This is a genomic window from Rhodobium orientis (assembly GCF_003258835.1).
Classification (GTDB): domain Bacteria; phylum Pseudomonadota; class Alphaproteobacteria; order Rhizobiales; family Rhodobiaceae; genus Rhodobium; species Rhodobium orientis.
Genome location: NZ_NPEV01000010.1, coordinates 1 through 55,630 on the forward strand (window position 1 = coordinate 1; position 55,630 = coordinate 55,630).

Consider the following 55,630-nt stretch of genomic DNA (forward strand, 5'->3'; position numbering starts at 1 on the left):
GGCGATGGCCATCGCCGCAGCCATGTCCTTGTCGACAGAGGCATTTGCCCAGCACGCCCGATGCGACGCCCGCGCCCGCGCGGCGGCAAACGACCGCGTTCCGACCGGCGGTAACGTGGTTGGCGGCGCTGCGGCCGGTGCGGTCGGCGGCGCCATTATCGGCGGCATCATCGGCGGCGGACGCGGCGCGGCCCGGGGTGCTGCCATCGGCGGCGGCGCAGGCGCGGTCGGCGGTGCCGGACGCTCGTCGATCCAGTGGGACCGCGTCTATCGCCGGGTCTACAATCGCTGCATGAACCGCGCCGCAGATGTCGGCTATGGCGGCGCCGGCCCGAAGCCGTGGTCGCCGGCCTGGTACGACTACTGCTCGTCCAAGTACCGGACCTTCAACCCGGACACCGGCTACTATTTCTACGCCCCGGGCAGGCAGCGCTTCTGCCGCTGACCCGGGCGGTGGGTCTTGAAAGACCCGTTGATGATTTGGAGAAACGCGGGCCCCGGTGCCCGCGTTTTTTCGTGGGCGAGAAGGCCTACGTCGCCGCCAGGTGCTTGAACGCTGCGACGACCTCGACGTAGACGTCGCGCTTGAACGGCACGATCAGGTCAGGGAGGCGCTCCAGGCGCTCCCAGCGCCAGGTGCTGAATTCCGGCTTGTGGTCGTCGCCCGGATTGTCGACGTCGATTTCCGAGTCCGGACCGGTGAAGCGCATGGCGAACCATTTCTGCTTCTGGCCCCGGTAGCGGCCCTTCCAGGCAACCCCGATCATCTCGTCCGGCAGGTCGTAGGTGAGCCAGCCCTCGGTCTCGCCGATGATCTCGGCGGAGCGGATGCTGGTCTCTTCGAAGAGCTCGCGCTTTGCCGCCTCGGCCGGGTCCTCGTTCTTGTCGATGCCGCCTTGCGGGAATTGCCACCAGTAGCCGGCGCCCTCCGCATCGTCGGGCTCGAACCGGCGCTCGCCGGCCCACACGAGGCCCTCGCCGTTGAACAGCACGACGCCGACACAGGGGCGGTAGGGAAGATCGTCCTTGGCGACCATGGCTTCTGATCCTCTAAAGCGCTTTCCCAAAAAGTTGACAGACTTTTTGGATAAGAAATCGCGTCAAAACAAAGACCTAAAGCATGTTGTGTGTTTCAGGAAAAACGCAACATGCTTTAGGCGGGTTCCGGGAACGGGCAGGCAGCGGCGCGGGGCGCCGCAGGGACGGGGAGAGGCGGTCAGCGCTCGCGCCGGCGCACCACTGCGGAGATCGGTACCAGAACCACCCCCCGGCTTTCCAGCGATTTCGCCCATTCCGAAATCCGCTCCACCGTCACCGGCAGCGCCGAGGCGACGCCGACGCCGGTGCCGTTGGTTCGCGCAATGGTCTCAAGCTCCAGCAGCCGGGTATCGATGTCGGCCGCCGCCGGCGAGGCGTCGATCACGACCTCGCTCTTGGCGAACGGCGTGCGGGTGGCGTGGGCGATGCTCTGGGCGAGGCTGCGCGGCGAGGTGCCGTCGTCGAGATACATCAGGCCGCGCCGGCCGACGTCTTCCATGAAGAACGCCAGCGCCTTCGGGTCGGCGGTGAACCGGGCGCCCATATAGTTGACGACGCCCACATAGTTGGTCAGGCGCGACAGCACCCAGCGCAGCCGGGCGAGGTTTTCCGATGGCGCCAGCGAGGTCAGAAGCGTGTGCGGACCGGGGTCGTTGTCCGGGAAGTCGAACGGCTCCAGCGGCACCTGCAAGAGAAGCTCGTGGCCGCCGGTGCGGGCCTTCTGCATCCACCGGTCGAGGCTGCCGCCATAGGGCGCGAAGGCGAGCGTAGTTTCCTTCGGCAGCTTTTTCAGCGCCGCCTGGGTGCCGGTCTGGGACAGCCCGAGGTCGCCGACGATGATGGCGATCTGCGGCGCGTTCTTCAGGTTCGGCGAAATCGGCGCGGAATAAAGATCGAAGGGCCGGCTGCCGTCGACCGAGCGCCGCGGCAGGGGTCCGTTGCGGCCCTGCTCCATGAGTTTCGGGATCGGCTGGGTGGAGAGCGCGCCGTCCGGTCCGACCTCGGGTTCCGCGGCGGCGACGTTCTCTCCCGGCGCCTCGATCGCCGTGATCACCGAGCCGTCGCCCAAAGTCGCGGCATCGCCCGTGTCGTCCGCGGTCCCGTCGCCCGGCGCCGGCGGCTCCTTGGGGATGTCGACCACATCGACGGTGGCGGATGGCGATTTGTTGAGGGTCGGTGCGATGTCGACGGTCGCCACCGGCTCGCCGCCATGGGGATCGTCGACCAGCGACAGCCATGCGGTGACCGTCGAGCCGACGATCAGGAACAGGGCGAAGGCGAGGAGACCGAAGGGGAAGCGGCGCTTCTTGCGGTCCGCTTTGGGTTTTGCGCCCAAGGGTGCGGTCAGGTTATCCGCTGCCATGATCGTCCGCCGCCTAAAGCATGTTTCGGTTTATTTGAGATGCTCTAGTCCATTGTTTCGAGACGATTTCTTATCCAAAAACTTGGTTAATTTTTTGCCAAAACGCCCCGAGATATGTCTCCCGGAAGCGGGTTGCGGACCAGGACACGCGCGAAACCGAGCGGCAAAAGCACCGGAAAAATCAGATCAAACGTCGCGTGCTTGAGGCCCGCTGGATACGGATCGGGGGAGGCGGCCCGCTCTCGGCCGCCTCCCGGGACCTCTTCGTTAGTTCGGGATACCCGCGTTCGGGTCCGGCGGGAAGGCGCTGTTCTGCTGCAGCCCGCGCAGGAGCTCCAGGGCGTAGGAAAGCTGCGCATCGTCCTTCGGGTCCGGCGGCACATAGGCCTGGGACGCGGCGACCGCTTCCTTGTCCTCGCCCTCCTCGGAGGTGAGGTGGCCGCGCAGGCCCGCTTCGCCCTTGGTTTCCGTACGGCCCTTCAGCTCGTCCGGAACCTCCTGCAGGATCTCGATGTCGGGATCGATGCCCTTGGCCTGGATCGAGCGGCCGGCCGGCGTGTAGTAGCGCGCCGTGGTCAGCCGGATGGCGCCGTTGGAGCCGAGCGGAATGATGGTCTGCACCGAGCCCTTGCCGAACGACCGTGTGCCGAGCACGGTGGCCCGCCGGTGGTCCTGCAGCGCGCCGGCAACGATTTCCGAGGCCGAGGCCGAGCCGCCATTGATCAGGACGATCACCGGCTTGCCCTTGGCCAGGTCGCCGGAGCGGGCGTTGTAGCGCCGGGTTTCCTCGGCATTGCGGCCGCGCGTGGAAACGATCTCTCCGCGGTCGAGGAAGCTGTCGGAAACCGCGATCGCCTGGTCCAGGAGCCCGCCCGGATTGTTGCGCAGGTCGATGACGAAACCCTTCAGCTTGTCTTCGCCCACCTTCTCGGTGATCTCGTCGACCGCCTCGCGCAGGCCGTCGAAGGTCTGCTCGTTGAACTGGGTGATGCGGATGTAGCCGGTATCGTCGTCCTCGATCCGGTTGCGCACCGAGCGGATGCGGATGATGTCGCGGGTGATGGTGATCTTCAAAGGCTCGCTCGCGCCCTTGCGGATCACCGTCAGCGTCAGGTCGGTGTTGACCGGACCGCGCATCTTCTCCACCGCCTGGGCCAGCGTCAGGCCGCGCACCTGTTCACCGTCGAGATGGGTGATCAGGTCGTTGGCGAGGATGCCGGCCTTGTGGGCCGGGGTGCCGTCGATCGGCGCCACCACCTTGACGACGCCGTCCTCCATGGTGACCTCGATGCCGAGGCCGCCGAACTCGCCGCGGGTCTGCACCTGCATGTCGCGGAAGGATTTCGGCGACATGTAGCTGGAATGGGGATCGAGCGCCGTCAGCATGCCGTTGATCGCCGATTCCACCAGCTTGGTGTCCTCGGGAACCTCGACATAGTCGGAGCGCACGCGCTCGAAGACGTCGCCGAAGAGCTGAAGCTGCCGATAGGTGTCGGAGGCTGCGGCATTAGCGGAACTGCCGAAGACGATCCTCGTCGGCGACAGGGTCACCGCGACTGCAGCGCCGAGCAGCGCACCGACCATCAGGAGAGAGACTTTACGAATCATCCGTCGACCTTTTGATTTTCCATATCGACCCACCACGGGGCCGAATCGATTGCCTTGCCGTCCTTGCGAAACTCTATGTAGAGGACTGGCTGGGTTGAACCAATGTCAAGCGTCGCCGCGCTGGCCAGACGCTGTGTCCCCATTACCGCGATCGGCTCGCCGGCCAGAACGAACTGGCCCAGTTCCACGTCGATCGTTTCCATGCCAGCCAGGAGAATATGATAGCCGTCGCCCGCATTTAGGATCAAGAGTTGACCGTAGCTGCGGAACGGGCCGCCATAGACGACCCAGCCGTCCACAGGGGCGACGATCCGCGCCCGCGGACGCGTCGAGACCGACACGCCCATGGACTCCCCGCCGATGCCGTCGTCGTCGCCGTAGCGCCTCAGCACCGCGCCGCGTGCCGGCAGCGACAGGTGTCCCTTGGTTTTAATGAAGGCAACGGCCGGGGCGAGCCGGTTGGCGCTGGCATCGGCGACCGCCTCCTCGCCCTTTTCTTCCCGCTCCCTCGCGGCCCTGGCCGCGGCTTCCGCCGCTTCGCGGGCCGACGCGATTTCCTTTTCCAGGCCGGCGACTAGGTCCTTCAGGGACGTCGCCTTGGCGGCCAGTTCCTCGGCCTTCTTCTTTTCCGCGGCGAGTGCCTCGTTGCGGGCCCGGAAGCGCGCCTTCTTGTCGGCCAGCAGCACGCCGAGCCGCGCCCGCTCCTCGGCCAGCCGCCGCGCATCGCCGGCGAGCCGATCGCGCTCCGCCGCCATCTGCCGCTTGAGCGCGGTCAGTTCGGCCAGGTCGCCGGCCAGCGCCTCGGCTTCCAGGCGAAGTTCGGGCAGCACGCCGCCGAGGAGAATCGCGCTCCTGACGGCCGCAAGTGCGTCTTCCGGCCGCACCGCCAGCGCCGGCGGCGGCTTCTGGCCGATCCGCTCCAGCGCCGCAAGCACCTCGGCAAGCACCGCCCGGCGCTTGGACAGCGACAGCCGCACCTCGTCCTCGTTGCCGCCGAGCCGCTCATAGCGCTCCTCGCTTTCGGCGAGCGCCGTCTCGAGGCGGTGGACGCGTTCCGCAGTGCGGATGAGGGCGGCATTGAGGCTTGCCCGGTCCTGGTCCAGTTCGGCGATCTCGCGCGCGATCGTCTCCTGCCGGTCGCCGGAAATCTCCATGTCGCGGGTCAGCGCGGCCAGTTCCTCCTCGCGCGCGGTCTTGCGCGCGGCGATCTCGGCAACCGCTTCCGGCGTCGCCTCGTCGGCGGTGACCGCTACCTCTTCCTCGGCCTTTGCCATGGCATCCGGCGCCGCGACGAACCCGGCACCGGCGACAAGCGCCAGGCTGAGGAGCCCGATCAGGGAGGTGCGGCCGGCCGGAGCGGACACGGGTGCTGCCAAGTGAGATTCCAATGCCGTTATGAGACCGTTAAGGTTAGGCGGCAAGCCGTTAACGATCCGTCAACCATGCCGCCGAAGATGGGAAAGCCCGTCAGCGGCGGCAAGTGTTCCTTCCAATCATGGTTATTTCCGGGCCGCGGCCGCCCGATCCCGCCCTCAACGGGGCGGATATCGGCGGCAGGCGACGGAGCCGTCGCCTCTTCCATATCCTCCGGGCGTCCCGGCGCGAAGGCCGTCGCCGTCCTTTGCGGGATCACTTATTCGCGATGATAGGGGTGGCCGGCCAGAATCGTCGTCGCCCGGTAGAGCTGTTCGAGGAGGAGCACGCGGGCGATCTGGTGCGGCCAGGTCATCGCCCCGAGCGCGAGCTTGAGCTCGGCGCGGGCAAGCAGCTCCGGCCCGTGGCCGTCCGGTCCGCCGAGGACGAAGGCGATTTCCGGCGCGCCGCCGTCGCGGGTCGTCGCCAGCCAGTCGGCAAAGGCGCGGCTGGTCATGGTCTTGCCGGTCTCGTCGAGCGCCACGACCACGGCACCCGGCGAAATGGACCCGGCGAGCGCTGCCGCCTCCTCGGCGGCGCGCTCAGCGGCCGAGCGGGCGCGCGATTCGGCGATTTCCTGGAGGTCGAAGCGGGTGATGCCGAGGTTGCGGCCGCTCTTTGCCGTGCGCCCGGCATAGCGTTCGACAAGCTGGCTCTCGGCGCCGGCCTTCAGCCGGCCGACGGCCGCAACGAGAATGCGCATAATCCCTCTTTCGGCGGAGGAGCCGGAAACCGGCCCTGTCCGCCGCGTATTCGCTCAACGACGTATCGGTCCGCCCGTCACCTGGTCAGGCGGATCCGTCCGTCGGGCGGTCGATCGCTCTTTTGAGAGCGGTTGCTGCCCTTAGACGAAATACCGGTCGTTCGTCGGCACGTCGGCCGCCCACATCTTTTCCAGATTGTAGAACGCCCGGACTTCGGGGCGGAAGATGTGGATAATGACGTCGCCGGTATCGATCAGGACCCAGTCGCAATGCGGCAGGCCCTCGACCTTGGCGGTGCCGAAGCCGGCCGTCTTCAGGTCGCGCAGAAGGTGGTCGGCGATCGCCCCCACGTGGCGATGCGACCGCCCGGAGGCGACGACCATGTGGTCGGCCAGTGCGGACTTTCCGGTGATGTCGATGGGGTTGATGTCCTCGGCCTTGGAGTCTTCCAGGCTCTTGAGAACGGTCTCCAGCGCTTCCCGCACGGTGTCATGCGTACGGCCAAGCGGCGCTTCGGGCGCGCGAGTCATCGCGGCCTCGCCGTCAAGCATCATGCTCAGGGATTTTTCCTCTCGCCATGCGATACCGGTTACGGCACCGGCGGTCTTGCCGGTGCTTCGAGACTGCCTGCAACCATGCCTCAGTCTCGCGTATAAAATAAGCGTTTCGGGGTGACGATTTCAAGACGCCATCGATTCCGTAAGAATCCGGGTCTCGCGCGCTCCCGCGGCAAGGGGAAAAGCGTGCCGGCGATTCGCCTCACGCGTCCTGCCGCATCGGCCCGTGCTGGCGCAAGAGGGTGGAGGACAGCGGGTTGAGCGGAGCGTGCAGGAAGGTCCAGGCCGGCGCCGGGCGACACGCGAAATCCCCGGCCTCTTCCTCGGCGACGCGGGCGTGGCGGTAGACCTCGGCCATCGGCGCGGAAAGCGGCGACAGCGATGCGCCCGGCCGGTCGACGATGGCGATCGGCAGGGTCTCGACGATCTGGCGCCAGAACTGCCAGCGGTGGAAGCCGGCAAGGTTGTCGGCGCCCATCACCCAGACGAAGCGCACGCCCGGCCGGCGCCGCTTGAGGAAGGCGATGGTGTCGGCCGAATAGGAAAGGCCCTCGGTCGCCTCGAACGCCGTGACGGTGAAGCGCGGATGGTCGGCGAGCCTGCGCACGGCGGCGACCCGCGCCTCCAGCGCCTCCAGCTCGCTGTGGTCCTTCAGCGGATTGCCGGGGGTCACCAGCCACCAGATGCGGTGAAGGCCGAGCCGCCTCAGCGCCGTCAGCGCGACGTGGAAATGGCCGTCATGGGGCGGGTTGAAGGAGCCGCCGAACAGCCCGACCGTCAGTCCGGCATCGCCCGGCGGCACCTGGAAAAGGGAATGGGCCTCGGCGAGATCGATCACGGGCGGAGCATCACAGGCTGGCCAGCACCGGGCGCGCCGTCACGGGCGGACCTGCCCGCTGCCGCGCACGCGGTACTTGAAGCTGGTGAGCTGTTCGACACCGACCGGCCCGCGGGCATGCATGCGGCCCGTGGCAATGCCGATCTCCGCGCCCATGCCGAATTCGCCGCCATCGGCGAACTGGGTCGAGGCGTTGTGCATGACGATCGCCGAATCCACCTCCGCCAGGAACTTTTCCGCCGCCGCTGCATCGTCGGTGACGATGCTCTCTGTATGGCTGGAGCCGTAGCGGGCGATATGGGCCATCGCTGCGTCGATGCCGCCGACGACCCTTACGGAAATGATCGCGTCGAGATACTCCGCCGACCAGTCGGCCTCGCTGGCTGCCTCGATGCCATCGACGGCAGAGCACGCTTCCGCGTCGCCGCGCACCGCGCAGCCGGCGGCTTTGAGGTCGGCGACGATGGCGGGGAGGTGGCTGGCGACGACGGACCGGTCGATGAGCAGGGTTTCGGCCGCCCCGCAGATGCCGGTGCGGCGCATCTTGGCGTTGACGACGATGGCGCGCGCCATGGCAAGGTCGGCGGCCTCGTGGATATAGACGTGGCAGATGCCTTCCAGATGCGCGAACACCGGCACGCGCGCCTCTTCCTGCACCCGGGCAACGAGGCTCTTGCCGCCGCGCGGCACGATGACGTCGAGATTGCCGGAGAGCCCCGCAAGCATTTCGCCGACGGCGGCGCGGTCGCGGGTCGGCACGATCTGGATCGCATCCTCCGGCAGTCCGGCTTCCAGGAGGCCCCGCGTCAGGCAGCCATGGATCGCCCGCGAGGAGGCAAAGGAATCCGATCCGCCGCGCAGGATCACCGCATTGCCGGCCTTCAGGCACAGCGCCCCGGCATCGGCGGTGACGTTCGGCCGGCTCTCATAGATGACGCCGATGACGCCGAGCGGCGTGCGCACGCGCGCGATGGCAAGGCCATTCGGCCGCTCCCAGGAGGCGAGCGTGGTGCCGACCGGATCGGCAAGCTCCGCGATCGCCTCGATCCCAGCAGCGATCCCGTCGATGCGCTCCGGCGTCAGCTTCAGGCGGTCGATGAAGGCGGCGGCCATGCCGTCGGCCTTCGCCCGCGAGACGTCCTCGGCATTGGCGGCGAGCACCTGCGCGGCCGAGCAGCGGACCATCCGCGCCATGGCGCGCAGCGCCCGGTTCTTCTGCTCGCTCGGGGCGTTGGCCATGATGCGGGAGGCGGCCCGCGCCTTGGCGCCGATCCCGGCCATGACGGCGGCAACGTCGTCCGCGGTTTTCGTTACGGTCTCAAGCATCACTTCACACCCGTTGCGGCGATTTCCTCGCCGTGTAGGACCATATCATCCCGATGGATCATCTCCGAGCGTCCCCGATAGCCGAGGATCGCTTCGATGTCGCCGCTCTTGCGCCCGGCCAGCCGTTCCGCATCGTCCCGGTCATAGGCGATGAGGCCGCGCCCGACCTCGTGGCCGGCGGGATCGCGCAGGATCACCGCATCGCCGCGGCGAAAGGCGCCGGCGACGGAAACGACGCCGGCCGGCAACAGGCTCTTGCCGGAGCGAAGGGCCGTGACGGCGCCGGCATCGATGGTCACCGATCCGACGATCTTGAGCTGACCGGCGATCCATTTCTTGCGCGAGGTCACCGGCGAGGTCGGCGCCGGGAACCAGGTGGCCCGCGCGCCGGACGAGATCGCGGTCAGCGGATGCAGCGTCTTGCCGGAGGCAATGACCATCGAGGTGCCGGCGCTGGTGGCGATCCGGCCGGCCTCGATCTTGGTCTTCATGCCGCCGCGCGACAGCTCCGAGCCGGCGGCCCCCGCCATCGCCTCGATCTCGGCCGTGATCGCCGGCACCTCGGCAAGGAACTCCGCGTCGGGGTGCTGGGCGGGCGGCGCGGTATAGAGCCCGTCGATGTCGGACAGAAGCACCAGGCAGTCGGCGCTCGTCATCAGGGCAACGCGGGCAGCGAGCCGGTCGTTGTCGCCATAGCGGATTTCGGCCGTCGAGACCGTGTCGTTTTCGTTGACGACGGGAATGGCACCAAGGCCGAGCAGCCGGTCGACGGTCTGGCGGGCGTTGAGATAGCGCCGCCGCTGTTCCGTATCGCCGGGGGTCAAGAGGATCTGGCCGGCAAGGAGGCCGCGCGCGCGCAGCGCCTCGGTATAGGCCCGGGCGAGCGAAATCTGGCCGACGGCCGCGGCCGCCTGGGCTTCTTCCAGCAGGAGTTCGCCGGGGTGAAGGCGAAGCTGGTGCCGCCCGAGGGCGATGGCGCCGGAGGAGACGATGACCAGCTCCACGCCCGCGTCGTGCAGATCGCAAATGTCGTCCGCAAGGCTTTCCAGCCAGGTCCGACGCAGATTGCCCTTGGCCGTGTCGACCAGAAGCGAGGAGCCGATCTTGACGACGATGCGCCTAAAGCCGGTCAGCTTTCTCACCATTTGAGCCAGTCTCCGGCATCGGGCGCAGGCGCGGGAACGGACTCTTCGGCTTCCTCCGCCCGGGCCGCATCGATCACCTTGAAGACGGCGCGCAAGGTCGCCTCGACATTCTCGCCAGTCGCGGAGGAAACGCCCAGCACCGGCCGCCCGAGCGCCTTGGAAAGCGCCGTCATGCGTTCGGATCGGGTCTCTTCGTCGAGCGCGTCGATCTTGGAAAGGGCGACGACCTCCGGCTTGTCGGCGAGCCCGTGGGCATAGGCCTCGATCTCGCCGCGCACGACCCGGTAGGCCTCGACGACGTCCTCGCCGGTGCCGTCGACGAGGTGCAGGAGCACCCGGCAGCGCTCCACATGGCCGAGGAACCGGTCGCCGATGCCGACGCCCTCATGGGCGCCCTCGATGAGGCCGGGGATGTCGGCGAGCACGAATTCGCGCCCGTCCACGGCAGCGACCCCGAGATTGGGGTGCAGCGTCGTGAACGGATAGTCGGCGATCTTCGGCTTGGCGGCGGAAACCGCGGCCAGGAAGGTCGACTTGCCGGCATTGGGAAGGCCGATGAGGCCGGCATCGGCAATCAGCTTCAGCCGCAGCCAGACCCACATCTCCGTGCCGTCCAGGCCGGGATTGGCGCGCCGCGGCGCCTGGTTGGTCGACGACTTGAAATGGGCGTTGCCGAAGCCGCCATTGCCGCCGCGGGCGAGAACGAATTTCTGGCCCTCCGCCGTCATGTCGGCGATCAGCGTCTCGTTGTCCTCGGCCAGGATCTGTGTGCCGACGGGGACCTTCAGGATAACGTCCGCGCCCTTGCCGCCGGTGCGGTTGCGGCCCATGCCGTGGCCGCCGGTCTTGCCCTTGAAGTGTTGGCGGAAGCGGTAGTCGATGAGCGTGTTGAGGCCGCCGACGCATTCCACGATGACGTCGCCGCCGCGCCCGCCGTCGCCGCCGTCCGGGCCGCCGAACTCGACATATTTCTCGCGCCGGAAGCTGACCGAACCGGCACCGCCGTCGCCGGAGCGCACGAACACCTTGGCCTGATCGAGGAACTTCATTGGTCAAAATCCGGGTTTGCTGTGAGGGAAAGGTTTACTCCGGTCGGACGCGACGGGAAACCGGTTATCGGCGCGGCGAGAAAGCGGACGGTAGCGGGCGGCGACATGCACGCATTCGCCGCCCCGTCTGTGAGCATTGCCGCCGGCGCCATCGTTCACCATGCCTTCAGCGCGGCCCAGACCGGCCGTTCCAGCACGAAGCGCTCGACGCTGACGATGCCTGCGGCACCCAGCGAATAGATGATGCCGTTGGCGCGGAACTGGAAGCCGCATTTCTCGATCACCCGGCGCGAGGCCGGATTGGTGACCCGGCAGGCGGCCGAGATCTCGGTCATCTCCGTCACCGTGAAGGCGTGGTCGATGATGCGGTGCGCGGCCTCGGTCGCAAAGCCCTTGCCCCAGAACGGCACCCCGATCCAGTAGCCGATATGGGTTTCCTTCTCCTCCGGGATCTCCACGATCCCACAGGCGCCCACGAGTTGGCGTTTGCCCTTCGTCCACATCAGGTACTTGCCGAGCGCGGGATGCTGCGGCGCGCCCTTTTCCTCGATCCAGCGATGGGCGTCCTCGACCCCGTAGGGGTAGGGGATCGACATCGCCATCTCGGCGATGCGGCGGTCGTTGACGACTGCGGCGATGGTTTCGGCGTCTTCAAAGCGCGGCGGCGCCAGTTCGAGCCGGTCGGTGGTCAAAAGAAGGTCGTCTTCGCTTTCAAGGTCTTCCAGTCCGTCGTCGGTGCACATGGCACTCTCCCCATTGCACCCCGGTCGCTTGCGGCCGGGAGGGCATGCGCTCTGGCTCTCCTTGGATAAAGCGCCTTGGGAAACGGCCCGAGACGACAAAAGGGGAGCCGGTTTTTCCGACTCCCCCTGATCTCTTTCCGGAGCTTGCTCCGCCGGGTCGTCGGACGCCGGCGAAGTGTTTCTCCGGCTATTCTGCTGCGGCGTTGGCCGGCTCGACCGACACGAAGGTGCGGCCATTGGCCTTACACGTGAAGGTCACGACACCCTCGACGGTGGCGAAGATGGTGTGATCCTTGCCCATGCCGACATTGTCGCCCGGATGCCACTTGGTACCGCGCTGGCGCGCGATGATGTTTCCGGGAATGACGTGTTCGCCGCCGAACTTCTTGATGCCGAGGCGTCGGCCCGCGGTATCGCGGCCGTTGCGCGACGAGCCGCCTGCTTTCTTATGTGCCATGGCGTAGTCTCCTCGTTCTGGCCTTGGTTACTCGCTCGCCGCCGGGGCGGCCTCTGCCGTGTCGGCTGTCGCCGGCTTGGCGGTTTCGGTCTCTTCCTTGGCCGGCTTGGCTGCCTTCTTGGCCTTGGCGCCTGCGGTCAGGATGTCGGTGATCCGCACCACGGTCTGGTGCTGGCGATGACCGTTGCGCCGCCGCGAATTCTTGCGCCGACGCTTCTTGAAGATGATGATCTTGCGGGTCCGCGCCTGCTCGACGATCTCGCCGGTGACGCTGGCACCCTCGACCATCGGCGCGCCGACCTGCGGCTCGCCATCGCCGCCGACGAGGAGCACTTCCCCGAAGGTGACGGTCTCGCCGGCATCGCCGGCAACCTTTTCGATTCGAATGACGTCTTCCGGGGCAACATGATACTGCTTGCCGCCGGTCTTGATGACTGCGAACATTGTCTCAATTCCTGCTGTGCCGCGCCCTGTGGCGCCGCGGAAAATCCGCGGACTTTTCAAGGACCTCGATGGTCGGGAGCCTCGGGCTGCGCATTGGGCGGTTTCCCGCCATTTCGCTCACAAGCCGCGCAATATACGGACCGCGCGCGTGAAGTCAACGCGGGGGGTCGACAATTCTCGCTTGATTCATATCAAGGCAATCTGCCGCAGGTTCTATTTAAGAAGAATTCAAACCAAAAAAACGACAATTCGGGCTTGAAACGACAAGGGCGTGGAAAGACGGAACGATGCTCAACTACCATCTGATCCGCAGCGTTCAGGCGGCAACGGAGCCATTCCGTTATTTTGCCGTGCCACAGGCGCTGCCCGAAACGGCGTTGTGCCGGGTCCAGGCCGATTTTCCGGTGATCCGCAATGCCGGCATTTTCCCGCTGTCGGAGCTTTCCTACGGGCCGGCCTTCGCCGAGCTGATCGAGGAGATCCGTTCGCCGGAGCTGGAAGAGATCCTGTCGGAAAAGTTCGACATCGACCTTTCCGGCAAGCCGATCATGATCACCGTGCGCGGCCGCTGCCGGGCGAGCGACGGCAAGATCCACACCGACACCGAGTCCAAGGTCGTCACCTGCCTGCTCTATCTGAACGAGCCCTGGGAGGAATCCGGCGGCCGGCTGCGCCTGCTGCGCAATCCCGACGACATCGACGACGCCATCGTCGAGATTCCGCCCAATGGCGGCACGCTCGTCGCCTTCCGGCGCTCGGACAATTCCTATCACGGCCACAGGCCCTATGAGGGCCGGCGCCGCTACATCATGTTCAACTGGATCGCCAGCGAAGCGGCGATGAACCGTGAACTCGCCCGCCACCGCATGTCGGCGGCGCTGAAGCGTCTCAATCCGTTCTCCTGAGTCGCTCCGGCGGCCAGGTTGCTCGCACAAGCCGCCCGCGCGGCAGGATGTTTGCCATGCTCGACACCGCCCGCAGCCAGAGGATCAAGAGCACCTTCCTGACGGCGCTCGCCGCCGCCGACGGTGCGGCCGCACCCTATCCCCACTGGCACCTGGAGGCGACCATCCCCGACGACGTCGTCGAGGCCATCGTCGGCCTGCCCTTCGCCCCGCCCGAGGACGCCGTCTTCGACGGCCGCCGCGAGGCCAACAATCAGGCCCGGATCTTCTTCGGCAAGGAGGTGCAGAAGGAGCATGCGGTCGCCGCCGACCTTGCCGCCGCCCTCGGCGACGAAGAGGTGGTCGCGGCGCTGCAGGCGACCTGCGACGTCGACCTGTCGCAGGGCCAGCTCCGCATCGAATACTGCATGGACAGGGACGGCTTCTGGCTGGAGCCGCACACCGACATCGCCGTCAAGCAGTTCACCATGCTGATCTATCTCTCCGGCGAGCCGGAACTGGCCGATGCCGGCACCGACGTCTACGACACCGACCTCAACCTCGTCGCCACGTCGCCGTATGGAAAAGGCATCGGCTTCATCTTCATTCCCTCCGAGACGAGCTGGCACGGCTTCCGCAAGCGGCCGATCAACGGCATCCGCCGCTCGCTGATCGTCAATTTCGTCGCCCCGGAATGGCGCTCCGTGGAGGAGCTGGCCTAGCGCCGATGGAGCGCCGACGAGGCGCTCGGATCGGTGCTTGTCCGGGAAAGAACTTGCGTGTATGGTCCGCCGCGTTTTGCCAAAAGCCCCGCTGCTTTTAACCGTCGGAGAGGTGCCGGAGTGGTCGAACGGGGCGGTCTCGAAAACCGTTGAGCGCGCAAGCGTTCCGAGGGTTCGAATCCCTCCCTCTCCGCCATTTCACATTTTCCCGCGTTCGGCTCTCCTAACAGCTTGAATGGTAAGGTGGTTTTCGGGGGTCGAAATCCCCGGTTCGGGCCCTTCGGCAAGATGCGCGCGTACGGCACGCGATCTTGCCGAAGGGGCTCAAAGGCCGCCCCTTGTTGGTTACGCCGGCCGGGCTGGTGCTCAACTTTTCCATCAAGGAACAGATCAGGGCAGGTGTCGCGTGACCGCCCGAACAGAAGTCGCGAACACGTGGCGTTCAAAGCGACGACTGATCTGTGCGTTGGACGCGCTTTCCGAGATCGTATCCGGCAAAGGCCCCGCCAGAATATTGCGAGCGACCAACGCCTGACGCTGATGGACCTCGGCCGCGCGGGTCGGCATAAGGCTGCAACGATGCGTTTTGGCTATTCGGTGTCGCGGTGCGGGTTGAGGGCATCGTTCAATCCGTCGCCCAACAGATTGAATCCGAGCACGATCGCGACGATGGCCAGGCCCGGCCAGACCGCCATCCACGGAGCTTCGGTCAGGAACTGGCGGGCGACATCGAGCATGCTGCCCCAGGACGGCGCGGGCGGGCGCTGGCCGAGGCCGAGAAAGGCGAGGCTGGCCTCGGCAAGGATGGCCACGGCCATGGTGATCGTGCCCTGCACGACGACCGGAGCGAGCACGTTCGGAAACACATGCGAGACGATGATGTTGCGGTCGCGCACGCCGACCGCGCGGGCGGCGGTGATGTAGTCCTCGCCCTTGACCACCAGCACCTGTCCGCGGGTCAGCCGGATGAAGATGGGAACGGCCGAAACGCCGATCGCGATCATGGCGTTCTGCAGGCTGGCGCCGAGAAAGGCCGCAAGGGCAATCGCCAGAACGAGGAACGGAACGGCCAGCAGCGCGTCCGTGCAGCGCGATATCACCGCGTCGAGCAGGCCGCCGAAATAGCCGGCGATCAATCCCAGCGGCACGCCGATCGCGATCGCGATCGCCACCGCGATGACGCCGGCCAGCAGCGAGGCACGCGCGCCGAACAGGATCCTGGAAAGGATGTCGCGCCCCAGATCGTCCGTCCCGAACCAATGCACGGCGCTCGGCGCCTGGCGGATCGCCAGCCAGTCCGACGCATTGGGATCGAACGGCGACAGCAGAGGCGCGAAAATGGCGACCAGCACGAAGAAGACGACAATCGATCCGCCGATCACGGCACTGGGCTGCGAAAGAACCTGCTGGAGGGCCGATTTGCGATGCCCGCCGCCTACGACCGGGTCCGCCGGGAGGGACACATCGGTCATGCGCGCAGCCTCGGGCTCAGGATGACATAGGCGATGTCGGCGATCAGGCTCATCAGCAGGAACATGACCGCGGCACACAGGACCACGGCCTGGACGACGGCGTAATCGCGGCTGAAGACGCCGTCGACGATCATCTTGCCGAAGCCGGGAATGCCGAAGACCTGTTCGGTGAGGACGGCGCCGGACAGCAGTTGGCCGAGATGCAGCGTCGCGGTCGTGACCACCGGGATCAGCCCGTTGCGAAGGGCGTGGCGCGTGACGACGACGTATTCCCTGAGGCCCTTGGCGCGTGCTGTGCGGATGTAGTCCTGTTGCAGCGTGGCGATCATCGACGACCGGGTGTGCCGCATGATGATCGCGGCGGCCGCCGTGCCGAGCACCAGGCTGGGCATGAGCGAATAGCGCAGGTTGGCAAGCGGCGACTCGAAGAAGCCGACATAGCCGCCGCTCGGAAGCCAGCCGAGCGAGACGGCGAACAGGAGGATCAGCATGATGCCGAGCCAGAAACTTGGAATGGAAAGCCCGCCGAGGCCCAGCATCGACACCAGATAGTCGACGGGCGTGCCCCGCTTGAACGCCGCCAGGACGCCGGCGGGGATGCCGATGAGGATGGCGATGATCATCGCCTGCAGCGAGAGCTGCAACGTCACCGGCAGCTTCTCCACGATCATCTCGCCGATCGGCAGACGGGTGCGGATCGAGACGCCGAAATCGCCCTGCAGCACGCCCCCCAGCCAGCGGAGATACTGGACCGGCAGGGGCTGATCGAGCCCGTATTTGACGCGAATGGTCTCGATGACCAGCGGATCGCGCTCCTCGCCGGCGAGCGCCAGCGCGGGATCGCCCGGCAGGAGTTTGAGCAGGAGAAAAACGAACACCGACACGATCAGGAGGGTCGGGATCGCGACAAGCAGCCGCCGGAGTACGAAGCTCAACATGTTCGTCTGGTTTCCGATGGGCGGCCGCACCCGCAGCAAGGCGGATGCGGCCTGATCTGGTGGCCTATTCGCCGGCGGGCTTCAAGCCGGTGACGCGCAGGATGCCGTCCGGGTAGATCTTGATGCCGTCGATATTCGCCTGCGCCGCATAAAACCACGTCGGGTGGTAGAGCGGAACGGTCGGAAGATCGGCCAGATAGATGTCCGCGGCCTCGTCATAGAGCTTCTTGCGGGCGTCCATGTCCAGTTCCTTGCGGGCGGCGATCAGCACCTCGTCCAGCTTCGGGTTGCTGTAGCCGTTGAGGTTCTGGCTGCCGTCGCTGCCGAAGAAGGTGTAGAGCGTCGGATCCGGGTCGGCGCGGCCGCTCCAGTTGCCGATATAGAGCTCGAAATTGCCCGCCAGGTAGCGATCGATCGCCGACGAGGTCTCCAGCGGCAAGAGGTTGACGGTGAAGCCCGCCTCGCCCGCCATCGACTGGATGATCTGGGCAACGCGGCCATCGGTCAGCGAGTTCTCGTAGGTGATCTCGATGGTCGGGTTTTCTACGCCCGACTTGGCGATCAGCTCGCGCGCCGCGTCCAGATCGCGCGCCGGCATCGGATGCGACGTGCTGTAGAAGGCGCTCGACGGCGGGATCATCTGGTTGTCGGCCGTGAACTCGCCGTTGAACGCAACCTGGTTGATGATGTTGCGGTCGATGGAAAGCTCCAGCGCATGGCGCAGGTCCGCATTGTCGGCGAGAACGCCGGCGCCCGCCTTCTGGCTGATGAAGAGGTGGGAGACGGCCAGACCCGGGGAGGTGTGCAGCGCCAGGCCGTCATCCGAACGGACGGTTGCCAGGTCGGTCGGCGCGATGCGCTCGGCGGCTTCCAGATCGCCGGCCTGGAGGCGCGACAGGCGCACGGTGGAATCCGGGATGATCTCGTAGACGATTGTGTCGTAGCCGATCTCGCCGGCGTTCCAGTAGCCGTCGTACTTTTCGAGCGTGATGGAATCGCGCGCCTTGCGATCGACCAGCTTGTAGGGGCCCGAGCAGACCGGATTGGCGGCGAACGCGTCTGCGGAACCGGCGACGGCCGGGGACACCATCATGCCGGCGCGGTCGGTAAGGATCGACAGGAGCGGCGCGAACGGCGCGTCGAGCTTCAGGACGATGGTGTGATCGTCGACGATTTCGACATCGGTGATCGGCGCGAGCTGCGACTTGCGGCGCGACTCGTCGATCGTCTTCATGCGCTCGATGTTCGCCTTGACGGCCTCGGCGTTGAACGGCGTGCCGTCCTGGAAGGTGACGCCGTCACGCAAGGACATGGTCAGTTCGGTGTTGTCGTCGTTCCATTTCCAGCTTGTGGCGAGCTGCGGCACGATTTCGAGGGTCTCGTTGATATCGACGAGCTTGTCGCACATCGCATCGAACACGATGCGGCCGGCATAGGTTCCGCCGATCGCCGGATCCAGTGCGTCCGGATCGTCCTGCATACCGACACGCAGGGTCTCAGCGCTGGCGGCGGAGGTCCCCAACGCCAGCATGCAGGCCAGAACCATGGATTTTGCTGAAGGTTTCATTTTTTCATTTCCTCTCGGCACGGAGGCCACGTCGCCTCCCGTTTCACCTCAGAGGTAAGCGAACCACAGGATTTTCTATTTGTAAAGTTTCCGAACCAACAAGACTGATAAAGCTTGAAAACTCACACGAGTTATCGCTATTTTGCCCGTATGCCGCTTGACCACGCCGATCAAGCCGCCTATTTGTTCGGCACACTGACTAATTAGGTGCCGCTGCACATGATTGATTTTTCATCCGTCCCGATGTCTCGCCAGATCACGCTTCGCACCGTGATGCGGACGGTCATGGACAGGGGGCCGATTTCGCGCGCCGAACTGGCCCGCATCACGGGGCTGTCGAAGCAGACAATGTCCGAGGTCTTCCGCTTTCTGGAAGACGACGGCTGGCTGGAAGTGACGGGCCGCACGCAAGGGGCCGTCGGCCGCAGCGCGGCGACCTACGAGATCACTCCGAACCGCGCTCTCGTCTTCGGCGCCGATGTGGGCGGCACCAAGATCCAGGCCGCGCTGGCCGATATGAACGGCAAGATCGTTGCCGAAAGCGTCGAGGCGACCGATCCGCGCGGCGGCGAGCACGTGATGTCGCAGCTCGTTTCGCTGAACGCCTCGCTGGCCGAAAAGGCGGGCCTGGCGCCGGAACGCGTCATGGTCGGGACCGTCGGCATCCCCGGCGCCTACAACCGGAAAACGGGCAAGCTGATCATGGTGCCCAACATTCCGGATCTGGAAGGCGTGCCGCTGCAGGCGATCCTCACCGAGAGGATGGGCTGCATGGTGCATATCGGAAACGATGTGAACATGGCGGCCAAGGGCGAGCAGTGGCTCGGCGAAGGCAAGGGCTTCAGCAACTTCGTCTTCATCGCGCTCGGCACCGGCATCGGCATGGGCATCATCAACGAACGCCAGATCCTCAACGGCGCGCGCGGTGCGGCCGGCGAGATCGCGACGCTGCCGATCGGCGCCGACCCGTTCGACAGCCGCACCTTCCACTCCGGCGCGCTGGAAACGATGGTCGGAAGCGCGGCCATCCGCGACCGCTACGAGAGCTATGGCGGAACCCCCGGCCTCAGCGTCCGCGACATCATGGACAGGATCGACGCCGGCGACGAGCGCGCCAGGGCGACGGTCGGCGAAGTCGCGCGCAACATCGCCGCGGCCATCCTGGCGGTCTCGGCCATCGTCGATCCGGAACGCGTCATCCTCGGCGGCAGCATCGGTGCGCGGCCCGAACTGCTCGAACGCGTGCGCGCCGCCCTGCCGCTGTGCATGCCCTCGCCGCCGGAATGCACGATCAGCCAGCTCGGAAGCCGCGCCGGCCTTTACGGAACGCTCGCCAACAGCATCGACCACATGCGCGAGAACCTGTTCGAACTCCCGCGCTACGCGCCCCTGGAAATGCAGGCTGTTCCCGAGGCCCCAAAATGATGTCCGCGCAACAATACGACATTACCGTTTGCGACGTCCGGCCCGACAGGCAGTCGGCGGAAACGGAACTCGCGGCACGGATCGCCGCGCAACTGCGCCTCAGGCCCGACCTGGTTCTGGGCCTTGCGACCGGCAATTCGATGATCGGCGTCTACCGGGCGCTCGTCGGCATGCATCGCAAGGATGGCCTGTCTTTTGCCAAGGCAACGAGCTTCAATCTCGATGAATATTGCGGCCTGCCGGTCGGCCATCCGGCGAGCTTTGCCGCCTACATGCGCGAGCATTTCTTCGCCCATGTGGACATGCCGCCAGGTTCGGCGCATCTGCCCGACGAAAACGGCTGCGCGGACTTTGAGGCCGCCATCGCGAAGACGGGCATAGACCTGCAGATCCTCGGCATCGGCCGCAACGGGCATATCGGTTTCAACGAGCCCGGCGCGCCCGTCACCAGCCGCACGCGCGTGGTGGAGCTGGCCGCGGCAACCCGCGCCGCCAACGAGCGCGACTTCCCCGCTGGCGAGGCCGTGCCCACCCATGCGGTCACGATGGGGATCGCGACGATCCTGTCGGCCCGGACCATCCTGCTGCTGGCAACCGGTGCGGCCAAGGCGGAAGCGCTCGCCGGGGCCCTGGAAGGGCCGGTCACACCGCAAAATCCCGCCTCCTTCCTGCGTCTGCATGCCGATGTCACGGTCATTTGCGACCGCGACGCCGCGCGGCTCTTGTCCTTCTCGCGAAAGACCGCCGATGGTTGAGCGCGATTTCATGAAACCGGGGAAATCCGTGGCATTGGCCGCCGACGCCATGGTTGCGACATCGCACCCGCAGGCGACGCTCGCCGCCCTCGATATCCTGCGCGCCGGCGGCAACGCCGTCGACGCGGCGATTGCCGCCGTTGCGCTGCAGGGCGTCATCGACCCGCACATGACCGGGATCGGCGGCGATTGCTTTGCCCTCTACACGCCGGCCGGCGGCGAACCGGTCGCGGTCAACGGGTCGGGCCGCGCGCCGGCCGCGGCAACCGCCGATCACTATCGCGACAAGGGGATGACCGGCATCCCGGACGGGACCGCCGATGCCGTGACCGTTCCGGGTGCGGTCGACGCCTGGTGCCGTCTGAGCGATAGCTACGGCCGCGCAGGGCTCGACCGGATCCTGCAGCCGGCCATCGCCGCAGCCGAGGCCGGCTTCACCATCACGCCGAGGGTGGCGCTCGACTGGGCGCGCTATGCCGATCGGCTTTCCCCGTACCCTGCCTCCGTGGCGCAGTTCCTCCCCGGCGGCCGCGCCCCGGTGACCGGCGACCGGCTCGCCAATCCGTCCCTCGCCCGGACACTGCGCGCTATCGCCCGCGCCGGACGGCAGGCGTTCTACGACGGCGAAGCCGTCGACGACATGCTCGCGGTCCTCAATGGCCTCGGCGGTCTGCACACGGCGGAGGATTTCGCGGCGACGGCGACGACGATCTCGCCGACCATCTCCGCGCCCTATCGCGGCTGCACGCTGCACGAATGCCCGCCCAACGGCCAGGGCCTCGCGGCGCTGATCATGGCCCGCCTCCTCGACGGGTTCGATCTCGCCGATCCGTCTCTGTCGGCGACGGACCGCATCCACATTCTCGCCGAGGCGACCAAGACCGCCTACCGGCAGCGCGATGCCTTTGTCGCCGATCCGGACGCCATGACCGTCACGGTGGGCGACCTCCTGGCAGAAGCGCGCATCGCGGCGCTTCGCGACCGCATCTCCATGGACACAGCGTCCGATCCCGCCGACCTCGACATGCCGGTCCATCGCGACACCGTCTATGTCAGCGTGGCGGACGGCGACGGCAACGTCATCTCGCTGATCAACTCCGTCTTCTTTGCCTTCGGCAGCGGCATCTACGCGCCGGAGGCCGGCGTCCTGTTTCAGAATCGCGGATGCGGGTTTTCGCTGGAGCCGGGCCACCCGAACGAGATCGGCCCGTCGAAGCGGCCGTTCCACACGATCATCCCGGCCATGCTCTTCGACAAGGACAAGCCGGTCCTGTCCTTCGGCGTCATGGGCGGCCAGTACCAGGCGACCGGTCACGCCCATTTCATCTCTGAGGTGATCGACCGCGGCTTCGACATCCAGATGGCCTCCGACCAGCCCCGCAGCTTTTTCACCGAAGGCGCGATCTCGCTCGAGCCGACCATCGACGATACGGTGCGGGCGGAGCTGGAAGCGCGCGGCCACCGGACGCGCTGGGCGGACGAACCGCTCGGCGGCTGCCAGGCGGTCCGCATCGACCGCGAGCGCGGTGTTCTGTGGGGCGCTTCCGACCACCGCAAGGACGGCATCGCGCTGGGATATTGAGGATGACCACTGAAGCCGACACCATCGCCCCGCCCACGGTCTCGGTCCGGAACCTGGCTCTCCGGCTGCCCGGCGACGCCGATCGCGCCTATGCGCTGAACGACCTCAGCTTCGACCTGCCGGCAGGCGAGATCCTTTGCATCGTCGGCGAGTCGGGGTCGGGCAAGTCGCTCTGCGCCCAAACCCTGATGGGCCTGCTGCCCCCTGTCATCCATGTTGAGCGCGGCGAAGCGCTGTTCGACGGACGCGACCTTTTCAAGGTGGATGCGAAGACGATGCGCGACATGCGCGGCCGTGCCATCGGCATGATCTTCCAGGAGCCGATGACCGCGCTGAACCCGTCCATGCGCATCGGCGACCAGATCGCCGAAGTGTTCGAGGCGCACGGGATGCTGACCAGGGCCGAGCGCCAGCGCAAGGTTCTGGACCTCGCCCGGGAGGTCCGGCTCCCCGATCCCGAACGCATCGTGCGCGCCTTTCCGCACCAGCTTTCGGGCGGACAGCGGCAAAGGGCGATGATCGCCATGGCGCTCGCCCTGGAGCCGAAACTCATCATCGCCGACGAGCCGACCACCGCGCTCGACGTGACGACGCAGGCACAGATCCTGCGGCTGATCCGCGACATCCAGCAGCGGCGCGGCACGTCGGTGATCTTCATCACCCATGATTTCGGCGTCGTCGCCGACATCGCGGACCGCGTCCTGGTACTGCAGGAGGGCGACGTGGTGGAAACCGGCACGGCCCGAGCGGTTCTCGAGCATCCGCGCCATCCCTACACCAAGGCGCTCCTTGCCGCCGTGCCGACGGGCGTGCCGCCCAAGCGCGCGGAACTGGGCGCCAACCCGATCGCCTGCTCGGTCATCGGGCTCAACAAGTCCTACCGCTCCAAGTCCGGCATGTTCGGCGACCACCGGGTCGTGCGCGCCGTCGACGATGTGAGCTTCCAGATTCACCGGGGCGAGACGCTCGGCCTCGTTGGAGAGTCCGGGTCCGGCAAGTCGACCGTGGCCCGGCTGGTCACCCGTATCGACGAGCCGGATTCCGGCCAGATCCGTCTCGGCGGCGAGGATTTCGGCGCCATGAAGGGCGAAGAGCTGCGGCGACGGCGCAGCCGCATCCAGATGGTGTTCCAGGATCCGTTCGCCTCGCTCAATCCGCGCCGCAAGGTCGGGCTGGCCATCGCCGACGGACCGATGTCGAACGGTGTGCCCCGCAACAAGGCACTGAGCGACGCGCGGGACCTTCTGGTGCTGGTCGGGCTCGATCCGAAGGCGGCCGACCGGCTGCCGCACGAGTTTTCCGGCGGCCAGCGCCAGCGCATCGGGATCGCCCGTGCCCTTGCGCTCGAACCCGACGTGCTGGTCGCCGACGAAGCGGTCTCCGCTCTCGACGTCACGGTACAGGCCCAGGTTCTCGACCTTTTGGAGGGCCTCAGGAAGCGCCTCGACCTCGCCATGCTGTTCATCACCCACGACCTGCACGTCGCGGCGCAGATCTGCGACCGGCTGGCGGTGATGCGGCAGGGAAAGATCGTCGAGACCGGCCCGACGGCGGAGCTCTTCACCAATCCCAGGCACCCCTATACGCGCGAGCTGCTTGCCGCGATCCCGCGAAGCGGCGGCGCCCACAGCAACGACGGACAAGGCTGATGCAGGACCTTCTCGCCCATTACGGCATATGGATCGCGGCGATGGTATTCGCCGGCGTCGTCGGCGGCTTCGTCGCCGGGCTTCTCGGTGTCGGCGGCGGCATCGTGATCGTGCCGGTGCTCTATTTCGTTCTCGGCGGGGTCGGCGTCGACGACACGGTCCGCATGAAGATCGCCGTCGCCACATCGCTCTCGACCATCGTCTTCACCTCGTTGTCGTCGGCGCGAAGTCACTACAAGCGCGGCGCGGTCGACTTCGCGCTGCTGAAATCGTGGGGCCTGCCGATCTTCATCGGCGTCGTCTGCGGCACGGCGATCGGCGGCCAGGTCGACGGGCTCGTGCTGACGTCGGTGTTCGCGGTCGTGGCGCTGCTGGTCGCCGTCAACATGGTGGTGCGCGCCGACAACTCGGCCCTGACAGAGGATTTTCCGAATACCGGCGTGAAATCGGCGGTGGGCGTCTTCGTCGGCCTGTTCTCCGCGATGATGGGGATCGGCGGCGGCACGCTGAGCGTGCCCATCCTGACCGCCTTCGGCTTCGATATCCGCAAGGCGGTCGGCACCGCGGCGGCGATCGGTTTCATCATCGCCATTCCCGGCACGCTCGGCTATGCGCTGGCGGGGTGGGGCGAGGCAGGGCTGCCGGCCGGCTCGATCGGCTACGTGAACCTGATCGCACTCGTCGCGCTGGTGCCGTTGACCATGCTGATCGCGCCGCTCGGAGCGAAGATGGCGCACGCAATTCCGCGAAGGATGCTGAGCTACGCCTTCGCGGCCTTTCTCGGCGTCACCGCAATTCGCATGTTCGCCGATATTTTCAATCAGATCGGGGCCGTTTAGGGGGCGACGCCTTTGCGCCGGACGACCTCCGAAACGCCGTCCCCGGCCTTAAAGCTCTCCTCGACGGTCCGAAATTCTCGCGCGGCCGTTCTGCGCCGCAGCGTGCGTGCTTTCTGACCTGTTAACCCCGGGTCTATCGCAGGAACTTCTTTTCGTTTTCCTTCACATCTTCCATCCGTTGCAGGCGAAAGATCTCTGACACCGGGACGATATCGTTGTTGACGTTTTGGATGCCGCCATCCTCGATAATTCGCGCAAATACCTTCTGCATCGACGTTACCGCGGCTCTGATCGCGTGATTGCCGTAAATGAGAATGCCGACCTTTCCGAGCGCCCTGGCGCGGGCCTCGGTCATCTGTGGATAGGCTGTCGGGACGATCGTGATCGGGATATTTCCATCCCAGGCATTGATGAAGCTTTCGATTTCGTCGGGCGTCTTTTGCTTGGAGTGAATCAGGATCAGGTCGGCACCGGCCTGTTCATAGGCATGAGCGCGCTTCAGCGCCTCGTCCGCGCCAAGGCCGGCAATCAGCGCCTCGACCCGTGCGATAACCAATAGATCGGAATTCCGGCGCGCATATCTGGCGGCTTCGATCTTCCCTTGAAACTCTTCGATCGGAACGAGGTCCTGCCGCCCGCCGGCGACCAGCGACGTCACCTTCGGAAACATCTTGTCTTCGATGACGATCGCGCTCGCGCCGGCCGCCTCATATTGCTCGACGGTGTGCAGCACATTGATCGCGTTGCCATAGCCGGTGTCGACATCGGCAATGATGGGCAGCGTCGTGCGCGCTGCCATGTTTCGCAGATTGTTCAGGTGTTCGGCCATCGAAACCAGGGAGACATCCGCCAGGCCCTGTGCGGCGGAAAACTCAAAACCACTGGCCCATATGCCGTCAAAACCCGCTTCCTCGACAAGCATCGCCGACAAGGGGTCATGCGCGGCCATCACGCGGGCAAGACCGCCATTCGAAACGATCCGGCGAAGATCGTTGTCTGGTTTTCCCATCTTTCTTTCCAGTTCAGGCATGTTTCGAGGCGCGGCGCTCCTTCACGGCGCGTTCAATGGCAGCGCAGGCACGCAAAAGGGTCTCATGCGAAGCCGCATGTGGGTGGGCGGCACCGTCCTTGGCTTTGTCATGCTCTTGCTTCTTCCTGTCCGGATCGTGTTGGTTGCCGCGGTCACCCATACCAGGGGGCCGGTGCTGCACTGGGCCGTTCAGTCTCGAAAACCTGAGCCGGGCGACCTTCCGGCGCCCGGTCAGCACGGCCGTCGACGTCACAGCGATCGCCGGTTTGCCGGATATGGCCGATATCAGGGTCATTGCTCTGGACCAGCTTCAGGCTGTCAGGGATCGTGACATGGTCATCGAGGCATGGCGCGCCGCAAAAGACGCCGCCAAATAGAGATGCGCCAACGGCACCCTCCGTCACTTCAGGTCGCGCAGGAGGGCGCGGGCGAACTGGGCGAAGAGCCCGACGATCCAGTGCCATCCCTCGACGCTGCTGTAAAAGAGCGTGCCCGACGCCAGGAACATCAGGCACAGCAACAGGCCGCCGTTGAAATGCGGGTCTTCCCAGGATTTCAAGGGTGGCCTTCAGCAGGCGGAGCGCGTTGAGGACGAAAGCAAACATTCAGACCTCCCATGTCTCAGAGCGTTTGACTTTGACCGGGAGGTTTCTGCCGTCAAGGTTCGGGTATGCCGCCTCCGCACGGGCAGGTCTGCTGCTGCCTGTCGGGTGAATGCTTGGTGGCGGTGCCTACCGTCATGTTGTGGGCGAGCGTTTCATGCGGCGGCAGACCTGTCGAGACCTTGGCCGTGCCGCTGCGCCCGCACGGGGTATCGCCGCCGGGCGCGGGTTGCCGGGGGCATCGTCAAACGCCCCCGGCCGTGGTTGCGCCGGTGATCTATGGGTCCTGGCGCCGTTGACCCGCGTCTTCCCCCTCGATGGCCGGTTTTGCTGGAGGACTTCCGGCTTTAAGGGGCTAGCGCACGCCGAGCTGCGCCTCGAGCTGTTTCAGGCTCTTTTCGGTCTTCTCGGCGATCTCGTCGACCTCTGCCTCGCCGACGATCAGCGGCGGGGCGTAGCCCAGCGTGTCGTCCATGCAGCGGCAGATCAGGCCGTTCTCATAAGCGATGTGGTCGAAGGAGAGCCCGACCTTGAGGTCCGGGGCGAAGGGCGCCTTCGTCGCCTTGTCCTCGACCAGCTCGATGCCCCACATCAGGCCTGCGCCGCGCACCTCGCCGATGATCGGCGAGGTCTTGGCAAGCTCGTTGAAATGGCCGGAGAGCCGCGCGCCCATCTTTCGCACGTGCTCGACGACGTCCATCTCCTCGTAGATCGCGATCGCTTCCAGCGCCACGGCGAGGCCGACCGGATGGCCAGAATTGGTGAAGCCGTGGCCGAAATTGCCGCCGGCCTCGTTGAACGCGTAGACGGCATCGTAGATCTCACCTTTGGCGACCACCGCCGAGATCGGGAAATGGCCGGAGGACAGGCCCTTGGCGAGCGCCATCATGTCCGGCTCGAAACCGACCGTCTCCTTGCCGAACCAGTTGCCGGTGCGCCCGAAGCCGCAGACGATCTCGTCGCAAAGGGCGAGGATGTCGTATTTCTTCAGGACCTTCTGCACCTCGGCGAAATAGCTCTGCGGCGGCAGGATGATGCCGCCGCCGGCGTAGATCGGCTCGGCGATGAAGGCGGCGATGGTGTCCGGCCCTTCCGCGACGATCAGGTGCTCCAGGTCGGTGCAGAGCCGCGCCACATAGGCCGCCTCGTCCTCGCCGTTGCGCATGCCGCGATAGGGGAACGGCGCCGATGTGTGCAGGAAGCCGGGCAGCGGCAGGCCGAATTCGCGGTGCATGAAGGTCAGCCCGCACAGCGAGGCGCCGACGATCGTCGATCCGTGGAAGGCGCGTTCGCGGGCGATCACCTTGCGCTTGGTCGGCTTGCCGCGCACCGTGTGGTAGACCCAGGCGAGCTTGATCATGGTCTCGTTGGCTTCCGACCCGGAGGTCGCGAAATAGGCCTTGCCGCCGGCCATGCCGGTCAGCTCGACGAGCTTCTCGGCGAGCTCGGTCGCCTTGTCCATCGTCCGGTTGAAGAACGTGTGGTAGAAGCCGAGCTTGCTGTATTGCTCGCTCGCCGCCGCGGCGAGGCGCTCATTGGTGAAGCCAAGGGTCGCGCACCACAGCCCGGCCATGGCGTCGAGATATTCTTTGCCGTCGCTATCGGTGATGTGGACGCCGTAGCCTTCGGAAACCACGAGCGGCCCGTGCTCTGCGAGGTATTTCGGGTTGGTCTGCGAGTGCAGGTGCACCGCGACGTCGCGCTTGGCGATGGAATTGGGACGGAGTGCTTCGTTCATGTCTTTTTCTTTCCCGTAGGTCACATCAGTCTGTCCCCGCTTTGCGCGTCGAAGACGAGCACGTGCCGGGGATCGATTTCGAAATGGATTGCCGCGCCGACGCTGAGATGCACGAAGCCGGGGACGCTGGCGATGAGGTCTCCGCCCTCCCAGCCGAGCACCACATGGGTTGCCGCGCCGACGGGCTGGACGAGCTGTACCTTTGCCGGAATGCCGGCCTCGGTGAGCCGGACATGTTCAGGCCGGACGCCGACCTCGACGGCCGGGCCGGCGCCGGGCGGCGGGACGAAATCCGGCAGAGTCAGCGCGACGCCGGCCAGCCGCAACACCGCACCATCCGCGCCAGGCTCCAGCTCGCCGGGAACGAGATCGATCTGCGGATTGCCGATGAACCGGGCGACATAGCGCGTTGCCGGGCGCGAATAGATTTCTTCTGGCGTGCCGAACTGCTCGACCTTGCCGCGGTTGAGGACCGCGATGCGGTCGGAGATCGACATCGCTTCCTCCTGATCGTGGGTCACGAACAGGGTGGTGACGCCGAGCTGCTGGTGCAGTTGCTTGACCTCCGCGCGCATCTTTACCCGGAGCGAGGCGTCGAGGTTGGAGAACGGCTCGTCGAACAGGAACACGCGCGGCTCGCGCACCAGGGCGCGGCCGATGGCGACGCGTTGCTGTTGGCCGCCGGACAGCGCCGAGGGCAGCCGTTCCAGGAGTGGCGTCAGCTCCAGCGAGGCGGCGACCGCGGCGACCCGCTCGGCGATCTGCGGCTTTGCCATCTTGCGCATCTTCAGGGTGAAGCCGAGATTTTCGGCCACCGTCATGTGCGGATAGAGCGCGTAGTTCTGGAACACCATGGCGACGTCGCGCTGCACCGGCGACAGGTCGTTGACCCGGCGCCCGCCGATCAGGATGTCGCCCTTGGACGGGTCCTCCAGGCCGGCGACCATGTTGAGCGTTGTGGTCTTGCCGCAGCCGGACGAGCCGAGCAGGGTGACGAACTCGCCTTCTTCCACGGTCAGGTTGATGTCGTGGCAGACACCCACGGCGCCGAAGGATTTGTCGACATGTCGAAGTTCGATCTGGGACATGGGGGCTCAACCCTTCATCATGCCGTCGGCAAAGCCGCGGACGATCTGGTTGCGGAAAATGATGGCGAGCGCGATGACGGGCGCGATGCTGATGGCGGCGGCCGCCATCATCTGCCCGAACAGCGTCTGGTACTGGCCGGCGAACTGGGCGATCACCAGCGGCACGGTCTGCGCGTCCTGGCGGGTCAGGATGAGCGCAAAGAAGAACTCGTTCCAGGCCTCCACGAAGGCGAAGACGGCGGCCGCCCCGAGCGGCGGGATCGAGATCGGCAGCACGATATGCAGGAACGTGCCGACGACCCCCGCTCCGTCGACGGCCGCCGCCTTCTCGATTCCCTCAGGGATGGCGAGGAAGAAGCCGCGCAGGATCCAGATGACGATGGGCAGGTTGAACGACAGGTAGACGAGGCCGAGCGCCAGCACGTTGTCGATCAGGCCGAGGCGGCTGATCACCAGGAACAGCGGGATGGCGATGGCGATGCCCGGCAGCATCTGGGTCGCCAGGACGAGAAAGGCGAGCGCGTTGGCCCGCGGCACGGCGAGGCGGGCCAGCGCATAGGCGGCCGGCGCGCCGATGACGAGCGCGACCGCCGTGGAAAACAGCGCGACGATGAAGGAGTTGAGGATGCCGCGGCCGAGGGCGGCGGCGGAGACGATCACCTCGGTGAAGTTCTCCAGGGTGAAATTGCCGAGCGAGAAATCGGGCGGCTGCACGATCAGCGCCTGCTGCTGCATCAGGCTGGAGACGATGAGCCAGAGGATCGGCGCCGCCGACCAGACGACGAAGAGGATCAGGCCGACGACGACGAGGACCCTGAAGCCGCGATCCCTGCTGCGCGCGGAGGCAAAGCTCATGACGAGATCCTACGCTTGCGCGGCTGCATCAGCCAGACATAGGTGATCGCCAGGAGGAAGGTGAGGGCGAAGATGATGTTGGCGATCGCGGCGCCATAGCCGATGTCGAGGAAATTGAAGGTGACGCGGTAGGCGAGGAAGTTCATCAGCACCGTGGCGTCGGCCGGCCCGCCGCGGGTCAGGACGAAGATGATCTCGAACACCCGGAGCGACCAGATGGTCTGCAGGACGACGGCAATCGCCAGCGCGCTGCGCATGGTCGGCAGGGTGACGTGGCGGAACGCCTGCCAGCGCCCGGCGCCGTCCATATAGGCGGCCTTGTAGAGGCTCTGCGGCACCCGTTGCAGGCCGGCAAGGAGCAACAGCGCGATGAACGGCACCGACTTCCAGACGTCGATGAGGAGGAGGAAGCCGAAGGCCGACCACGGCCGGGCGAGCCAGACCTGGTAGTACTCGATGAGGCCGAGGGATTTCAGAAGGCCGTTGAGGATGCCGTAGTTGGAATTGAGGATCCACTTCCACAGCACCGCGTTGGCGACCGGCGCGATCGCCCACGGGACGACCAGCATGATGCGGAAAAAGCCCCAGCGCCCGAGCGGATGATTGAGCAGGAGGGCGACGGCGAGGCCGATGCTGACGACCAGCGCCACCTCGCCGAAGGAGAAGATCATGGTGTTGACCACCGCCCGGCGGAACGTCTCGTCGCCGGCGAGGCGGATATAGTTGGCGAACGAATTCCATTCCTTGGTGACACCGCCGGCGACCAGCCTCACGCTCTGCGTGGACAGGATGAAACTCTCCACGATCGGATAGGCGAGGATCGCCAGCAGCACGATGGCTGCTGGCGCCACGAACAAGAGGCCGGCCCTGCGCCGGCGTCGTTCAAAGCTGGTCGACGACATGGATCATCCGCGCCGGGCGATGATGGCGGAGGCCAGGGTCTCCGCCTCGGCGATGGCTTCGGCCGCGGTCTTCTGGCCCTGCAACGCCTTCTGGATCTCCGTGCCCACCGCCTGGCTGATCTCGTTGTAGTCGGGCGTGACGAAGCTGTCATAGGGGTGCTGGGCCTGGTCGAGCACGACCTTGGCCAGCGGCATGGTGGCCTGCACGTCCGGATCGTTGAGGACGGACAGACGGATCGGCAGCCAGCCGGTGTCGAGCGCCTGCTTCTTCTGGATCGCCGGATCGAGATAGAACTCGATCAGCTTGCGCGCCTTTTCGGCATCCTTGGTCGACTTGCCGATGGTCCAGGCATCGGTGCCGTCGATCGAGGCGGTGCCGGCCGGGCCCGCCGGCAGGACCGATGCGGCGAGCTTGCCGACGACCTGCGAACCCTTCGGGTCCTGCGCCGGCTTCCACATGAACGGCCAGTTCATCATCATCGAGGCGCGGCCGGACAGAAGCACATTGGTCGCGTCGTTGATGCCGACATAGGAGATCGAGCCCGGATCGGTGCCGGCCGCCTGCAGGTCGATCATCATCTGCAGGGCGGCGACGCCGGCCTCGGTGTTGAAGGCGGGGCTGCCGTCCTCGGCATACATGGTGCCGCCGGCCTGCTGCAGGAACGCCATCCAGTAGGACGCGGTACCGCCGATGCCGGCCGGATCGCCGTAGTTCGACACGAAGCCGTAGCGCCCGTCCCGGGTCAGTTCCTTGGTGTAGCGCAGGAACTCGTCCCAGTCCTTGGGCGGTGCGCCGAGGCCGGCTTCATCGAGGTGCTCCTTGTTGTAGAAGAGGGTCAGCAGCGACAGGGTGAAGATTGCGCCGTAGCGCTTGCCGTTCCAGGTCACGGTGGAAAAACTCGAGCCCGGCATGTCGTCGACCAGTTCCTTGGGCAAATCGTCGACGAACGGCAACAGGAAGGATTCGAACTCTGGGACCCAACCGCAATTGTACATCACGTCCCACGGGGCCGAGCCCGAGGCAAAGGCCGTCGCCATGCGGTCGTGCAGCTGCGGCCAGGCGACGAGGTCGTATTTCACGTCGGCACCGTTCGCCGCCTTCCAGGCATCGAACTCTGCGCCGGCGAACTTGGCGGCCCCCGGAGGGGCGGGATCGGGCGGCAACGGGCCGAATACGCCAAGGGTGCTATCCTGGGCAGCGGCCGGGCGGGAAAAACCGTTTGGCAACAGGCTCGCAGCCCCGAGGGCCGCGGCGCCCGTCAGGGCGTTTCTACGTGTAAGCTTCAAGGACATTGCATGCTCTCCATCGTACCGGAACCAGACATTGACGATCTTGAGGCGGGCAATTAATCCCTGTCAATAGTTTGTCTGTCATTATGACATATTAAATCGAAAAGGCGGTTTTCTGCGATGCTCAAAGGCACCAACAACGTCCAGGCCAAGCTCAACAACCTTTGGGTTGTGTTCGAGGCGGCCCGGATTCACGGCCCGTTGTCGCGCACCCGGATTTCCGAAGTCACGGGTTTGTCGAAGCAGGCCGCGTCGGTGCTTGTCGACCAGTTGCTGGAATTGGGTTTCGTCAAAGAGGAAAAATCGAAGGAACGGCGGGTCGGCAAACCGCCAAAACCGGTGTTTCTCAACGACGACGGCGCCTTCACCATCGGACTGCATGTCGACTACGGCCGCATGTCCGGCGTCGCCATGAATCTCGGCGGCAGGATCCTGGAACGCGAGGGCGCCTCGCTGACCGAATTCGCGCCGGACCGGGTGGCGGAAAAGCTGGCCGGCATCGCCCAGCGGTTGCTGGAGCGGGTGGAGATGGACCGCGACCGGTTCTACGGCATCGGCCTTGCCACTCCGGGCCCCTTCGGCGTCGCCGGCATCAGCCCGCCGCGCCTGCCCGGCTGGGACGGCGTCACGCTCGCCGAACACCTGCGCACCGTCGCCGGCGTTCCCGTCGCGCTCGCCAATGACGGCCAGTGCGCGGTCTCGGCCGAGGGGCGGTTCGGCGAGACGGCGCGCACCCTCGGCAATTTCGTCTACATCTATCTCGGCAACGGCCTCGGCACGGGCATCATGGTCGACGGCGCGGCCTTCGGCGGCAACAACGGCAATGCCGGCGAGCTCGGCCACACCATCGCCATCACCGACGGCCACCCCTGCATCTGCGGCAAGCGTGGCTGCCTGGAGACCTATGTGTCGATCGACTCGCTGAGGCGGTTCCTGGAAGAGCGCGGCCAGGCCATCGCCGACATCGGCGAGCTGGACTCCCTTTCAGCGGAGATGCCGGCCGTCTCCGAATGGATCGACATCGGCGCCGAACCCCTTCGCATCGGCGTCAACGCGCTGGAAAACCTGTTCGACCCGGAAACCATCATGCTCGGAGGCGACGCCCCGGCCTGGCTGATCGATGCGTTCATCGAGCGCACGCAGCCGCTCTATCCGTCCGTGTCCCAGGTGAGCCGCAAGATCCCGCGCCTGATGAAGGCGGAACTCGGCGCCGACGCGGTGATCCGCGGCGCGGCGATCCTGCCGGTCCTCAGCCGGCTCAACCCGCACTATTCCGACGAGAACATGTTCGCCTGACCGGCCGGACGATGTCCGCGCCGGAGCGTTCCGGCGCGGTACATGCGGTAGCGAACAGGCAGCGGGCTCGTCGCCAAAGCCGCGCTAGTGGGACGGCCCGATCATCTGGGCCGGCAGCCAGGTGATGATGCTCGGGAACAGGGTGAACAGGATCAGCGAGAACACGATGATGCCGACGAACGGCAGAACGCCGCGGATGATCTCGCCCATGGTCAGGCCGACCTCCTCGGGCGCCGCGCCCTTCAGCACGAAGATCGACATCGCCATCGGCGGCGTCTGGAAGGCCATCTGCAGGTTGATGCAGATCATCATGCCGGCCCACAGCGGATCGAAGCCGAGCTTTGCCAGGATCGGCGAGAAGATCGGCACGATGATGAAGACGATGCCGATCCACTCGATGAACATGCCGAGCATGAACACGATGATCATGATGACCAGGAACGAGGCCCACCGTCCGCCGGGAACGGCGAGGATCATTTCCGCGACGACGTCGCCGGCGCCGGCATTCATGAAGATGCCGACGAAGGCGTAGCACAGCGCGGCGATCAGCACGACGAAGGCGCTGACCCTCAGCGTCTCGATGCTGGCGTCCCGGATCATGCCCCAACTGAACTTGCCGTAGACGACGGCCAGCAGGATGGAGGCGAAACTGCCGACGGCCGCAGCTTCCGTCGGCGGCGCGATGCCGGCGAAGATGGTGCCGAGCACCGCGACCATCAGCGCCACCGGCGGCACCAGCGCCATCAGCAGCTTGCCGACCTTGTCGACGGTGAACGGCGTCACCTGGTCGGCCGGGATCGGCGGGCCGAGGGCCGGATTGAGCTGGCAGCGGGTGACCACATAGAGGATGTAGAGGCTCGACAGGATGAGGCCCGGGAACACCGCGCCCATGAACATCTGGCCGATCGACAGGCCCGCCTGGGGCGCGTAGACCACCAGCATGATGCTCGGCGGGATCAGGATGCCGAGCGTTCCGGACGCGACGATGGTGCCGGCCGCCAGCGAGCGGTCGTAACCGCGGCTGACCATCGGGCTGAGCGCGATCAGCGCCAGGATCGTCACCGACGCGGCGATGACGCCGAGGCATGCGGCGAGGATGGTGCCGAAGATGATGGTGACGAGCAGCAATCCGCCCCGGAACGATCCGAGGGCCTCGTAGAGGCGCTGGTAGAGCTCCTTGGTGATCCCCGACTTCTGCAGCACGACCCCCATGAAGGTGAACAGCGGCACCGCCAGATAGGGGTAGTTCAGCGACAGGTCGTAGAAGCGGGAATAGAGGATGTGGAAGGTCGTCGTCGTGCCGAAGGTCACAAGGCCGATGAAAAAGGCGATGCTGCCGATCACAAAGGCGATGGGAAACCCGGTCAGGGCGAGAACGAAGACGCCACCCAGCATGAGGATGGCAACGAGTTCGGGGCTGAGCTCAATCAAGGGTCTCGTTCCTTACCAAGAAGTAGAGGTCGCGCGCGAATTTCGCGGCGGCCTGCAAGAGAAGCAGGAACAACCCGATCGCAAAAAGGGTGCGGTAGGGGGCGGCCGGCGGATACCAGAAGCTGTTGAACATGACCTCGTTGATGCGCCAGGCGCGGATCGCCCAGGTCACCGACATCTCGAACATGATGATCATCAGCGGGAACAGGAAAACGGCGGCGCCGATCACGTCGATCAGCGCCTTGGTCCGGTCCGAACAGCGGCTGTAGAGCAGGTCGACCCGGGTGTGGGAGTCCTTCATGTAGGTGTAGGACGCGCCGAGCAGGTAGATCGCGCCGCCGGCCATGCACATGGAATCGTAGGCCCAGATGGTCGGGGCGTTGAAGAAGTGCCGGGAGATGGTCTCGAAGGTGCCGATAAGGACCAGGAGCACGGCAAACCACTTCCCAACGGCGCCCGAGGCCGCGCTCAGGCGGTCGATCATTCGCGGTAGCTTTCTTACGAAGGTCACGTAGTCCTCCCTGCCCTTATCGGATGTTGTTTTATTGGCTGGCTTGCGGGCCTGAAGCGGGTTGCCTTCCGTCGGGAGCGAGCAACACGCTTCAGGCCGTTGGTTTCACGCGATTTCTTGTCCCGAAAAGCCTCTCGGCTTTCTGCGAAAGCGCGTCAGGCGTGGGCGGCCTCGTAGGCCGTGCGATACGACGTCATGGAATCGTAGATCTCCTTGAAGATCGGCGATTCCTTCTCGCTCTTTTCGGCGTAGAACGTGTCGGCCTCGGCCGTCAGCGCGGCGACGATGTCTTCGGGCACCTGCCGCACTTCGTTGCCGGCCGCGCGGAACTCCTCGACGGCCTTGATCGACTCGTATTCCAGGTACTCGTGCTGGTCCTGGGTGAAGCGCGCGACCAGACCCTGGACGAGTTCCTTCAGGTCGTCCGGCAGGGCCGCCCAGGCCTCCTTGTTGACGAAGAACACCTGCGGATCGCTCGGCGCGCGGGCGGGCGAGACGTAGACGTATTTCGCCACCTCGTTGAAGTGCATCTTCCAGTTCGAGGCCAGGGTCGAATATTCGAAGGCGTCGATGGTGCCGCGCTGCATGGCCTCGTAGAGCTCGCCGCCCGGAATGATGACGGTTGCCGCGCCGAGGCGCTTGAAGATCTCGCCGCCGTCACCCATGCAGCGGGCCTTCAGACCCTTGACGTCGTCCATGCTCTTCAACTCGACCTTGGAGTGGAAGAAGACCTCCGGCGGCAGGGGCGACAGCGCGCCCGGGAAGGTCATGGCGTTGTAGCTCTCGCCCATCATCTTGTTCATCAGGTCGGCGCCGCCGGCAAAGTCGAACCAGCTCCTCAGCGCGTTGCCGGCAAGGCAGCCCGGACGCGAGCTGATCAGTCCGGCGGCCGGCCATTTGTCGAGATTGTACATCGGGCAGGTGTAGGCCATCTGCAGGACGTTCTGCTCGACCGCGTCCAGTTCCTGGTAGGCGGGGACGATGGAGCCGCCGACGAACGGCTTGACGGTCAGGCGGCCGTCGCTGGCCTTGGTGATCGATTTGCAGAGCATGTCATGATAGATCTGCGAGGGATCGGAGGCGGGGCCGTGTCCGGACGACCGCCAGGTGATCTTGTCCGCCGCCTTGGCGGTGACGACAAAGGGTGCGGCCAGCGGCGCGGCACCGGCCAGGGCTCCGAAACGCAGAAATTGTTTTCTCGTCAGCATCTTGTATTTCCTCCAGTTTTTCATGCTGTCTTTGTTGCCGCCGAGGCTTTCTCGTGCGGCGCCTTTTCCGGCACCTAGTGGAAGACCAGAGAGGTGCCGGTGTGATTGTGGTAGTGGCGTGCGCCGAGCGCGCGCATCTTTTCCGTGGCCACCGGCCCGGTGCAGTGCGACGCGCCGATGACCGAAATGCCTTTCCGGTCGAGATAGTCGAGCGTCAGGGCGAGTCGTTCGGGTGTCGCCTCCATCAGGTGCGTGCCGCCGAGAACGGCATGGATCGGCCGCCCCAGCCGCTTCTCGGCAGTGTCGAGCAGGTTCTTGATGCCCGGATGCGAGCAGCCGACGACGGCGACGATGCCGGGCGGCGTCTCGATGGCCAGCATCACCTCGTCCGAGAACGTGTCGTTGACGAAGCCGTCATCCGTGCGCAGCTTGAAGCGCGGATTGACCGCCTCGTCCTCATGCGTGCGCTCGAAATCGGTGATGATATGGATGCCCGGCACTAGCTCGCTGATCGGTCCGGCGACGGTCGTGTGCCCGATGCCCCTGGCGGCCAGCCAGTCCTCGTCGAAATCGTTGCCGAGGAATTCGTAGGCCGCATCGAGGGCGGCGTATTTTTCAACGAAGAAACCCTTGCCGGTGACGAGCTCGAAGGCCTCGTTCACGGAGGCCAGATGGCGCAGCCCGCCGGTGTGGTCGTAATGGCCGTGGCTGAGGACGACCCGGCCGACGCGTTTCAGGTCGATATGCAGGTGCTGCGCGTTGTGAAGGAGCGCGTCCGAGGCGCCGGTGTCGAACAGGATCTGGTCGCTGCCCGTATCGATGTGAAAGCAGAGCCCGTGCTCGTGCCGGAGCGCCTTGTGCTCTCCCGGGCTGTTTTCGACGACGGTGGTAATCTGGATCATGCAATCCTCCAAAACCGGACGGGTCACCGCTTCGACGAAGCGATGACGTCCTCCAATGCGTTGTTGAGATGTGTGGTCATCTCCACCATGGCGGCCTCCGCATCGCCGTTCCTGACGGCGTCGAGGATGCGGCTGTGCTCGACCATGGTCTTTTCGAGACGGTTCGGTATGTGCAGGCTGGAGATCCAGCCGTCGATCTGCGAGCGCACCAGCGAGCGGATGAGCGCGAACAGCACCTTGTTCCGGGTTGCCTGGCTGAGCAGCCGGTGGAACTCGCGGTCGTGGACGATCGTCTCGGCCGCATTGCCCTCATTGGCCGTGCGCAGCAGTTGCTCGTGGACGCAGGCGAGCTGCGCGATATCCTCGGGCGTCGCGTTGATCGCCGACAGCCGCGCGACCTGGGGCTCGATCATCAGGCGCACCTCGAAGTTCTCGCGTAGCGAGACCTCGTTGGTCTTCAGCCACTCGACGAAGGCGTCGAAGGACTGGCTCTCGCTGTCTGTGATGAAAATGCCCTTGCCGTGCTTCACCGAAAGCTGGCCGCGGGCTTCCAGAATGCGGACCGCTTCGCGGACGGACGACCGGCTGACGCCGAGGCGGGCCTTGAGGTCGTTTTCCGAATAGAACTTGTCACCCGGCGCAAAGCCGTCGTCCGCGATCATCTGCTTGATAGCGTCGACCGCACTTTCCGATAGTCTGATCCTGGTGACCGGTTCCATGCTGTCACCCCTCCCAGGCTACAAGCACGGTGAAGATTTTCTTGTTAACTTGTCTACTCATCAGACAAGTTGGCGTTTGTCACTGCGACGGATCGACCTTCGGCAACACCAGGCATGCGCGAGCGGCCGTGCGAAAGCGGACCGCGGGCCTCGGCGTGTCAGGGCTCCGGCAAGAGATCTCGAGCTGGGTGAGAGATTCTGCCGCAGTCCGTCGCAGCGCCGCGGCTCGACGGCATCGGGTGATCAATGCCGGGATATATGAGGCCGGCTCATCAGTCTTTGCGGCAAAGGGGCATAGTTCCCGGTCGGAGACGGGCTTATAAGTAAAAGCCCTAGGGCACGGTGCGCGTCATGCGCCCGTTGCCGTCGAACACCACGGACCATCCGCCTCCCAGGAGGGTCGTCGCCCGCCTCCCCGTCGCGACCGACCCATCGGCATCGACATCGGCAACAGGTCCCGCGGCATTCGGGCGGCGGGCAGGGCGCCGCGTCGCCGTGCGGGCCGGATGTGCTCCACCAGACTGGAAAAAAGACAATGGACGGGCATTCCCCGCTCTCTTCCGCGGCCTCGGCCCTGCCCCTGCTCGCCCTCGGCATCGGCTCTTTCGGGATCGGCACCACGGAATTCGCGCCCATGGGGCTGCTGCCGGCAATCGCATCGGATATCGACATCTCGATCCCGGCGGCAGGCCAACTCGTAACCGCTTACGCCATCGGCGTGATGCTGAGCGCCCCGGTGATGACGCTGCTGCTGTCGCGGTTCGACAGGAAGGCCGCGCTGATGGGGCTGATGGCGATCTTCGTTCTCGGCAACCTGATCTCCGCGGTCGCCTCCGGCTACTGGAGCCTGCTCGCCGGGCGCCTGATCACCAGCCTGTGCCAGGGCGCCTTCTTCGGCATCGGCGCGGTGGTGGCGACCAGCGTCGTGCCGCCGGAGCGGCATGCCAGCGCCGTCGCCACCATGTTCATGGGCCTCAGCATCGCCAATATCGGCGGCGTGCCGGCCTCGACCTGGATCGGCACCCATATCGGATGGCGCATGGCCTTCGCCGGTGCCGGCGCGATCGGCGTCGTCGCCATCGTCGCGGTTGCCCTGGCGGTGCCGTCCGAGGAAGGCGGCGGAAGCGCCAGCCCCTGGAGCGGCCTGAAGGCCCTCGGTCGCCCCCACATGCTATGGACACTGGTGACAACGGTGGCCTTCGCCGGCGGCTTCTTTGCGGTCTACACCTATGTCGCCCCGCTCCTGCACACGCTCGCCGGAGCGGACGACGCGTTCGTCATCCTGGTTCTGGTACTGATCGGGGTCGGGCTGACCGTCGGCAACTGGCTCGGCGGCCGTCTCGCCGACTGGTCGATCGACAAGGGCGCCGCGATAGGGCTCCTCGCCCTCGGCCTGTCGTCCCTGGCCCTGCCGGTTCTGGCCACCTCGGGCCCCGGCGCCGTGATCGGCTTCTTCGTTTGGGCCGTCGCGGCGTTTTCCTCCGTCCCGGCCCTGCAGGTCCGCGCCATGCAGGCGGCGACGGCCGCGCCGGGCCTTGCGGCCTCGTTCAACATCGCCGCCTTCAACTTCGGCAATGCCGTCGGTGCGGCCGTCGGCGGCGCGACCATCGGCTGGGGCCTCGGATATGGGGCGGTGCCCATCGCCGGCGGCCTCATCGTTCTGGCCGGCCTTGCGATCCTGTGGTGGCGCCGGGCCCCGGCCTGAGCCGCCCGGCACACGGTATGACCAGCGTTAGAGGAGCGGTGACGACGAAGGTGTTCGTTATCGGCGCAACGGTCGGCATCGACCATCGCCTGCTGTCGTCCCTCGGCGGTCATTCCGCGGACGGCGCTTCCTCGGCGAGGTCGATGAACTCGCGCACGGTCCGCAATTCGCTGCGGTCGGCGGCGGCGACAAGGCAGGTCCGGTAGCTCTCCGACAGCTCGCGGATCGGCCGCATCACAAGCTGGCCGGACGGATAGAAGCTCTCCTCCAGGAGAATGCCGACGCCGATCCCGTGCAGGATCGCTTCCTTGACCACCGGAAAGGTCGTCATCTCGATCATCCGCCTCAGCTGCAGCCCGTGCGCGGCAAGGCATTCGCCGACGATGCGCCGGGTCAGCGAGCCGGCTTCCGGCAGCACCAGCGGTTCGGTCTCCAGCTCGCGCAGCGAGATTTCGGGGCGCCCGGCGAGCGGGTGGTCGGCGCGCATATAGGCCATGTAGCGGACCCGTGCCAGCTCGACCGCGACGAGGTCGTCGGTCAGGTCCGGCTCGGTGATGACCGCAATATCGATCTCGCGTCGGCGCAGCTTGTCCATCGCCAGCGTCCAGCTTGCCAGCGTGAAGGTCAGCTTGACGTCGGGGAAGCGCCGGCAATAGCTGCGGATCAGCGGCAGTGCCGGCCGCGGTGCGTTGGCGACGACGTCGAGATGGCCGGCGGACAGCGTGCCGTAGGCGGCGATCTTTTCCGCGATGAGCTGCTCGGCGGTGCGCATGCGGTCCGACAGGGCAAAGAGCTCCAGCGCCGGCTTGGTCAGTTCCAGGCCGCCCCGCGTGCGCAGGAACAGTTGCGTGCCCATCTCCCGCTCCAGCCGGGCGACGTGCTGGGTCACCGCCGACTGGGTGATCCCGAGCACCTTTGCCGCTTTTGAAAAACTGCGTTCGCGGGCCGCATGGGTAAAGGCGGCGATCTGCGGCGAACTGACTTTCACCATGTCCTCCAAGGGCTTGCGTGCCGGTGCCCCGTCGCCGGCGGGTGCATGGGGCAGCCGGCGGACAAGCCGTGGTCCGGCCAGACATTAGTTCGGCTAATAACACTTCACAGGAATGTCAATCGTACTTGCTACCACACCGGCGATCGCAGCAACGGCGACAACGGATCGGACAGCATGGCAACCGTCACCCTTCGCAATATCCGCAAGAGCTTCGGCACCACGGAGGTGCTGAAGGGCGTCTCGCTCGACATCGCCGACGGCGAGTTCGTCTCGCTCGTCGGCCCGTCCGGTTGCGGCAAGTCGACCCTTTTGAAGATCCTCGCCGGCCTGGAACCCCAGAACAGCGGCGACGTCGCCATCGGCGGGCGGGTGGTCAACCACATCCGGCCGAGCCGGCGCGACCTTGCCATGGTGTTCCAGTCCTACGCGCTCTATCCGCATCTGACGGTCGAAGAGAACCTGATGGTGCCGCTGAAGCTGCGCCGCCTGAACCGGATGGAACGTCTTCCCGGCCTCGGCCACCTGATGCCGGGCCGCCGGCAGAAGATGCACCGCATCCGCGCCGTGGTCGAGGAGACCACCGAGACCCTGAAGATCGGCGATCTCCTGGCCCGCAAGCCCGGCCAGCTTTCCGGCGGCCAGCGCCAGCGCGTCGCGGTCGGCCGGGCGATGGTCCGAAAGCCCGTCGCCTTCCTGATGGACGAGCCGCTGTCGAACCTCGACGCCGCATTGCGCGTCCACATGCGCGCCGAGATCGCCGAACTGCATCGCGACCTTGCCACCACCTTCGTCTACGTCACCCACGACCAGGCCGAGGCGCTGACCATGTCGGACCGCATCGCGGTGATGATGGACGGCGAGGTGCTGCAGTTCGCCTCGCCCGACGAGGTCTATCACGATCCGGCGGACCTCCGGGTCGCCCAGTTCATCGGCTCGCCGAAGATGAACACCCTGCCGGGTGCGCTCGGCAGCGGCGGCGCCGTCTCCACGGTCGGCGGCTACACCTTCGCGCGCGCCTTCGACGGGCCGCCGCAGACGGTCACGGTCGGGCTGCGCCCGGAGCACCTGGCGATTGCCCCGAAGGCGCCGAACGGCCGCGCCATCCCGGTCACCGTCCGGCACAAGGAGAACCTCGGCTCCGACTTCTTCATTCACGCCAATGTCGGCGACACCGGCCACACCATGATCGTGCGCACCGAGCCGCACACGGCCCAGAGCCTGCCGCTGCAGGGCGCGGCCGAGATCTGGTCGGTAGAGGACCGGGCGGTGGTGTTCAGCAGCGACAACCGGCGCATCTATGCGAGCGACGAGCTGCGAGGGATCGGCGCGGCCGACCTCGCCCTCGCTCCGGCCGGGGCCGCGCAATGACGGGCCGGGCGCAGGCAAGGACGGTTCCCTATCTCTTCGTTGCCCCGGCGGTGACGCTGATGGTGGTCATCCTCTTAGTGCCGGTGGCCATTGCCGCGCTGCTGTCGTTCACCGACTACAGCCTCGGCAATGCGGACTTCTCCTTCGTCGGCATCGACAATTACGAGGATATTTTCAGCCGCCGCACCTACGCCAAGATGATCGCCTCGTCGCTCATTTATGTGGGCGTGGTGGTTCCTGCCTCCATCGGCCTCGGCCTCGGCTCGGCGCTGCTGATTTCCTCGCTGCGCTTTGCCCAGGACTTCTACAAGGCGGTGTTCTTCCTGCCGACCATGGCGGCGCTTTTGGCCATGGCGATCGTCTGGGAATTCATGCTGAACCCGACCATCGGCTCGGTGAACGCGCTGCTCTCGGCCGGCTGCGCCAGCCCGTTCTGGCACGGGCTCCTGTCCGGCGCCTTCCTTGGCGTCGACCCGGCGACGAGCTGGTACGGCAATGCCTGCGCCACCGGTTTTCCGCTCTGGCTCGGCGACCGCGCCTACGCACTGGGATCGCTGTGCTTCATCGGCGTCTGGCAGGCCTTCGGCTTCAACATGGTGCTCTACCTCGCCGGCCTGACCGCGATCCCGCGCGAGCTCTACCACGCGGCCGAGATGGACGGCGCGGCCTCGGCCTGGGACCGCTTCCGGCTGGTCACCTGGCCGCTGCTCGGCCCGACCACCGTCTTCGTCGTCACCATCACCACGATCCGCTCGTTCCAGGTCTTCGACTCCGTCGAGGCGCTGACCGCCGGCGGCCCGTCCAAGTCGACCTACGTGATGATGTACGCGATCTACGAAAAGGCGATCCGGCAGAACCTCATCGGCATCGGCGCGGCGATCACGGTGGTGTTCCTCATCTTCGTCATGGCCGTGACGCTGATCCAGCGCCACTACGTCGAAAAGCGGGTGCACTACTCATGATGCGGTCCGGAATCGGTGAAACCTTCAAGCACCTGGTGCTCCTGATCGGCGTCGTGATCGTCATCGCGCCGTTCTACATGATGGTCAGCTATTCGCTGAAAAGTCCCTCGGAGATCCAGACGAACTCGGGCGGGTTCGCCGGCAGCCAGCAGCCCTTCGTCGACGAGTATTGCGTCAAGCTCGGCAATCCCGAGACCGCGTGCACGGTGCGCCCGGCCGTCTACAACTACGTCACCGCGTTCTCCAAGGCGCCGCTGCTGCGCTACCTCCTCAACGGCGTCGTCGTCACCGTCTCGATCTTCCTGATCCAGGTCGTCGTCGCGCTGCCCTGCGCCTACGCGCTGTCGAAGCTGACCTTCTACGGCCGCGACGTGGTGTTCTCGCTGGTGCTGTTCTGCCTCTTGATCCCGGTCCACGCGATCGCGCTGCCGCTCTACATCATGCTGTCGAAGGTCGGCCTCATCAATTCCTACGCCGCTCTCATCGTGCCGTGGACGATCTCGGTCTTCGGCATCTTCCTGATGCGCCAGTTCTTCCTGACGGTCCCGGACGAGCTGATCGACGCCGCGCGCATGGACGGCATGAGCGAGTTCTCGATCGTCTGGCGGGTGATGCTGCCGACGGCGGTTCCGGCGCTGCTCGCCTTTGCCATCTTCTCGGTGGTCGCGCACTGGAACGACTATTTCTGGCCGCGCGTCGTCATCACCGGAAACCAGGATCTGTTCACCCCGCCGCTCGGCCTCCGCGACTTCCGGGGCGACCTCGACGGCAACGACTACGGTCCGATGATGGCGATCGCCACGGTGATCGTCACGCCGCTGGTGGTGGCGTTCCTGATCGCCCAGCGGCGCTTCATCGAAGGCATCACGCTGACTGGCATGAAGTGACGCGCCCCGCCCGGGCGCACAGAAAATCGGCCGTCATCGGCGGCTGAACGACGAGACCCTGACCGCCGGCAAGCCAATCAGGGTCTCTTTACAGCGAAGGAGCAACACATGAAGCGTTTGACGATCGCTGCAATCCTTGCAGCCGCCCTGTCCTCGACTGCGCTCGCGGAGGACAAGGTCACCATCGAAGTCGGCTATCCGTATTCGGCCCTGTTCGATGTGACGTTCGAGAAGATCATGCCGATGTTCAACGAACAGTACCCTAACATCGAGGTGAAATTCCGGGCAACCTACGACGACTACGAGGACGGCACCAACACGGTGCTGCGCGAGGCCGTCGCCGGCACCCTGCCGGACGTCACCATGCAGGGCCTCAACCGCCAGGCGATCCTCGTCGACAAGGGCATCGCCCGCTCGCTCGAGCCGTTCATCGCCAAGGAGGCCGACTTTGCGAAGGACGGCTACCACCAGGCGATGCTCGACCTCGGCACCTTCGATGGCGCGGTCTACGGCCTGCCCTTCGCGGTGTCGCTGCCGGTCGGCTACTACAACATGGACCTGATGGCCAAGATCGGCATCACCGAGGCCTCGCAACTGCCGAAGACCTGGGACGAGGTCGCCGACAACTGCAAGAAGTTCCACGAGGCCGGCATCGAGAACCCGCTGTTCTGGGGCTGGAGTATCACCGGCAACTGGTTCCTGCAGGCGCTTATGTGGTCGCAGGGCGAGCCGATCCTGAACGCCGACGGCAGCGTCAACTTCGACGGCGAGGCCGGCCTGACCGCCTTCAAGACCATGCACAAGCTGTTCCGCGAGTGCCACATGAAGAACCTGTCGGGGACCGAGGCCGGCCTGCCCTTCGCGGCCGGCGAAATCGCCATGTACTACTGGTCGACCTCCTCGGTCGGCGCGATCGAGCGCACGAAGGGCGATTTCCCCCTCGTCACCCACGAGTTCCCGGGCATCGGCGAAGCGCCGAAGGGCCTGCCGGCCGGCGGCAATGCGGCGATGCTGGTCTCGACCTCGGACGACCCGGCCCGGCTGCAGGCGGCATGGACGTTCCTGAAGTTCATCACCTCCGGCGTCGGCGCCTCCGTCGTTGCCGAGACCACCGGCTACATGCCGCCGAACAAGGCCGCCAACGACCTCCTTGCCGACTTCTACAAGAACAACCCCAGCAAGGAGACGGCGGTGCGCCAGGCCGACCTGTTGAAGGACTGGATCGCCTATCCGGGAGACAACGGCCTCGCCATCACCCAGGTGATCTATGACGGCATCGAGGGCATCGTCACCGGCGAGAACGACGACATGGAGGAGTTGCAGCAGGAACTGGTCGAGGAAGTCTCCGACCTGCTGCCGAAGAAGTAGGCCGCGCCTGCGCCAGCGGAACAAACGACAACGGGGCCGGCCGGATTGTGCCGGCCCCGCACGCTGACGCGCCCGCGCTCCTCTTCGCCCCCTTGACCGATCCTCCGACCGTCGATTGACCGGCGGGTTTCCGCCCGCACGACATGGAATGAACTGCCGTCATGCCGATGAAGCTGCTGCACCTCACCGATATCCATCTCACCACGCCGGGCCAGACCATCGCCGGCCGCGACTCCAATGCCAATTTCGAGGCGGCCGTCGCCCATGCGCTGGAGCATCATCCGGACGCCGAGCTGATGGCGATTACCGGCGACCTCTCCGACTGGGGCGACCGCGAGGATTACGAGCGTCTGCGGGTCCTGATCGAGCGCATTCCGGTGCCGGTGGCGCTGTGCATCGGCAACCACGACGACCGGCCGACCTTCCTTGAGGTGTTTCCGGAATATGCAGGGGAGGGGGGATTCGTTCAGACGGTCCATGAGACGTCGGCCGGGCGCTGCCTGTTCCTCGACACCTGGGGGCCTGAGACCCATGAGGGCCACTATTGCGCCGCCCGGCAGGCCTGGCTGGAAGGACAACTGGCGGCGAGCGAGGGGCCGGTGTTTCTCTTCATGCACCACAATCCGGTGCCGACCCATGTCGCGCCGCTCGACGAGATCCGCCTCAAGGACGACGCGGCGTTCCGGCAGATCGTCGCCCGCCACAGGGACAAGGTCCGGCACATATTTTTCGGCCATTGCCACCTGCCGGTGACCGGCTCGGCCGGCGGCGTGCCGGTGACGAGCCTGCGCGGCACCAACCACGCCGGCTTTGCCAATTTTCCCGAAACCGCCCTGTTGACCGGTTCCGACCTGCCGCCCGCCTACGGCGTCGCCTTCGTCGCCGACGACTACGTCACGGTGCACATGGTCGAGTTCGGCCATGACGGCAAATTGTGGGCCGAGAACGCGCCCGACTATGCCAGTTGGAACCGGGCGACCATGGTGCGGTGAGGGGAGGGACCGGAAGGCGCTCCGGCGCATGGGGCGATCGCCGGCGGCAGCTGCCAGCGATCGAAGGGTGCCGTTGCCTTACACCTTGCCATAGACCGGGAAGACGCTGGCATCGCCGTAGTCCTTGATCGGCTCGGCATTCTTCAGCGTTTCCATGTCGGCGCCGGAGATCTCGAAGTCGACGGCCGCGTTGGTCTTCATATGCTCCGGGTTCGCCGTCTTCGGCAGGGCGACGAGGCCGAGCTGGAGGACGTAGCGGATGCAGAGCTGCGGGACGCCGACGCCGTATTTCTCGGCGAGCGCGCCGATCTCGGCATTGTTCAGGATCTTGCCGTGGCCGATGGGCGAATAGGCCTCGATGAGAACGTCCTTGCCCGTGGCGTAGTCGATCAGGTCGAACGGCGTGTTGCTGACATGGGCGAGGATCTGGTCGACCATCGGCGTCACCGAGCCGTTGTCGATCAGGTTGTCGAGGTCCTCCTTCTGGAAGTTCGACACGCCGATGGAGCGCAGCTTGCCCGCCTTATAGGCCTCTTCCAGCGCCCGCCAGGCTTCCGCATTGCCGGCGAAGTGGTGATCGTCGCCGTGGAATTCGGCCCAGGGCTTGGGGCTGTGGATGATCATCAGGTCGATGTGATCGAGGCCGAGCGTCTTCAGCGAGCCGTCGATCGCCGCCTTGGCGCCCTCATAGTCCTTGATCTCGGCGGCAAGCTTGGTCGTCACGAACAGTTCGTCGCGCGCGACGCCGCAATTGCGGATGCCGTCGCCGACGCCGTTCTCGTTGCCGTAGGCCTGGGCCGTGTCAATGTGGCGATAGCCGAGTTCGACGGCCGTGCGGACGGCGTCCGCGACCGCGCCGTCGTCGATCATCCAGGTGCCGAGCCCGAGCTTCGGGATCTCGACGCCATTGGCAAGGGTGAAGGTTTCTTTCAGGATCATGTGACTGTCTCTCATCTGGGGCGGCTTCTGACCGCGTGTCGTGCCGGATCGGGCAGGCCCGCTGCCTGCGTCACGCCGGACCGTCTGGCCGGGACGCGGCATTGGAACGTTCACGGCCGCCGCGCGGCGCGTTCGGGAACAGCGCGGCAGCGACGCGATGCGATGCGAAGCGGACGCGATGCCCGCCGGATCCATGACCTGCAATCTAATGCAGTCGGACCGGCCGGATAATCGCGTCAAAACTGATTTGATTTATGAATGCTGAACATAAATGGCGGGGCATCGCCGGAAACGGCAATAGATGCACCGGCCTTCGGGGGCGGCGCCGGGGACAAGCCCTGGCGTCCGCCGCGCCCGCAGTCAGAGAACGTCTCGTCGAAACGAATTCACCAGACGGTCTCTATCCGTGTGTTCTTGCGCGTGTCTTTTTCCCAAAACCGGTTCCCGCTTTCGCGAGACAGGCTCTTAGGAAGCGCCGCCGGCCCGTCGTGCCGGAGCTTTCTTCTTGCGTCCGGGGATGAGGCCTTCGCGCTGCGCGAGCTTGCGCGCTGCCTTGCGGCCGCGCCGGATCGCCTCGGCCTTTTCGCGCGCACGCTTCTCGGACGGCTTTTCATAGGCGCGACGGGCCTTCATTTCGCGGAAAAGGCCCTCACGCTGCATCTTCTTTTTCAAGACGCGAAGGGCCTGGTCGATGTTGTTGTCTCTGACGAGGATCTGCAAATTTCATCCTAACTTTGGTAAGCACTGCCGGAGCAGTCCGGTGGCGGCCACCGGGCCGGCGTCCGGCCGTCGCGTCCGGACCCGAGGGCCGGGACGTCGACCATTTGCGCGCCAAAGCCGCGACTTCTACTGCGCGGGCGCGCCGGTGAGATGAAGCCGCAGCCGCCAAGGCAGGCCGCGGCCTCGATATCGCAACGAGAGCCCCGAAGGGCTCTCTCGCGAACTAGACGAGCTCGATCGTGCTGACGGCGGTCTTGCCGTTGCGCGAATCGACTTCGGTCTCGAAAGAGACCTTCTGGCCGTCGCGCAGGCCCGAGATTCCGGCCCGCTCCAGCGCAGTGGCGTGGACGAAGACGTCGCGCTCGCCATTGTCCGGCTGGATGAAGCCGAAGCCCTTTTGGTCATTGTAGAACTTAACGATTCCCGTAGTCACGGCGTACCCTTTTCGATTTCGAATACAGTCTGCATATGAACTGGCACACGAGGCTCGCGGCCAATTTCCGGATGTCTGTGTTTTGGAGAGAAAGTCTGAAACGAGCGCGCTCCAATAGAATGGAGCGAAGCGACCCAGCCGTCCGGCCAAAATCCGTATCGCCTAAATAGGGCCGTTTGGCGCATTTCACAAGCTCGGACTGCGGCGTCGGCCCGTTGAGGCCGCCAGATGGCGCCGCGCGGCGGTGCGCCCGCGCCATTCCCGGCGAAATTCCTCACTCCCGCGCGCCGTCCTGTTCGGCCTCGTCGGTCGTTTCTTTTCGTGCCTCGGATTTCTCTGCCTTGGCCTGAAGCCGCTCGGCCTTCTTGGCCGCTTTCGACTTGTCCCGCTCGGACCGTTCAAATCTGTAATTCGGTTTACGTGGCATCGTCGGCCTTTCCCGGTTGCCGCTTCAGGGGGTAGGTGCTGCTGTCGTAGATCTGGCGGATTTCCTCGCGCCGGAACCGCTCCCCATTGACTTCGAGAATGGCGCCGTTCAGCCGGACGGCGGACAGCTCTTCGATGGAATAGCGCACCGCCTCGGCGAGCGAGTCGAACCGCCTGTAGGTCATCGCATTCTGGCCGACGCGGCGTTTGCCCGTGGTGTAGAGTTCGGCCGGATCAAGAAAATTGAAGCTCGTCATCGTTTCCGCCGGCCCGTTCTGTAAGGCCGCCTCCTGTGTGTCGTAGCATCGCGCCCGCGCGGCACGCCAGATGCCCGTAAGGTCGCGCGAAGACGGCCCGGAACGTGCGGGCCCGGCAGGGATTGCGCCTGTCGCGAATTGTCGTTCCCTGTGACGGCCAGGCGGCGCGTGTCGATGTGCCGGAAAGTATGACCGCCTGGTTTTTCCGCGCCCACATGACCGGGCGCAGCCTTTCAAGAAAATATCTCGTAAAAACAACGCCCGGCGCGCCGGATGGATCGCGCAAAAACGAGAAAATTCTTCTTATTGATGGACCGCAGACCGCGAAAAGTCAAGATTGACGGGCTATTGCGAAATTGTCCGACAGGGAAACTTCATGTTTTCCTGCTTGGCAAACGGCACGTCGAAAAAATATTTTCGATCTGCAATCGAAAATCGGTGCCTGAACTGTTCGGGACACGGATCGAGCCCGGTCCAAGCGCGCCCGACAGGGCCCGGCCGCGGCGGAAGGGCGACGGAGCGCGCGGCCGGCGAATGTGCTCTGCCGCATATGCCCGGCCGACCATATGCGGCAGAACGCCGCCCATCCCTCAAAAAACCGCTGGGTTATGGCTTTTCCATTGACCGCCCGACCCGTCCGTATATGCTTTTGACGACATATGACTGTGGATCGACAATTCCAATTGGCTTTCTTGATATGAGCACGATCGAGCAGGTGCTGTCCGCCCTTGCAAACCCCGTTCGCCGGGAGGCGATGCGGCTGTTGATGGACGGCCACGAAATGTGCCTGTGCGAATTCATGGACCGGCTCGGCATCGCCCAGTCGAGCATGTCGCGCCACATGACGGCGCTGAAGACTGCCGGCCTGGTGATCGACCGCCGCGATGCCCAGTGGGTGCGCTACCGGCGCAACGCCAGTCTCGATCAAGGCTATAAAGTCGTGCTGGAGGCCGTGCTGGCCGCGCCGGAGACGGCACGAAGCGTCGTCGGCGGAAGGAGCGCGGCGTGAGCACCGTCGACCTTCTGCCGACGCGGCCGTCGCCGCGAACCGGGCTCTGGCTCGCCGGCACCGCGCTCTTCGTCGTTGGGTGGGTCCTCGTCTATTCCCAGCTTGCGCCGTTCGCCGCATGGGCCGTGTCGCTGCTGCCGCTTGAGCCTGGCAGCCACGCATACGAGGCCGCCGCCTTCTTCCTCTACGACGCGCCGAAGGTGCTGCTGCTGCTGACACTCGTCGTCTTCGCAATGGGCATTGTGCGCAGCTTCTTTTCCGCCGAGCGCACCCGCGCTCTGCTCGCCGGCCGGCGCGAGGGCGCCGGCAACGTCGCGGCGGCAACGCTCGGCATCGTCACGCCCTTCTGTTCCTGTTCGGCCGTGCCGCTGTTCATCGGCTTCGTCTCGGCCGGCGTGCCGCTCGGCGTCACCTTCTCGTTCCTGATCGCCGCGCCGATGGTCAACGAGGTGGCCGTCGGGCTGCTCTTTGCCCTCGTCGGCTGGAAGATCGCGCTCGCCTATCTCGGCTTCGGCCTCGGCGTCGCCATCCTTGCCGGCTGGGTCATCGGCCGGCTGCACCTGGAGCATTGGCTGCAGGACTGGGTCCGCAACGTGCGGGCCGGAACCGCCGAGCTTCCCGCCAACGAGTTGACCGCCGTCGACCGCATCAAGGCCGGCATCGACGCGGTGCGGGACATCGTCGGCAAGGTCTGGAAGTGGATCATCGTCGGCATCGCCGCCGGCGCCCTCATCCACGGCTACGTGCCGGCCGGCCTCCTTGCCGAGATCATGGGCCGCGAGGCCTGGTGGTCGGTGCCGGCCGCCGTCGTCCTCGGCGTGCCGATGTATTCCAACGCTGCCGGCATTATCCCGGTCGTCGAGGCGCTGATCGGCAAGGGCGCGGCGCTTGGCACCGTGCTCGCCTTCATGATGAGCGTGATCGCCCTGTCGCTGCCGGAGATGATCATCCTGCGCAAGGTGCTGACCGTCAAACTGGTGGCGGTGTTCGTCGCCGTCGTCGCGACCGGCATCCTGGCGGTCGGGTTCCTGTTCAACGCCGCCTTCGGATAGGCAAGAGACCGGAGAAAGAACGGATGAAAGAGGTCAAGGTCCTGGGGCCAGGCTGCAAGCGCTGCGAGACCACGGCCGAGATGGTGCGCACCGAGGCGGACCGGCTCGGCATCGACGTCACCGTGGAAAAGATCACGGACTACGCGGAGATCGCCGGCTACGGGGTCGCCTCGACGCCGGGCATCGTCGTCGACGGCAAACTCGTCCATGCCGGCGGGCTGCCGAAGCCCGACGACCTTGCCAGATGGCTCAGCGCCTAGCCGATGGCCATCGTCATTCACCACAACCCCGACTGCGGCACCTCGCGCAACGTGCTCGCCACCATCGAGGCGGCCGGCTACGCGCCGGTCGTCATCGAATACCTGAAGGAAGGCTGGACCCGGCCGCAATTGCTGGCCCTCTTTGCCGCCGCCGACATCACGCCGCGCCAGGCGCTGCGCACCACCAAGTCGCCGGCAAAGGAGCTGGGATTGCTCGATCCCGCCGCTACCGACGAGGCCCTGCTGGACGCCATGCTGGCGCACCCGGTGCTGGTCAACCGGCCGATCGTCTGCTCGCCGAAGGGCGTGCGCCTCTGCCGGCCGAGCGAGACCGTGCTCGACCTCCTCGACCGGATGCCGCCCGGCCCGCTCTACAAGGAAGACGGCGCAATGATCCTCGACGCGGAAGGAAACCGCGTTGGCTGACGCGTCCGATCCCACCCCTCAGCTTGACGAAGCGGCGTTTCGCGAGATCGACCCGGAACGGCTTTTCGCCGTCGGCCGGTCGACCCACAGGCCGCGCATCCTGCTGCTCTACGGATCTCTGCGCACCCGTTCCTTCTCGCGCCTGGCGACGGAGGAGGCCGCCCGCATCCTGCAAAGGCTCGGAGCGGAGACCCGGACCTTCAATCCCTCGAGCCTGCCGCTGCCGGACGATGCGGAGACAGACCATCCGAAGGTTCAGGAATTGCGCGACCTCGCCATGTGGTCGGAGGGCATGGTCTGGTGCTCGCCGGAACGGCACGGCTCCATGACCGGCATCATGAAGGCGCAGATTGACTGGATTCCCTTGGCGCTCGGCGCCGTGCGCCCGACCCAGGGCAAGACCCTTGCCGTCATGCAGGTCTGCGGCGGCTCGCAAAGCTTCAATGCCGTCAACCAGCTTCGCATCCTCGGGCGCTGGATGCGCTGCATCACGATCCCGAACCAGTCCTCGGTGCCGAAGGCATTCCTGGAGTTCGGCGACGACAACCGGATGAAGCCGTCCGCCTATTACGACCGCATCGTCGATGTGATGGAGGAACTGGTGAAGTTCACCCTCCTGACCCGCGACGTGGCGCCCTATCTCGTCGACCGCTTCAGCGAGCGCAAGGAGAGCGCCGAAGAGCTGTCGCGCCGGGTCAACCAGAGGGCGATATAGAGACCGCGTGGCCGGCCCCGGTCGTCCTTATCCCGCGCCGGAAAAGGCGTAGCCGACCCCGTGCACCGTCTTGACGTAGCGCGGGTTGGCCGGGTCGTCCTCGATCTTGCGCCGAAGCCGCATGATGTGGACGTCCACCGAGCGGTCGCCCACATAGGAGGCCCGGCCGCGGGCGATGTCGAGGAGCTGGTTGCGGCTCAGCACCGCCCCGGGATGCTCCATCAGCGCGGCGAGGATATCGAACTCCGCCGTCGTCAGGCCGGCGTCGAGGCCGGTCTCCCGGTTGACGAGGACGCGCTGGACCGGCTTCAACGCCCACGGGCCGAACGCCTGCTCCGCGTTGGCGGTGCTCTCCTGCGCCTCATGCTCCGGCGCCCGGTAGCGCCTCAGCACCGACTTGATGCGGGCGGCGAGCTCGCGCGGCTCGAAAGGCTTGGTGACATAGTCGTCGGCACCGAATTCCAGCCCGATCACCCGGTCGAAGGCCTCGTCGCGAGCCGACAGCACCACGATCGGCAGGTTCGAGCGCCGCCGCAACTCCTGGGTCAGTTCGAACCCGTCCCGGTCCGGCAGGCCGATATCGAGGATGACGAGGTCGACGGGCGCTGCCTCGAACGCCTCCAGCATCGCCTCGCCCGTGGCCACCGTCGTCACCCGGTAGTCGAGCTTGGTCAGATAGCGCTGCAGGAAGTCCGTGATCTGCGGATCATCGTCGACGACGAGGATATGGTCGGCCATTCAGGTGTTTGCCCCTTTTACGCGCATTGTATTCGATGATTGCGCGCTTTGGTCGTGTTGCCGGCAGGCTTGCATTTCCGCCCCGTCTTGCGAGGATAACCGCAGCCGGTGAAATCCGGCAAAGGATTTGGCGAGCCCGCCGGGCGGGTCCGATACCTTCAGCGGCATTCGCGTGCGACGCATGCGATCCTTTTGCGATCCACGGAAGGAACCGGCATGGCCTGGCTGTCCCTTGTCGCCAATCGGCGCCTGCGCTCGCTTCTGATCGTCGGCGGTGCCACCTTCCTCCTGGCCTCGACCGTGCTGCTCGGCCTCTATCTCGGCCTTGAGACCAACCATCGCCTGCAGGCGATCAAGACAAGCTGGGTGCAGTTTTCCGAGGAAGCCGACCGCAAGGGCGCCTGGATCAGCGAGATCCGCGGCCTCATGGGCTATGGCGGTATCATCCATAACTTCAAGAATTACGTCCTGCGCAAGGATGAGGCCTATCTCGACCGGCTCGAAGACCAGCTCGTCCCGTTCCATTCCGCGATGCGGGCCTATCGGGAGAGCCTGCCGCCCGGCGAGGAACGCGATGCCCTTGCCACGATCGAGGAGACCATCCGCCGCTACGAGGCGAAGATCCCGATCGCCCGCCAGGCCGACCGCGAGAACTGGCCGGTGACGGAAACCGACCGGCTGGTCAAGGTCGACGATACGGCGGCGATCGCGGCGCTGGCCCGGCTGGAGGCGATCTGGACCGCCAAGCGCACCGACGCCACCCGCGATATCGTCACCGCCGTTGCCGAGGGCGAGCGGCTGATCACTATCGGTTTCATGTTCCTGTCCGCGCTCGGCGTCGTCGCCCTGGTGCTGATCGGGCTCCTCTTTGCGCTGCTTCGCGAACTGCAGGCAACGGTCTTGCGCCTGACCGAGGAACTGTCGGAGCGGCGGCGCGCGGAACAGGCGGAACGCAAGCTCTCGCGTGCCATCGAGCAGAGCCCGGCGACCATCATCATCACCGACACCGACGGGCGCATCGAATACGTCAACGCCAAGTTCGAGACCCTGACGGAATACTCCCGCGCCGAGGTCATCGGCGAGACGCCGCGGATGCTGCGCTCCGGCAACACGGCCGACGAGACCTACCGGCGCCTGCGCGTGCAACTGCTGTCCGGCAAGGAGTGGCGCGGCATCTTCCGCAACCGCAAGAAGTCCGGCGAGCACTACTGGGTCGAGACCACCATCCTGCCGCTGAAGGACGATGACGGCCAGATCATCAACTTCATCAGCACCGGCGAGGACATCACCGAAAAGCGCCGCGCCCGCGAGCAGATCGCAAGGGTCCAGAAGATGGAAGCGGTGGGCCTGCTCGCCGGCGGCATTGCCCACGACTTCAACAACATCCTGACCTCGATCCTCGGCAACCTGCACCTGGCCCGCCTCGATGCGCCTGAAGACGGCAGCCTCGACGAGGAGCTGGAACACGCCGAACTCGCCGCCAAGCGCGCCCAGAGCCTCGTCAAGCAGCTCCTGACCTTCGCCCGCCGCCAGCCGGCGACGCCGACGCGCCTGCGCCTCGGCGAGGCGATCGAGGAGGACGTGCGGTTGCTCAGGGCCTCGATCCCCGTCAATGTCGGCTTCGACGTGCGCATTGCCGATCCCGACATCACGGTGATGGTCGATCCGAGCCATCTGCACCAGGTGATGATGAACCTGTGCCGCAACGCCGCCGAGGCGATCGGCACGGCCAAGGGAACCATCGCCATTACCGCCGAGACGTCGGGCCGGCCCGATCCGGACCCCGGCGACCACGAGGCCGATACCGCGGTCCTCGTCGACAGCCTGCCCGCCGATTGCGACCGTTGGGTCCGGCTCAGCGTCGCCGACGACGGACCCGGCATGCCGGACGACGTCGCCTCCAGGGTGTTCGAGCCGTTCTACAGCACAAAACCCGTCGGCAAGGGCACCGGCCTCGGCCTGTCCATGGTGGCGACGCTCGCCCGCGAGATGGGAAGCCGGGTGACCCTTCGGACCCGGCCGGGAGAGGGGGCGGTGTTTTCCCTCTACCTGCCGCAATGCGAGGCCCTGGCCATGGCCGAGAGCCGCAACGCGGCGCTGCCCGGAGGCCGCGAGCGCCTGCTCCTCATCGACGACGAGGTCGACGTCGTCTCCACCTATCGCCGCATCCTCATCCGCCTCGGCTACCAGGTCGAGGCCTATACCGAGCCAAGGGTCGCCATGGCCGCCTTCGCCGCCGTGCCTGGCCGCTTCGATGCAGTGGTGACCGACATGGTGATGCCGGAAATGTCG

General features: G+C 65.8%; 58 protein-coding genes and 1 tRNA gene (1 of these 59 cut by a window edge). 23 read left to right on the top strand and 36 right to left on the bottom strand.

What is annotated here, in order from left to right; all coding sequences use genetic code 11:
* The coding region (locus CH339_RS06610; RefSeq protein ID WP_210207371.1) for a BA14K family protein at positions 1-445 on the top strand (445 nt) is incomplete at its 5' end.
* Positions 446-530: 85 nt separating this feature from the next.
* Here the strand turns inward: CH339_RS06610 and CH339_RS06615 are convergent.
* The 13 genes from CH339_RS06615 to rplU form a co-directional block, all read right to left on the bottom strand.
* Entirely contained in the window at positions 531-1,037 is a 507-nt protein-coding gene (locus CH339_RS06615) for an RNA pyrophosphohydrolase (RefSeq protein WP_111433553.1), read from the bottom strand.
* Between the two features lie 179 nt (positions 1,038-1,216).
* Positions 1,217-2,401, bottom strand: coding sequence for a divergent polysaccharide deacetylase family protein (locus CH339_RS06620; RefSeq protein ID WP_111433554.1), 1,185 nt, complete (start codon positions 2,399-2,401; stop codon positions 1,217-1,219).
* A gap of 267 nt (positions 2,402-2,668) precedes the next feature.
* Complete coding sequence (locus tag CH339_RS06625) at positions 2,669-4,009, bottom strand: S41 family peptidase (RefSeq protein ID WP_184443341.1); 1,341 nt, start codon at positions 4,007-4,009, stop codon at positions 2,669-2,671.
* On the bottom strand, positions 4,006-5,385 hold the full coding sequence (locus CH339_RS06630) for a murein hydrolase activator EnvC family protein (RefSeq protein WP_244669071.1): 1,380 nt from the start codon (positions 5,383-5,385) through the stop codon (positions 4,006-4,008). The genes CH339_RS06625 and CH339_RS06630 overlap by 4 nt, the downstream gene beginning before the upstream one ends.
* 257 nt (positions 5,386-5,642) lie before the next feature.
* The gene (gene rlmH, locus CH339_RS06640) at positions 5,643-6,125 is read right to left on the bottom strand and encodes a 23S rRNA (pseudouridine(1915)-N(3))-methyltransferase RlmH (RefSeq protein WP_111433556.1); all 483 of its coding nucleotides are present in this window, start codon (positions 6,123-6,125) and stop codon (positions 5,643-5,645) included.
* Between the two features lie 141 nt (positions 6,126-6,266).
* Positions 6,267-6,656, bottom strand: a complete 390-nt coding sequence (gene rsfS, locus CH339_RS06645) for a ribosome silencing factor (protein WP_111433646.1) — start codon at positions 6,654-6,656, stop codon at positions 6,267-6,269.
* 229 nt (positions 6,657-6,885) lie between these two features.
* Positions 6,886-7,521, bottom strand: a complete 636-nt coding sequence (locus tag CH339_RS06650; RefSeq protein WP_245408108.1) for a nicotinate-nucleotide adenylyltransferase — start codon at positions 7,519-7,521, stop codon at positions 6,886-6,888.
* A 39-nt stretch (positions 7,522-7,560) separates the two neighbouring features.
* Positions 7,561-8,847 (bottom strand): glutamate-5-semialdehyde dehydrogenase, encoded by a 1,287-nt coding sequence (locus CH339_RS06655; protein WP_111433557.1) that lies wholly within the window; start codon positions 8,845-8,847, stop codon positions 7,561-7,563.
* Positions 8,847-9,992 carry a glutamate 5-kinase gene (gene proB, locus CH339_RS06660; RefSeq protein WP_111433558.1) on the bottom strand — a complete coding sequence of 382 codons (1,146 nt, stop codon included), beginning with the start codon at positions 9,990-9,992 and terminating at the stop codon, positions 8,847-8,849. The genes CH339_RS06655 and proB overlap by 1 nt, the downstream gene beginning before the upstream one ends.
* Positions 9,986-11,041, bottom strand: a complete 1,056-nt coding sequence (gene obgE, locus CH339_RS06665) for a GTPase ObgE (RefSeq protein WP_111433559.1) — start codon at positions 11,039-11,041, stop codon at positions 9,986-9,988. Before obgE ends, proB begins: the two co-directional genes overlap by 7 nt.
* Positions 11,042-11,196: 155 nt before the next feature.
* Positions 11,197-11,784, bottom strand: coding sequence for a GNAT family N-acetyltransferase (locus CH339_RS06670; RefSeq protein WP_111433560.1), 588 nt, complete (start codon positions 11,782-11,784; stop codon positions 11,197-11,199).
* Positions 11,785-11,971: 187 nt separating this feature from the next.
* Positions 11,972-12,241 (bottom strand): 50S ribosomal protein L27, encoded by a 270-nt coding sequence (gene rpmA / locus CH339_RS06675; protein ID WP_111433561.1) that lies wholly within the window; start codon positions 12,239-12,241, stop codon positions 11,972-11,974.
* Positions 12,242-12,268: 27 nt separating this feature from the next.
* Positions 12,269-12,685 (bottom strand): 50S ribosomal protein L21, encoded by a 417-nt coding sequence (rplU, locus tag CH339_RS06680; RefSeq protein WP_111433562.1) that lies wholly within the window; start codon positions 12,683-12,685, stop codon positions 12,269-12,271.
* A 287-nt stretch (positions 12,686-12,972) separates the two neighbouring features.
* Here rplU and CH339_RS06685 point away from each other — a divergent pair, with 287 nt between their 5' ends.
* The 3 genes from CH339_RS06685 to CH339_RS06695 all read left to right on the top strand — a co-directional run bounded on the left by CH339_RS06685 (position 12,973) and on the right by CH339_RS06695 (position 14,487).
* On the top strand, positions 12,973-13,590 hold the full coding sequence (locus tag CH339_RS06685) for a 2OG-Fe(II) oxygenase (RefSeq protein WP_111433563.1): 618 nt from the start codon (positions 12,973-12,975) through the stop codon (positions 13,588-13,590).
* A 56-nt stretch (positions 13,591-13,646) separates the two neighbouring features.
* On the top strand, positions 13,647-14,291 hold the full coding sequence (locus CH339_RS06690; protein ID WP_111433648.1) for a 2OG-Fe(II) oxygenase: 645 nt from the start codon (positions 13,647-13,649) through the stop codon (positions 14,289-14,291).
* 106 nt (positions 14,292-14,397) lie between these two features.
* Positions 14,398-14,487: transfer RNA gene (locus CH339_RS06695), tRNA-Ser, on the top strand.
* Between the two features lie 394 nt (positions 14,488-14,881).
* On the opposite strand, the gene CH339_RS06700 is transcribed toward CH339_RS06695, so the two are convergent.
* From CH339_RS06700 to CH339_RS06710, 3 genes are all read right to left on the bottom strand, one after another.
* Entirely contained in the window at positions 14,882-15,763 is an 882-nt protein-coding gene (locus CH339_RS06700) for an ABC transporter permease (RefSeq protein WP_111433564.1), read from the bottom strand.
* Positions 15,760-16,701 carry an ABC transporter permease gene (locus tag CH339_RS06705; protein ID WP_111433649.1) on the bottom strand — a complete coding sequence of 314 codons (942 nt, stop codon included), beginning with the start codon at positions 16,699-16,701 and terminating at the stop codon, positions 15,760-15,762. The genes CH339_RS06700 and CH339_RS06705 overlap by 4 nt, the downstream gene beginning before the upstream one ends.
* A gap of 64 nt (positions 16,702-16,765) precedes the next feature.
* Positions 16,766-18,268, bottom strand: coding sequence for an ABC transporter substrate-binding protein (locus tag CH339_RS06710; protein WP_111433565.1), 1,503 nt, complete (start codon positions 18,266-18,268; stop codon positions 16,766-16,768).
* Positions 18,269-18,487: 219 nt separating this feature from the next.
* Here CH339_RS06710 and CH339_RS06715 point away from each other — a divergent pair, with 219 nt between their 5' ends.
* The 5 genes from CH339_RS06715 to CH339_RS06735 are packed head-to-tail and all read left to right on the top strand — an operon-like array spanning position 18,488 to position 24,518.
* Positions 18,488-19,693, top strand: a complete 1,206-nt coding sequence (locus tag CH339_RS06715) for an ROK family transcriptional regulator (RefSeq protein WP_207189586.1) — start codon at positions 18,488-18,490, stop codon at positions 19,691-19,693.
* The gene (locus CH339_RS06720) at positions 19,693-20,448 is read left to right on the top strand and encodes a glucosamine-6-phosphate deaminase (protein ID WP_111433651.1); all 756 of its coding nucleotides are present in this window, start codon (positions 19,693-19,695) and stop codon (positions 20,446-20,448) included. The genes CH339_RS06715 and CH339_RS06720 overlap by 1 nt, the downstream gene beginning before the upstream one ends.
* On the top strand, positions 20,441-22,030 hold the full coding sequence (ggt, locus tag CH339_RS06725; RefSeq protein ID WP_111433566.1) for a gamma-glutamyltransferase: 1,590 nt from the start codon (positions 20,441-20,443) through the stop codon (positions 22,028-22,030). The genes CH339_RS06720 and ggt overlap by 8 nt, the downstream gene beginning before the upstream one ends.
* Before the next feature lie 2 nt (positions 22,031-22,032).
* Positions 22,033-23,679 carry an ABC transporter ATP-binding protein gene (locus CH339_RS06730; RefSeq protein ID WP_111433567.1) on the top strand — a complete coding sequence of 549 codons (1,647 nt, stop codon included), beginning with the start codon at positions 22,033-22,035 and terminating at the stop codon, positions 23,677-23,679.
* Positions 23,679-24,518 carry a sulfite exporter TauE/SafE family protein gene (locus tag CH339_RS06735; protein WP_111433568.1) on the top strand — a complete coding sequence of 280 codons (840 nt, stop codon included), beginning with the start codon at positions 23,679-23,681 and terminating at the stop codon, positions 24,516-24,518. Before CH339_RS06730 ends, CH339_RS06735 begins: the two co-directional genes overlap by 1 nt.
* Before the next feature lie 133 nt (positions 24,519-24,651).
* Here CH339_RS06735 and CH339_RS06740 read toward each other — a convergent pair whose 3' ends face one another.
* From CH339_RS06740 to CH339_RS06770, 8 genes are all read right to left on the bottom strand, one after another.
* Complete coding sequence (locus CH339_RS06740; RefSeq protein WP_111433652.1) at positions 24,652-25,527, bottom strand: phosphonopyruvate hydrolase; 876 nt, start codon at positions 25,525-25,527, stop codon at positions 24,652-24,654.
* Positions 25,528-25,540: 13 nt separating this feature from the next.
* Positions 25,541-25,843 carry a hypothetical protein gene (locus CH339_RS24270; protein WP_146610122.1) on the bottom strand — a complete coding sequence of 101 codons (303 nt, stop codon included), beginning with the start codon at positions 25,841-25,843 and terminating at the stop codon, positions 25,541-25,543.
* A 105-nt stretch (positions 25,844-25,948) separates the two neighbouring features.
* Positions 25,949-26,107, bottom strand: coding sequence for a hypothetical protein (locus CH339_RS24605; RefSeq protein ID WP_170138427.1), 159 nt, complete (start codon positions 26,105-26,107; stop codon positions 25,949-25,951).
* A 398-nt stretch (positions 26,108-26,505) separates the two neighbouring features.
* Positions 26,506-27,888, bottom strand: coding sequence for an aminotransferase (locus CH339_RS06750; RefSeq protein ID WP_111433653.1), 1,383 nt, complete (start codon positions 27,886-27,888; stop codon positions 26,506-26,508).
* Positions 27,889-27,908: 20 nt separating this feature from the next.
* Positions 27,909-28,976: an ABC transporter ATP-binding protein gene (locus tag CH339_RS06755; RefSeq protein ID WP_111433570.1), complete on the bottom strand. Its 1,068-nt coding sequence runs from the start codon at positions 28,974-28,976 to the stop codon at positions 27,909-27,911.
* A gap of 6 nt (positions 28,977-28,982) precedes the next feature.
* Positions 28,983-29,831 (bottom strand): carbohydrate ABC transporter permease, encoded by an 849-nt coding sequence (locus tag CH339_RS06760; RefSeq protein WP_111433571.1) that lies wholly within the window; start codon positions 29,829-29,831, stop codon positions 28,983-28,985.
* Positions 29,828-30,733: a carbohydrate ABC transporter permease gene (locus CH339_RS06765; protein WP_111433572.1), complete on the bottom strand. Its 906-nt coding sequence runs from the start codon at positions 30,731-30,733 to the stop codon at positions 29,828-29,830. The genes CH339_RS06760 and CH339_RS06765 overlap by 4 nt, the downstream gene beginning before the upstream one ends.
* Positions 30,734-30,736: 3 nt before the next feature.
* A complete protein-coding gene (locus CH339_RS06770; RefSeq protein WP_244669070.1) occupies positions 30,737-31,897 on the bottom strand; it encodes an ABC transporter substrate-binding protein in 1,161 nt (386 codons plus the stop codon).
* A 246-nt stretch (positions 31,898-32,143) separates the two neighbouring features.
* Here CH339_RS06770 and CH339_RS06775 point away from each other — a divergent pair, with 246 nt between their 5' ends.
* A complete protein-coding gene (locus tag CH339_RS06775) occupies positions 32,144-33,319 on the top strand; it encodes an ROK family transcriptional regulator (RefSeq protein ID WP_111433574.1) in 1,176 nt (391 codons plus the stop codon).
* 84 nt (positions 33,320-33,403) lie between these two features.
* Here CH339_RS06775 and CH339_RS06780 read toward each other — a convergent pair whose 3' ends face one another.
* The 5 genes from CH339_RS06780 to CH339_RS06800 all read right to left on the bottom strand — a co-directional run bounded on the left by CH339_RS06780 (position 33,404) and on the right by CH339_RS06800 (position 38,090).
* The gene (locus tag CH339_RS06780; RefSeq protein ID WP_111433575.1) at positions 33,404-34,750 is read right to left on the bottom strand and encodes a TRAP transporter large permease; all 1,347 of its coding nucleotides are present in this window, start codon (positions 34,748-34,750) and stop codon (positions 33,404-33,406) included.
* Positions 34,743-35,234 carry a TRAP transporter small permease subunit gene (locus CH339_RS06785; protein WP_201240960.1) on the bottom strand — a complete coding sequence of 164 codons (492 nt, stop codon included), beginning with the start codon at positions 35,232-35,234 and terminating at the stop codon, positions 34,743-34,745. The genes CH339_RS06780 and CH339_RS06785 overlap by 8 nt, the downstream gene beginning before the upstream one ends.
* A gap of 182 nt (positions 35,235-35,416) precedes the next feature.
* Entirely contained in the window at positions 35,417-36,469 is a 1,053-nt protein-coding gene (locus CH339_RS06790; RefSeq protein ID WP_111433654.1) for a TRAP transporter substrate-binding protein, read from the bottom strand.
* 74 nt (positions 36,470-36,543) lie between these two features.
* The gene (locus CH339_RS06795; protein WP_111433577.1) at positions 36,544-37,371 is read right to left on the bottom strand and encodes an MBL fold metallo-hydrolase; all 828 of its coding nucleotides are present in this window, start codon (positions 37,369-37,371) and stop codon (positions 36,544-36,546) included.
* Between the two features lie 23 nt (positions 37,372-37,394).
* Positions 37,395-38,090, bottom strand: coding sequence for a FadR/GntR family transcriptional regulator (locus CH339_RS06800; RefSeq protein ID WP_111433578.1), 696 nt, complete (start codon positions 38,088-38,090; stop codon positions 37,395-37,397).
* Positions 38,091-38,625: 535 nt separating this feature from the next.
* On the opposite strand from CH339_RS06800, the gene CH339_RS06805 reads away from it, so the two are divergent.
* On the top strand, positions 38,626-39,795 hold the full coding sequence (locus CH339_RS06805; RefSeq protein ID WP_111433579.1) for an MFS transporter: 1,170 nt from the start codon (positions 38,626-38,628) through the stop codon (positions 39,793-39,795).
* A 109-nt stretch (positions 39,796-39,904) separates the two neighbouring features.
* On the opposite strand, the gene CH339_RS06810 is transcribed toward CH339_RS06805, so the two are convergent.
* A complete protein-coding gene (locus CH339_RS06810; RefSeq protein ID WP_146610124.1) occupies positions 39,905-40,786 on the bottom strand; it encodes a LysR substrate-binding domain-containing protein in 882 nt (293 codons plus the stop codon).
* Positions 40,787-40,960: 174 nt separating this feature from the next.
* Between CH339_RS06810 and CH339_RS06815 the strand changes: the two genes are divergently transcribed.
* The 5 genes from CH339_RS06815 to CH339_RS06835 all read left to right on the top strand — a co-directional run bounded on the left by CH339_RS06815 (position 40,961) and on the right by CH339_RS06835 (position 46,363).
* Positions 40,961-42,154, top strand: coding sequence for an ABC transporter ATP-binding protein (locus CH339_RS06815; RefSeq protein ID WP_111433581.1), 1,194 nt, complete (start codon positions 40,961-40,963; stop codon positions 42,152-42,154).
* Positions 42,151-43,116, top strand: a complete 966-nt coding sequence (locus CH339_RS06820; protein ID WP_111433582.1) for a carbohydrate ABC transporter permease — start codon at positions 42,151-42,153, stop codon at positions 43,114-43,116. The genes CH339_RS06815 and CH339_RS06820 overlap by 4 nt, the downstream gene beginning before the upstream one ends.
* Positions 43,113-44,003, top strand: a complete 891-nt coding sequence (locus CH339_RS06825) for a carbohydrate ABC transporter permease (protein ID WP_201240959.1) — start codon at positions 43,113-43,115, stop codon at positions 44,001-44,003. The genes CH339_RS06820 and CH339_RS06825 overlap by 4 nt, the downstream gene beginning before the upstream one ends.
* Positions 44,004-44,111: 108 nt before the next feature.
* Positions 44,112-45,371, top strand: a complete 1,260-nt coding sequence (locus CH339_RS06830; protein ID WP_111433583.1) for an ABC transporter substrate-binding protein — start codon at positions 44,112-44,114, stop codon at positions 45,369-45,371.
* Between the two features lie 161 nt (positions 45,372-45,532).
* A complete protein-coding gene (locus CH339_RS06835; protein ID WP_244669069.1) occupies positions 45,533-46,363 on the top strand; it encodes a phosphodiesterase in 831 nt (276 codons plus the stop codon).
* A 78-nt stretch (positions 46,364-46,441) separates the two neighbouring features.
* Here the strand turns inward: CH339_RS06835 and CH339_RS06840 are convergent, their stop codons facing one another.
* The 5 genes from CH339_RS06840 to CH339_RS06855 form a co-directional block, all read right to left on the bottom strand.
* A complete protein-coding gene (locus CH339_RS06840; protein ID WP_245408109.1) occupies positions 46,442-47,317 on the bottom strand; it encodes an aldo/keto reductase in 876 nt (291 codons plus the stop codon).
* Positions 47,318-47,767: 450 nt separating this feature from the next.
* Positions 47,768-48,022 carry a 30S ribosomal protein S21 gene (rpsU, locus tag CH339_RS06845; RefSeq protein ID WP_111433585.1) on the bottom strand — a complete coding sequence of 85 codons (255 nt, stop codon included), beginning with the start codon at positions 48,020-48,022 and terminating at the stop codon, positions 47,768-47,770.
* A gap of 223 nt (positions 48,023-48,245) precedes the next feature.
* Positions 48,246-48,455 carry a cold-shock protein gene (locus tag CH339_RS06850; RefSeq protein ID WP_111433586.1) on the bottom strand — a complete coding sequence of 70 codons (210 nt, stop codon included), beginning with the start codon at positions 48,453-48,455 and terminating at the stop codon, positions 48,246-48,248.
* A gap of 274 nt (positions 48,456-48,729) precedes the next feature.
* The gene (locus CH339_RS24610; protein WP_170138428.1) at positions 48,730-48,882 is read right to left on the bottom strand and encodes a hypothetical protein; all 153 of its coding nucleotides are present in this window, start codon (positions 48,880-48,882) and stop codon (positions 48,730-48,732) included.
* A complete protein-coding gene (locus CH339_RS06855; RefSeq protein WP_111433587.1) occupies positions 48,872-49,138 on the bottom strand; it encodes a hypothetical protein in 267 nt (88 codons plus the stop codon). Before CH339_RS06855 ends, CH339_RS24610 begins: the two co-directional genes overlap by 11 nt.
* Before the next feature lie 104 nt (positions 49,139-49,242).
* On the opposite strand from CH339_RS06855, the gene CH339_RS24275 reads away from it, so the two are divergent.
* The 6 genes from CH339_RS24275 (at position 49,243) to arsH (ending at position 52,600) form a co-directional block, all read left to right on the top strand.
* Positions 49,243-49,479, top strand: coding sequence for a hypothetical protein (locus CH339_RS24275; RefSeq protein WP_146610125.1), 237 nt, complete (start codon positions 49,243-49,245; stop codon positions 49,477-49,479).
* 356 nt (positions 49,480-49,835) lie between these two features.
* Complete coding sequence (locus CH339_RS06860) at positions 49,836-50,147, top strand: ArsR/SmtB family transcription factor (RefSeq protein WP_111433588.1); 312 nt, start codon at positions 49,836-49,838, stop codon at positions 50,145-50,147.
* 14 nt (positions 50,148-50,161) lie between these two features.
* Positions 50,162-51,199: a permease gene (locus CH339_RS06865; protein ID WP_207189590.1), complete on the top strand. Its 1,038-nt coding sequence runs from the start codon at positions 50,162-50,164 to the stop codon at positions 51,197-51,199.
* Positions 51,200-51,222: 23 nt separating this feature from the next.
* Positions 51,223-51,459 (top strand): thioredoxin family protein, encoded by a 237-nt coding sequence (locus tag CH339_RS06870; RefSeq protein WP_111433590.1) that lies wholly within the window; start codon positions 51,223-51,225, stop codon positions 51,457-51,459.
* A gap of 3 nt (positions 51,460-51,462) precedes the next feature.
* Positions 51,463-51,885, top strand: coding sequence for an arsenate reductase (glutaredoxin) (gene arsC, locus CH339_RS06875; protein WP_111433591.1), 423 nt, complete (start codon positions 51,463-51,465; stop codon positions 51,883-51,885).
* Positions 51,878-52,600 (top strand): arsenical resistance protein ArsH, encoded by a 723-nt coding sequence (gene arsH / locus CH339_RS06880; protein WP_111433592.1) that lies wholly within the window; start codon positions 51,878-51,880, stop codon positions 52,598-52,600. Before arsC ends, arsH begins: the two co-directional genes overlap by 8 nt.
* A 27-nt stretch (positions 52,601-52,627) precedes the next feature.
* Here the strand turns inward: arsH and CH339_RS06885 are convergent, their stop codons facing one another.
* Complete coding sequence (locus CH339_RS06885; RefSeq protein WP_111433593.1) at positions 52,628-53,338, bottom strand: response regulator; 711 nt, start codon at positions 53,336-53,338, stop codon at positions 52,628-52,630.
* A gap of 216 nt (positions 53,339-53,554) precedes the next feature.
* On the opposite strand from CH339_RS06885, the gene CH339_RS06890 reads away from it, so the two are divergent.
* A protein-coding gene (locus tag CH339_RS06890) for a hybrid sensor histidine kinase/response regulator (protein ID WP_111433594.1) crosses the window boundary here: on the top strand, positions 53,555-55,630 show its 5' portion. It continues 237 nt past the right edge of the window; the window shows 2,076 of its 2,313 coding nt (coding positions 1-2,076); the start codon lies at positions 53,555-53,557; the stop codon falls past the right edge of the window.

Bases quoted from the DNA above. Each gene is read 5' to 3' on its own strand.
- CH339_RS06615 (WP_111433553.1), bottom strand. From the start codon at position 1,037: ATGGTCGCCAAGGACGATCTTCCCTACCGCCCCTGTGTCGGCGTCGTG.
- CH339_RS06620 (WP_111433554.1), bottom strand. From the start codon at position 2,401: ATGGCAGCGGATAACCTGACCGCACCCTTGGGCGCAAAACCCAAAGCG.
- CH339_RS06625 (WP_184443341.1), bottom strand. From the start codon at position 4,009: ATGATTCGTAAAGTCTCTCTCCTGATGGTCGGTGCGCTGCTCGGCGCT.
- rlmH (WP_111433556.1), bottom strand. From the start codon at position 6,125: ATGCGCATTCTCGTTGCGGCCGTCGGCCGGCTGAAGGCCGGCGCCGAG.
- rsfS (WP_111433646.1), bottom strand. From the start codon at position 6,656: ATGACTCGCGCGCCCGAAGCGCCGCTTGGCCGTACGCATGACACCGTG.
- CH339_RS06655 (WP_111433557.1), bottom strand. From the start codon at position 8,847: ATGCTTGAGACCGTAACGAAAACCGCGGACGACGTTGCCGCCGTCATG.
- proB (WP_111433558.1), bottom strand. From the start codon at position 9,992: ATGGTGAGAAAGCTGACCGGCTTTAGGCGCATCGTCGTCAAGATCGGC.
- obgE (WP_111433559.1), bottom strand. From the start codon at position 11,041: ATGAAGTTCCTCGATCAGGCCAAGGTGTTCGTGCGCTCCGGCGACGGC.
- CH339_RS06670 (WP_111433560.1), bottom strand. From the start codon at position 11,784: ATGTGCACCGACGACGGACTGGAAGACCTTGAAAGCGAAGACGACCTT.
- rpmA (WP_111433561.1), bottom strand. From the start codon at position 12,241: ATGGCACATAAGAAAGCAGGCGGCTCGTCGCGCAACGGCCGCGATACC.
- rplU (WP_111433562.1), bottom strand. From the start codon at position 12,685: ATGTTCGCAGTCATCAAGACCGGCGGCAAGCAGTATCATGTTGCCCCG.
- CH339_RS06685 (WP_111433563.1), top strand. From the start codon at position 12,973: ATGCTCAACTACCATCTGATCCGCAGCGTTCAGGCGGCAACGGAGCCA.
- CH339_RS06690 (WP_111433648.1), top strand. From the start codon at position 13,647: ATGCTCGACACCGCCCGCAGCCAGAGGATCAAGAGCACCTTCCTGACG.
- CH339_RS06700 (WP_111433564.1), bottom strand. From the start codon at position 15,763: ATGACCGATGTGTCCCTCCCGGCGGACCCGGTCGTAGGCGGCGGGCAT.
- CH339_RS06705 (WP_111433649.1), bottom strand. From the start codon at position 16,701: ATGTTGAGCTTCGTACTCCGGCGGCTGCTTGTCGCGATCCCGACCCTC.
- CH339_RS06710 (WP_111433565.1), bottom strand. From the start codon at position 18,268: ATGAAACCTTCAGCAAAATCCATGGTTCTGGCCTGCATGCTGGCGTTG.
- CH339_RS06715 (WP_207189586.1), top strand. From the start codon at position 18,488: ATGATTGATTTTTCATCCGTCCCGATGTCTCGCCAGATCACGCTTCGC.
- CH339_RS06720 (WP_111433651.1), top strand. From the start codon at position 19,693: ATGTCCGCGCAACAATACGACATTACCGTTTGCGACGTCCGGCCCGAC.
- ggt (WP_111433566.1), top strand. From the start codon at position 20,441: ATGGTTGAGCGCGATTTCATGAAACCGGGGAAATCCGTGGCATTGGCC.
- CH339_RS06730 (WP_111433567.1), top strand. From the start codon at position 22,033: ATGACCACTGAAGCCGACACCATCGCCCCGCCCACGGTCTCGGTCCGG.
- CH339_RS06735 (WP_111433568.1), top strand. From the start codon at position 23,679: ATGCAGGACCTTCTCGCCCATTACGGCATATGGATCGCGGCGATGGTA.
- CH339_RS06740 (WP_111433652.1), bottom strand. From the start codon at position 25,527: ATGGGAAAACCAGACAACGATCTTCGCCGGATCGTTTCGAATGGCGGT.
- CH339_RS24270 (WP_146610122.1), bottom strand. From the start codon at position 25,843: ATGACCCTGATATCGGCCATATCCGGCAAACCGGCGATCGCTGTGACG.
- CH339_RS06750 (WP_111433653.1), bottom strand. From the start codon at position 27,888: ATGAACGAAGCACTCCGTCCCAATTCCATCGCCAAGCGCGACGTCGCG.
- CH339_RS06755 (WP_111433570.1), bottom strand. From the start codon at position 28,976: ATGTCCCAGATCGAACTTCGACATGTCGACAAATCCTTCGGCGCCGTG.
- CH339_RS06760 (WP_111433571.1), bottom strand. From the start codon at position 29,831: ATGAGCTTTGCCTCCGCGCGCAGCAGGGATCGCGGCTTCAGGGTCCTC.
- CH339_RS06765 (WP_111433572.1), bottom strand. From the start codon at position 30,733: ATGTCGTCGACCAGCTTTGAACGACGCCGGCGCAGGGCCGGCCTCTTG.
- CH339_RS06775 (WP_111433574.1), top strand. From the start codon at position 32,144: ATGCTCAAAGGCACCAACAACGTCCAGGCCAAGCTCAACAACCTTTGG.
- CH339_RS06785 (WP_201240960.1), bottom strand. From the start codon at position 35,234: ATGATCGACCGCCTGAGCGCGGCCTCGGGCGCCGTTGGGAAGTGGTTT.
- CH339_RS06790 (WP_111433654.1), bottom strand. From the start codon at position 36,469: ATGCTGACGAGAAAACAATTTCTGCGTTTCGGAGCCCTGGCCGGTGCC.
- CH339_RS06795 (WP_111433577.1), bottom strand. From the start codon at position 37,371: ATGATCCAGATTACCACCGTCGTCGAAAACAGCCCGGGAGAGCACAAG.
- CH339_RS06800 (WP_111433578.1), bottom strand. From the start codon at position 38,090: ATGGAACCGGTCACCAGGATCAGACTATCGGAAAGTGCGGTCGACGCT.
- CH339_RS06805 (WP_111433579.1), top strand. From the start codon at position 38,626: ATGGACGGGCATTCCCCGCTCTCTTCCGCGGCCTCGGCCCTGCCCCTG.
- CH339_RS06810 (WP_146610124.1), bottom strand. From the start codon at position 40,786: ATGGTGAAAGTCAGTTCGCCGCAGATCGCCGCCTTTACCCATGCGGCC.
- CH339_RS06815 (WP_111433581.1), top strand. From the start codon at position 40,961: ATGGCAACCGTCACCCTTCGCAATATCCGCAAGAGCTTCGGCACCACG.
- CH339_RS06820 (WP_111433582.1), top strand. From the start codon at position 42,151: ATGACGGGCCGGGCGCAGGCAAGGACGGTTCCCTATCTCTTCGTTGCC.
- CH339_RS06825 (WP_201240959.1), top strand. From the start codon at position 43,113: ATGATGCGGTCCGGAATCGGTGAAACCTTCAAGCACCTGGTGCTCCTG.
- CH339_RS06830 (WP_111433583.1), top strand. From the start codon at position 44,112: ATGAAGCGTTTGACGATCGCTGCAATCCTTGCAGCCGCCCTGTCCTCG.
- CH339_RS06835 (WP_244669069.1), top strand. From the start codon at position 45,533: ATGCCGATGAAGCTGCTGCACCTCACCGATATCCATCTCACCACGCCG.
- CH339_RS06840 (WP_245408109.1), bottom strand. From the start codon at position 47,317: ATGAGAGACAGTCACATGATCCTGAAAGAAACCTTCACCCTTGCCAAT.
- CH339_RS24610 (WP_170138428.1), bottom strand. From the start codon at position 48,882: ATGCCACGTAAACCGAATTACAGATTTGAACGGTCCGAGCGGGACAAG.
- CH339_RS06855 (WP_111433587.1), bottom strand. From the start codon at position 49,138: ATGACGAGCTTCAATTTTCTTGATCCGGCCGAACTCTACACCACGGGC.
- CH339_RS06860 (WP_111433588.1), top strand. From the start codon at position 49,836: ATGAGCACGATCGAGCAGGTGCTGTCCGCCCTTGCAAACCCCGTTCGC.
- CH339_RS06870 (WP_111433590.1), top strand. From the start codon at position 51,223: ATGAAAGAGGTCAAGGTCCTGGGGCCAGGCTGCAAGCGCTGCGAGACC.
- arsC (WP_111433591.1), top strand. From the start codon at position 51,463: ATGGCCATCGTCATTCACCACAACCCCGACTGCGGCACCTCGCGCAAC.
- CH339_RS06885 (WP_111433593.1), bottom strand. From the start codon at position 53,338: ATGGCCGACCATATCCTCGTCGTCGACGATGATCCGCAGATCACGGAC.